Source organism: Leptospira perdikensis, from assembly GCF_004769575.1.
GTDB lineage: Bacteria > Spirochaetota > Leptospiria > Leptospirales > Leptospiraceae > Leptospira_A > Leptospira_A perdikensis.
In genome coordinates, this window is sequence record NZ_RQGA01000014.1 from 111,724 (window position 1) to 169,394 (window position 57,671).

Annotated in this window: 55 protein-coding genes and 1 tRNA gene (2 of these 56 only partly in view); 22 read left to right on the top strand and 34 right to left on the bottom strand. The window is 39.1% G+C overall.

Annotated features, from left to right (window positions below):
- Window positions 1-1,047, bottom strand: partial view of a phosphoglycerate dehydrogenase gene (gene serA, locus EHQ49_RS13355; protein WP_135580168.1) — the 5' portion only. The gene continues 177 nt to the left of window position 1, outside the view; the window shows 1,047 of its 1,224 coding nt (coding positions 1-1,047); the start codon lies at window positions 1,045-1,047; its stop codon lies off the left edge, out of view.
- Window positions 1,048-1,104: 57 nt separating this feature from the next.
- Here serA and EHQ49_RS13360 point away from each other — a divergent pair, with 57 nt between their 5' ends.
- Window positions 1,105-1,650, top strand: coding sequence for a hypothetical protein (locus EHQ49_RS13360; protein ID WP_135580169.1), 546 nt, complete (start codon window positions 1,105-1,107; stop codon window positions 1,648-1,650).
- A gap of 134 nt (window positions 1,651-1,784) precedes the next feature.
- Here the strand turns inward: EHQ49_RS13360 and lysS are convergent, their stop codons facing one another.
- Entirely contained in the window at window positions 1,785-3,269 is a 1,485-nt protein-coding gene (gene lysS, locus EHQ49_RS13365) for a lysine--tRNA ligase (protein ID WP_208732231.1), read from the bottom strand.
- A gap of 9 nt (window positions 3,270-3,278) precedes the next feature.
- Complete coding sequence (locus tag EHQ49_RS13370) at window positions 3,279-3,917, bottom strand: hypothetical protein (protein ID WP_135580171.1); 639 nt, start codon at window positions 3,915-3,917, stop codon at window positions 3,279-3,281.
- A 106-nt stretch (window positions 3,918-4,023) separates the two neighbouring features.
- Here EHQ49_RS13370 and EHQ49_RS13375 point away from each other — a divergent pair.
- Window positions 4,024-4,105: transfer RNA gene (locus tag EHQ49_RS13375), tRNA-Leu, on the top strand.
- A gap of 5 nt (window positions 4,106-4,110) precedes the next feature.
- Here EHQ49_RS13375 and EHQ49_RS13380 read toward each other — a convergent pair.
- Entirely contained in the window at window positions 4,111-4,995 is an 885-nt protein-coding gene (locus EHQ49_RS13380; protein ID WP_135580172.1) for an alpha/beta hydrolase, read from the bottom strand.
- An 82-nt stretch (window positions 4,996-5,077) separates the two neighbouring features.
- Here EHQ49_RS13380 and EHQ49_RS13385 point away from each other — a divergent pair, with 82 nt between their 5' ends.
- Complete coding sequence (locus tag EHQ49_RS13385) at window positions 5,078-5,506, top strand: DUF1499 domain-containing protein (protein ID WP_244241482.1); 429 nt, start codon at window positions 5,078-5,080, stop codon at window positions 5,504-5,506.
- On the opposite strand, the gene EHQ49_RS13390 is transcribed toward EHQ49_RS13385, so the two are convergent.
- Both EHQ49_RS13390 and EHQ49_RS13395 read right to left on the bottom strand, forming a co-directional pair.
- Complete coding sequence (locus EHQ49_RS13390) at window positions 5,498-6,595, bottom strand: NAD(P)/FAD-dependent oxidoreductase (protein ID WP_135580174.1); 1,098 nt, start codon at window positions 6,593-6,595, stop codon at window positions 5,498-5,500. The genes EHQ49_RS13385 and EHQ49_RS13390 overlap by 9 nt on opposite strands.
- 30 nt (window positions 6,596-6,625) lie before the next feature.
- Window positions 6,626-6,847, bottom strand: a complete 222-nt coding sequence (locus EHQ49_RS13395; protein ID WP_135580175.1) for a hypothetical protein — start codon at window positions 6,845-6,847, stop codon at window positions 6,626-6,628.
- A gap of 29 nt (window positions 6,848-6,876) precedes the next feature.
- Here EHQ49_RS13395 and EHQ49_RS13400 point away from each other — a divergent pair, with 29 nt between their 5' ends.
- Complete coding sequence (locus EHQ49_RS13400; RefSeq protein WP_135580176.1) at window positions 6,877-7,500, top strand: methyltransferase; 624 nt, start codon at window positions 6,877-6,879, stop codon at window positions 7,498-7,500.
- 36 nt (window positions 7,501-7,536) lie between these two features.
- Here the strand turns inward: EHQ49_RS13400 and EHQ49_RS13405 are convergent, their stop codons facing one another.
- Window positions 7,537-8,973, bottom strand: a complete 1,437-nt coding sequence (locus EHQ49_RS13405; RefSeq protein ID WP_135580177.1) for an APC family permease — start codon at window positions 8,971-8,973, stop codon at window positions 7,537-7,539.
- A 134-nt stretch (window positions 8,974-9,107) separates the two neighbouring features.
- On the opposite strand from EHQ49_RS13405, the gene EHQ49_RS13410 reads away from it, so the two are divergent.
- A complete protein-coding gene (locus tag EHQ49_RS13410; protein WP_135580178.1) occupies window positions 9,108-9,362 on the top strand; it encodes a hypothetical protein in 255 nt (84 codons plus the stop codon).
- A gap of 75 nt (window positions 9,363-9,437) precedes the next feature.
- Here the strand turns inward: EHQ49_RS13410 and EHQ49_RS13415 are convergent, their stop codons facing one another.
- Complete coding sequence (locus EHQ49_RS13415) at window positions 9,438-10,538, bottom strand: hypothetical protein (protein WP_244241483.1); 1,101 nt, start codon at window positions 10,536-10,538, stop codon at window positions 9,438-9,440.
- 3 nt (window positions 10,539-10,541) lie between these two features.
- Window positions 10,542-12,212: an EAL domain-containing response regulator gene (locus tag EHQ49_RS13420; RefSeq protein ID WP_135580740.1), complete on the bottom strand. Its 1,671-nt coding sequence runs from the start codon at window positions 12,210-12,212 to the stop codon at window positions 10,542-10,544.
- A gap of 144 nt (window positions 12,213-12,356) precedes the next feature.
- On the opposite strand from EHQ49_RS13420, the gene EHQ49_RS13425 reads away from it, so the two are divergent.
- Window positions 12,357-12,626 carry an RNA recognition motif domain-containing protein gene (locus tag EHQ49_RS13425; RefSeq protein WP_002974517.1) on the top strand — a complete coding sequence of 90 codons (270 nt, stop codon included), beginning with the start codon at window positions 12,357-12,359 and terminating at the stop codon, window positions 12,624-12,626.
- Window positions 12,627-12,667: 41 nt separating this feature from the next.
- Window positions 12,668-15,247 carry an aminopeptidase N gene (pepN, locus tag EHQ49_RS13430; RefSeq protein WP_135580179.1) on the top strand — a complete coding sequence of 860 codons (2,580 nt, stop codon included), beginning with the start codon at window positions 12,668-12,670 and terminating at the stop codon, window positions 15,245-15,247.
- On the opposite strand, the gene EHQ49_RS13435 is transcribed toward pepN, so the two are convergent.
- The 3 genes from EHQ49_RS13435 to EHQ49_RS13445 are packed head-to-tail and all read right to left on the bottom strand — an operon-like array spanning window position 15,244 to window position 19,004.
- Window positions 15,244-17,118 (bottom strand): AMP-dependent synthetase/ligase, encoded by a 1,875-nt coding sequence (locus EHQ49_RS13435; protein WP_135580180.1) that lies wholly within the window; start codon window positions 17,116-17,118, stop codon window positions 15,244-15,246. The genes pepN and EHQ49_RS13435 overlap by 4 nt on opposite strands.
- A gap of 30 nt (window positions 17,119-17,148) precedes the next feature.
- The gene (locus tag EHQ49_RS13440) at window positions 17,149-18,609 is read right to left on the bottom strand and encodes a tetratricopeptide repeat protein (protein ID WP_135580741.1); all 1,461 of its coding nucleotides are present in this window, start codon (window positions 18,607-18,609) and stop codon (window positions 17,149-17,151) included.
- A gap of 14 nt (window positions 18,610-18,623) precedes the next feature.
- Window positions 18,624-19,004 (bottom strand): YopX family protein, encoded by a 381-nt coding sequence (locus EHQ49_RS13445; RefSeq protein ID WP_135580181.1) that lies wholly within the window; start codon window positions 19,002-19,004, stop codon window positions 18,624-18,626.
- 95 nt (window positions 19,005-19,099) lie between these two features.
- On the opposite strand from EHQ49_RS13445, the gene EHQ49_RS13450 reads away from it, so the two are divergent.
- A complete protein-coding gene (locus EHQ49_RS13450) occupies window positions 19,100-19,873 on the top strand; it encodes a ParA family protein (RefSeq protein WP_135580182.1) in 774 nt (257 codons plus the stop codon).
- Window positions 19,874-19,897: 24 nt separating this feature from the next.
- On the opposite strand, the gene EHQ49_RS13455 is transcribed toward EHQ49_RS13450, so the two are convergent.
- Complete coding sequence (locus EHQ49_RS13455; protein ID WP_135580183.1) at window positions 19,898-21,262, bottom strand: ion transporter; 1,365 nt, start codon at window positions 21,260-21,262, stop codon at window positions 19,898-19,900.
- 79 nt (window positions 21,263-21,341) lie between these two features.
- Between EHQ49_RS13455 and EHQ49_RS13460 the strand changes: the two genes are divergently transcribed.
- Window positions 21,342-21,662 (top strand): YbaB/EbfC family nucleoid-associated protein, encoded by a 321-nt coding sequence (locus tag EHQ49_RS13460; RefSeq protein WP_100717416.1) that lies wholly within the window; start codon window positions 21,342-21,344, stop codon window positions 21,660-21,662.
- A 106-nt stretch (window positions 21,663-21,768) separates the two neighbouring features.
- Here the strand turns inward: EHQ49_RS13460 and EHQ49_RS13465 are convergent, their stop codons facing one another.
- On the bottom strand, window positions 21,769-22,512 hold the full coding sequence (locus EHQ49_RS13465) for an OmpA family protein (protein WP_135580184.1): 744 nt from the start codon (window positions 22,510-22,512) through the stop codon (window positions 21,769-21,771).
- Between the two features lie 100 nt (window positions 22,513-22,612).
- Window positions 22,613-23,461, bottom strand: coding sequence for a flagellin N-terminal helical domain-containing protein (locus EHQ49_RS13470; RefSeq protein WP_135580742.1), 849 nt, complete (start codon window positions 23,459-23,461; stop codon window positions 22,613-22,615).
- A gap of 206 nt (window positions 23,462-23,667) precedes the next feature.
- Between EHQ49_RS13470 and EHQ49_RS13475 the strand changes: the two genes are divergently transcribed.
- Window positions 23,668-24,243: a cob(I)yrinic acid a,c-diamide adenosyltransferase gene (locus tag EHQ49_RS13475; protein ID WP_135580185.1), complete on the top strand. Its 576-nt coding sequence runs from the start codon at window positions 23,668-23,670 to the stop codon at window positions 24,241-24,243.
- A complete protein-coding gene (locus EHQ49_RS13480) occupies window positions 24,213-25,544 on the top strand; it encodes a peptide MFS transporter (protein WP_135580186.1) in 1,332 nt (443 codons plus the stop codon). The genes EHQ49_RS13475 and EHQ49_RS13480 overlap by 31 nt, the downstream gene beginning before the upstream one ends.
- Before the next feature lie 117 nt (window positions 25,545-25,661).
- Here EHQ49_RS13480 and ptsP read toward each other — a convergent pair whose 3' ends face one another.
- The 6 genes from ptsP to EHQ49_RS13510 form a co-directional block, all read right to left on the bottom strand.
- Entirely contained in the window at window positions 25,662-27,389 is a 1,728-nt protein-coding gene (gene ptsP / locus EHQ49_RS13485) for a phosphoenolpyruvate--protein phosphotransferase (RefSeq protein ID WP_135580187.1), read from the bottom strand.
- 63 nt (window positions 27,390-27,452) lie between these two features.
- The gene (lpxC, locus tag EHQ49_RS13490) at window positions 27,453-28,361 is read right to left on the bottom strand and encodes a UDP-3-O-acyl-N-acetylglucosamine deacetylase (RefSeq protein WP_135580188.1); all 909 of its coding nucleotides are present in this window, start codon (window positions 28,359-28,361) and stop codon (window positions 27,453-27,455) included.
- A gap of 177 nt (window positions 28,362-28,538) precedes the next feature.
- A complete protein-coding gene (gene mce / locus EHQ49_RS13495; protein WP_135580189.1) occupies window positions 28,539-29,312 on the bottom strand; it encodes a mammalian cell entry protein Mce in 774 nt (257 codons plus the stop codon).
- Between the two features lie 32 nt (window positions 29,313-29,344).
- Window positions 29,345-30,133, bottom strand: coding sequence for an ABC transporter ATP-binding protein (locus tag EHQ49_RS13500; protein WP_135580190.1), 789 nt, complete (start codon window positions 30,131-30,133; stop codon window positions 29,345-29,347).
- A gap of 8 nt (window positions 30,134-30,141) precedes the next feature.
- On the bottom strand, window positions 30,142-30,918 hold the full coding sequence (locus EHQ49_RS13505; RefSeq protein WP_135580191.1) for an MlaE family ABC transporter permease: 777 nt from the start codon (window positions 30,916-30,918) through the stop codon (window positions 30,142-30,144).
- Window positions 30,915-32,324 carry a hypothetical protein gene (locus EHQ49_RS13510; RefSeq protein ID WP_135580192.1) on the bottom strand — a complete coding sequence of 470 codons (1,410 nt, stop codon included), beginning with the start codon at window positions 32,322-32,324 and terminating at the stop codon, window positions 30,915-30,917. Before EHQ49_RS13510 ends, EHQ49_RS13505 begins: the two co-directional genes overlap by 4 nt.
- Before the next feature lie 47 nt (window positions 32,325-32,371).
- On the opposite strand from EHQ49_RS13510, the gene EHQ49_RS13515 reads away from it, so the two are divergent.
- Entirely contained in the window at window positions 32,372-33,421 is a 1,050-nt protein-coding gene (locus tag EHQ49_RS13515) for a D-alanine--D-alanine ligase (RefSeq protein ID WP_135580193.1), read from the top strand.
- Here EHQ49_RS13515 and EHQ49_RS13520 read toward each other — a convergent pair.
- Genes EHQ49_RS13520 through EHQ49_RS13540 form a run of 5 tightly spaced genes read right to left on the bottom strand, consistent with a single transcriptional unit; the run spans window position 33,390 to window position 37,900 of the window.
- A complete protein-coding gene (locus EHQ49_RS13520) occupies window positions 33,390-34,790 on the bottom strand; it encodes a high affinity choline transporter 1 (protein ID WP_135580194.1) in 1,401 nt (466 codons plus the stop codon). The two genes, EHQ49_RS13515 and EHQ49_RS13520, sit on opposite strands and share 32 nt — an antisense overlap.
- Window positions 34,791-34,793: 3 nt before the next feature.
- Complete coding sequence (locus EHQ49_RS13525) at window positions 34,794-35,069, bottom strand: exodeoxyribonuclease VII small subunit (RefSeq protein WP_135580195.1); 276 nt, start codon at window positions 35,067-35,069, stop codon at window positions 34,794-34,796.
- 9 nt (window positions 35,070-35,078) lie between these two features.
- Window positions 35,079-36,356 (bottom strand): exodeoxyribonuclease VII large subunit, encoded by a 1,278-nt coding sequence (gene xseA, locus EHQ49_RS13530; RefSeq protein WP_135580196.1) that lies wholly within the window; start codon window positions 36,354-36,356, stop codon window positions 35,079-35,081.
- Complete coding sequence (locus EHQ49_RS13535) at window positions 36,357-37,466, bottom strand: AI-2E family transporter (protein ID WP_135580197.1); 1,110 nt, start codon at window positions 37,464-37,466, stop codon at window positions 36,357-36,359. It lies immediately after the preceding gene.
- Window positions 37,467-37,468: 2 nt separating this feature from the next.
- Window positions 37,469-37,900: a hypothetical protein gene (locus EHQ49_RS13540; protein WP_135580743.1), complete on the bottom strand. Its 432-nt coding sequence runs from the start codon at window positions 37,898-37,900 to the stop codon at window positions 37,469-37,471.
- A 120-nt stretch (window positions 37,901-38,020) separates the two neighbouring features.
- Between EHQ49_RS13540 and EHQ49_RS13545 the strand changes: the two genes are divergently transcribed.
- From EHQ49_RS13545 to clpA, 5 genes are read left to right on the top strand one after another with little or no spacing between them, the layout of a single operon-like run.
- Window positions 38,021-38,632: a DedA family protein gene (locus EHQ49_RS13545; protein WP_244241486.1), complete on the top strand. Its 612-nt coding sequence runs from the start codon at window positions 38,021-38,023 to the stop codon at window positions 38,630-38,632.
- Between the two features lie 27 nt (window positions 38,633-38,659).
- Window positions 38,660-41,809 (top strand): PP2C family protein-serine/threonine phosphatase, encoded by a 3,150-nt coding sequence (locus tag EHQ49_RS13550; protein ID WP_135580198.1) that lies wholly within the window; start codon window positions 38,660-38,662, stop codon window positions 41,807-41,809.
- A gap of 15 nt (window positions 41,810-41,824) precedes the next feature.
- Window positions 41,825-42,988 carry a GNAT family N-acetyltransferase gene (locus tag EHQ49_RS13555; protein ID WP_135580199.1) on the top strand — a complete coding sequence of 388 codons (1,164 nt, stop codon included), beginning with the start codon at window positions 41,825-41,827 and terminating at the stop codon, window positions 42,986-42,988.
- Window positions 42,988-43,329: an ATP-dependent Clp protease adapter ClpS gene (gene clpS, locus EHQ49_RS13560; RefSeq protein ID WP_135580200.1), complete on the top strand. Its 342-nt coding sequence runs from the start codon at window positions 42,988-42,990 to the stop codon at window positions 43,327-43,329. The genes EHQ49_RS13555 and clpS overlap by 1 nt, the downstream gene beginning before the upstream one ends.
- Complete coding sequence (clpA, locus tag EHQ49_RS13565; protein ID WP_135580201.1) at window positions 43,326-45,593, top strand: ATP-dependent Clp protease ATP-binding subunit ClpA; 2,268 nt, start codon at window positions 43,326-43,328, stop codon at window positions 45,591-45,593. Before clpS ends, clpA begins: the two co-directional genes overlap by 4 nt.
- Window positions 45,594-45,671: 78 nt before the next feature.
- Here clpA and EHQ49_RS13570 read toward each other — a convergent pair whose 3' ends face one another.
- Both EHQ49_RS13570 and EHQ49_RS13575 read right to left on the bottom strand, forming a co-directional pair.
- Entirely contained in the window at window positions 45,672-46,220 is a 549-nt protein-coding gene (locus tag EHQ49_RS13570; protein ID WP_135580202.1) for a hypothetical protein, read from the bottom strand.
- Window positions 46,217-46,675, bottom strand: a complete 459-nt coding sequence (locus tag EHQ49_RS13575) for a RidA family protein (RefSeq protein WP_135580203.1) — start codon at window positions 46,673-46,675, stop codon at window positions 46,217-46,219. Before EHQ49_RS13575 ends, EHQ49_RS13570 begins: the two co-directional genes overlap by 4 nt.
- 155 nt (window positions 46,676-46,830) lie before the next feature.
- On the opposite strand from EHQ49_RS13575, the gene EHQ49_RS13580 reads away from it, so the two are divergent.
- Both EHQ49_RS13580 and EHQ49_RS13585 read left to right on the top strand, forming a co-directional pair.
- Window positions 46,831-47,274: an Hsp20/alpha crystallin family protein gene (locus EHQ49_RS13580; protein WP_135580204.1), complete on the top strand. Its 444-nt coding sequence runs from the start codon at window positions 46,831-46,833 to the stop codon at window positions 47,272-47,274.
- A gap of 10 nt (window positions 47,275-47,284) precedes the next feature.
- Entirely contained in the window at window positions 47,285-47,683 is a 399-nt protein-coding gene (locus EHQ49_RS13585; RefSeq protein ID WP_135580205.1) for an Hsp20/alpha crystallin family protein, read from the top strand.
- A gap of 86 nt (window positions 47,684-47,769) precedes the next feature.
- Here EHQ49_RS13585 and hisC read toward each other — a convergent pair whose 3' ends face one another.
- Genes hisC through EHQ49_RS13600 form a run of 3 tightly spaced genes read right to left on the bottom strand, consistent with a single transcriptional unit; the run spans window position 47,770 to window position 51,763 of the window.
- Entirely contained in the window at window positions 47,770-48,837 is a 1,068-nt protein-coding gene (gene hisC, locus EHQ49_RS13590) for a histidinol-phosphate transaminase (protein ID WP_135580206.1), read from the bottom strand.
- A 31-nt stretch (window positions 48,838-48,868) separates the two neighbouring features.
- Window positions 48,869-50,386, bottom strand: coding sequence for a 2-isopropylmalate synthase (locus tag EHQ49_RS13595; protein ID WP_135580207.1), 1,518 nt, complete (start codon window positions 50,384-50,386; stop codon window positions 48,869-48,871).
- 9 nt (window positions 50,387-50,395) lie between these two features.
- Window positions 50,396-51,763, bottom strand: a complete 1,368-nt coding sequence (locus EHQ49_RS13600; RefSeq protein ID WP_135580208.1) for a hypothetical protein — start codon at window positions 51,761-51,763, stop codon at window positions 50,396-50,398.
- 46 nt (window positions 51,764-51,809) lie between these two features.
- On the opposite strand from EHQ49_RS13600, the gene EHQ49_RS13605 reads away from it, so the two are divergent.
- Window positions 51,810-52,178 (top strand): VOC family protein, encoded by a 369-nt coding sequence (locus EHQ49_RS13605; RefSeq protein WP_135580209.1) that lies wholly within the window; start codon window positions 51,810-51,812, stop codon window positions 52,176-52,178.
- On the opposite strand, the gene EHQ49_RS13610 is transcribed toward EHQ49_RS13605, so the two are convergent.
- Together EHQ49_RS13610 and EHQ49_RS13615 are read right to left on the bottom strand one after the other, a co-directional pair.
- Window positions 52,157-52,927: a glycerophosphodiester phosphodiesterase gene (locus EHQ49_RS13610; protein ID WP_135580210.1), complete on the bottom strand. Its 771-nt coding sequence runs from the start codon at window positions 52,925-52,927 to the stop codon at window positions 52,157-52,159. The genes EHQ49_RS13605 and EHQ49_RS13610 overlap by 22 nt on opposite strands.
- Window positions 52,928-52,934: 7 nt before the next feature.
- On the bottom strand, window positions 52,935-53,645 hold the full coding sequence (locus EHQ49_RS13615) for a queuosine precursor transporter (RefSeq protein ID WP_135580211.1): 711 nt from the start codon (window positions 53,643-53,645) through the stop codon (window positions 52,935-52,937).
- 144 nt (window positions 53,646-53,789) lie between these two features.
- Here EHQ49_RS13615 and EHQ49_RS13620 point away from each other — a divergent pair, with 144 nt between their 5' ends.
- Both EHQ49_RS13620 and EHQ49_RS13625 read left to right on the top strand, forming a co-directional pair.
- Window positions 53,790-55,361, top strand: a complete 1,572-nt coding sequence (locus tag EHQ49_RS13620) for a glycosyl hydrolase family 18 protein (protein WP_135580212.1) — start codon at window positions 53,790-53,792, stop codon at window positions 55,359-55,361.
- 1 nt (window position 55,362) lies between these two features.
- Window positions 55,363-56,370, top strand: a complete 1,008-nt coding sequence (locus EHQ49_RS13625; protein WP_135580213.1) for an L-threonylcarbamoyladenylate synthase — start codon at window positions 55,363-55,365, stop codon at window positions 56,368-56,370.
- 16 nt (window positions 56,371-56,386) lie between these two features.
- Here the strand turns inward: EHQ49_RS13625 and EHQ49_RS13630 are convergent, their stop codons facing one another.
- Window positions 56,387-57,671: the 3' portion of a S49 family peptidase gene (locus EHQ49_RS13630; RefSeq protein WP_135580214.1), read on the bottom strand. Its footprint extends 350 nt past the window's final position; 1,285 of the gene's 1,635 nt are visible here — the last part of the coding sequence; the start codon falls outside the window, past its right edge — the gene reads right to left on this strand; the stop codon is at window positions 56,387-56,389.

Genomic DNA, 57,671 nt, shown 5'->3' on the forward strand with positions numbered 1-57,671 from the left:
AAAACCTGGTTGGTTTTGGTGAATATTGAGTATTCTATGGTATCCCGATTTCAAACTTCCGAGTTCAATATTAGGGAAGTTTACGGAGAAGGTTGTAGATCCATTGTTAACATACTTCAATAGTTTTTCAGCAACTTCCGATCCAATATTTTTTTGTGCTTCTTCTGTCGAACCACCGACATGAGGTGTTAATATAACATTTGGTAGATGTTGGAGAGGACTAACAAAGGGATCATCATTTGACTTTGGTTCTTCCGGGAATACATCCACTCCTGCCCCAGCAAGTTTTCCAGATTTTAATCCTTCCACAAGAGCATCAATCTCTAATACTTTCCCTCGAGAGAGGTTCAGTAAATAAGCACCTTGTTTGACAAGGTTCAAATGTTCTTTACGGAATAGATTTTTTGTTTCGTCAGTTTCCGGAACATGAAAGGTAATGAAATCGGATTGTTGTAGCAGCTCTTCATAACTGTGAACAGAAGAGGCATTTCCCAATGGAAGTTTGGAAATGATATCAAAAAAGACTACCTTCATTCCCATCGATTCTGCAAGAACAGAGACTTGTGATCCAATATGTCCGTAACCGATAATTCCAAGTGTTTTGCCACGTACTTCAAAACAACCTTTTGCAATTTTATTCCATTTTCCTAGATGGACATCGCGGGATTGATCGGTTGCTTTTCTTGCAAGCATGATGATCTCTGCGATGACAAGTTCGGCAACCGATCTTGTATTACTGTAGGGAGCATTAAAAACAGGAATCGCACGTTTTTCTGCGTCTTCTAGTTCGACTTGGTTTGTTCCGATACAGAAACATCCAATGGTCATTAATTTTTTAGCATTCTCTAGGGCTTTAGTTGTAACATTTGTTTTGCTACGAATGCCTAAAACATGAACATCTGCAATTTTTTCGATGAGTTCTGCTTCTTCCATCGCATCTTTAACGAGGGTGACGTCAAAACCGTCTCGGTGGAAAAGTTCATACGCATCCTTGTGGATGTTTTCCAGAAGTAGGACTTTTATTTTTCCTTTAGGATAAGATACCATAGGAACAGGATTTTTTCCTTTGCCAAACCTTGCACCTCGAAAAAGCTTGAGCTTACCATGGAAAGAATCTTCTCACTCACCCGAATTTCCTCCATTTTCCTCACTTTTCTGCTTTTTGTTTCCTGCTCAGGAACGAGAGCCTATGTGGTCACACCGGAACCAACCTTAGACCAACAAACTGCCATTTCCAATGAGGTTTGTTTGAAAAGGTTTCTATTCGTTTTTGCGAAACGACCTTGTGTGTATTTTAAAGCGGAAAGGGACAATACTTCAGGCCTTGTTCAGTATTTTTTACTTTATGAAATTGGAACCTTTGATGTAGATTTGCCCATTGGTGTTTCCCTAAAACTGGGAGATACATGGAACAACCTAAAACGTACCAATACCGACTATTCTGACACCATCATCATTACCTCCGCCATTTCTTCAGAAATCATTCCGAAAGTGGGTGAAAGCCAAAATATTGGAATCAGTTATACGAACAGAAAGGAAACGTTCAATTATCAGTTAACTTCGAGCCAAACAGCTTCTTTACAAGCTAACTTGTCGAAACTCATTCGCACCATCGAATCAGAACCAAAACTCAATATCAACAAAAAGTAAAGTTTTCTGTTTTGATAAAAAAGAAAAGCCTCTTCAGGATTGTATCCTTCGGAGGCTTTTTTATGTTTCAAACTTTTCTTTAAAATTTTTTAAAACAAATCAGGGAACTAGTTTTGTATTTTTGAATTTTAAATTTATTCAGGTCGCATTAGTGGGAATAGGATGGTATCACGGATGGAGTGAGAATCTGTGAGTAACATCACAAGTCGATCGATTCCGATTCCAAGTCCTCCTGTTGGTGGAAGTCCATATTCTAAGGCACGGATATAATCATCGTCCATCATAAAGGCTTCATCGTCACCAGCTTCTCTTTGTTTCACTTGTTCTTCAAATCGTTCTCTTTGGTCAAACGGATCGTTTAACTCGGTGAAGGCGTTCCCAATTTCGCGTCCGGCAACATATGGTTCAAAACGTTCCACATATTTGGGATCGTCTTCCCCAGATTTTGCCAGTGGTGAAAGTTCTTTTGGAAAATCAGTAATGAAGATCGGCTGAATTAGGTGTGGTTCAACAAGGGAACTAAAAACATCATCACATACTTTCCAAATGGAAACGGAATCAGAAGAGTCCACACCTTTGGTTTTTGCCTGTGCGATGGCATCTTTTAGCTCTGTGATTTTGCTAAAATCAATTCCTGAATAGTCTTTGATGATATCAATGTATTTCACACGTTTCCATGGAGGAGATAAATCAATTTGGTCTTTTCCATAAGCAAACTTTAAACCTTTGCCAATGGACTCAGCCACAGAAACAATCATTCTCTCTGTAAGAGATAACATGGTTTCCATATCACCGAAGGCCATATAAGCTTCCATCATCGTGAATTCAGGATTGTGTTTTGTAGAAATTCCTTCGTTACGAAAGTTACGATTGAGTTCAAACACTCTATCCATTCCGCCAACAATAAGTCGTTTTAAATAAAGTTCAGGAGCAATACGAAGGAAAAGTTCCATATCCAAAGTATTGTGATGGGTCACAAATGGACGTGCCGCAGCGCCACCAGCAATAGGTTGCATCATCGGAGTTTCTACTTCTAAAAATCCTTCATTTGTCAAAAATTTTCGAATTTCAGAGATGATCCTAGAACGCATTTTGAACGTTTCTCTTACGTTTTCATTCACAACAAGATCCACATACCGCATTCGATAGCGTTGTTCTACATCAGAGAAAGCATCATAAATAACGCCATCTTTCTCTTTGACTACAGGAAGCGGGCGGATACATTTTGCAAGAAGTTGAACGCTTGTTAAGTGAAGTGTTGTTTCCCCTTTTTGTGTTTGGAACAACCAACCCTCAATTCCAATCCAATCTCCTAAGTCCAATGATTTAAAGAGAGAGTAATTTTCTTCTCCCAAATCATCACGTGTGGCATAAAGTTGAATCAAACCTTCTGCATCTTTTAAGTGAGCAAAACTTGCTTTACCCATCACTCGTTTCGCGTGTAAACGACCACCAAGTTTGAATGATTTTTTTTCTGTTTGATTTGGATCAAATCCCGCAATTAGAGATTTGGAATTGGCATTAGGAAAAAAACGAAGTGGATAGGGATTGATTCCTTTTGTTTTTAAATCGTTAATTTTTTGAATGCGTTGTTCAATCAGTTCGTTGGAATCTTTAATTTCATCCATCTAAAGGATACCTCTAATATAAGAATACAAATAACGTACAAATTCGCCGGTGATTTCCCGAACTCCATCTTCCGTTAAAAACCAGTTGGAACCGGAGACATCCGTTGGAAATCCATAAGCTGTCACCTTGATGGGCAAACTAGATAAAGTTTTGCGATAGGTTCCCAAAACTCTTTTGGTTTCATACTCCCGACAAAGTAGTAAAATACTTCCTAGATTGTCAGAAACGGCTATTTTTAATAGGTTTTTCGATGCCTCGTCTGTGTCACCCATTTTGGTTCCAGGAATGATAAGAGAAGAGACTATGTTTGGATTGATTCCGATCGAATTTAAATGTTCTTTGATTTTTGTTTCACGTTCTTGTGGTGAATAGAGAAGATTTTGTGTTTTATCTTCTCGTATAACAAGGAGTAGTTTCTTGAAATCTTCACGTTGAGATAAAGTTGCCACTGCTTTTAGAATCTTTTTGGAAGGGAGTGGGTTTGTTATTTCTAAAACTGCTAAATCCGATTTTTGATAAGTTTCTGATGATTTTAACCAATAAGGAGAAGATAAGGTAAGACCAACCAAAACAAGTAGAGGCGAAAGGAATCCTATAAATAGGAGTTTGAGTCGAAACGTTAGATCGGATACTTGCATACTGATGACCCCTACAACCTACCGAAAGGTTAGGGCAAGTGACAAGAGAAAATTCATCTCCTTGACGAAAGAACCCGTTTTCCTAACCTGTCCTACATACACACCCGCTCGGATGGTGGAATTGGTAGACACGCTACTTTGAGGTGGTAGTGCCGCAAGGTGTGGGGGTTCGAGTCCCCCTTCGAGCAAATCCCTATTTTAAATACTTCTGAAAAAATCCGACCGCACGCGATTCTGCTTCTTTCGGATCAAAATTCCAAAGGCGTTCGTGCCGATTGCAGTCGGGGGACCAAAGTGATTTTGGTTCTCCTGCTTTGGCAAATAGATCTTCTGCATGATGGTAATCTACATAATCGTCCTTGGTGCAATGGAATAAAGCGATTGGTCTTGGGCTAATGGAAGCAATTTTATCAATTGGTCTTACCGTATCAATATCCATCTCTCCTCGTAAGTTGAGTGCGAGTTTGACTACCGGGATCAGTGGATAGTAAGGAATACCGAAATCACGTTTAGCCGATTCAACGAGCACGTCAATAGCACTCCCATAACCACTGCTAAAGATTCCCGCTTTGATTTCTGGATGGTCTGCCATAGCAATGATACTTGTCGCAGCACCCATAGAAAATCCAAAGATCCCAATTTTTTCAAAACCTTTCTTTTTTAAAAAATTGATGGCCGCCGATACATCTTTTTGTTCATGAAAACCCATGGAAGCAAAACCACCATGGTTTCTTCGTAAACTAAGGAGTAACAAATTGTATCCAGCAGCATGAAGGCTTTTTGCAAAACGAATGCCTTCGTTTCTTTGGCCTCCATGCCCGTGTACAAGGATGATGGTAGCTTTAGATTGTTTGGCGGGAATCCAGTAACTAACAAGGTTCAGTTTGTCCTCGGTTTCGATTTCTACTTCTTCAAAGTCTAAACCCACTTCTTTAGGTCCTTGGCAAAAAACATGGTGATCTGCGTTACAATTGACTTTGGGATACAAAACCAAACCAGAAAAATAATACGCAATAGCGATGAGTAAGATGATACTTATAATCAATCCAGAAATTGTGAATTTTTTGATGCCTTTCATGTGCCAATAAAAAACACGAAATTCTGAAATTCTGCAAGTAAAAAATAGAGATACATTTTTTTTGGAAGTAATGGAAGCTGCATTGAGCGTTTTTTTTATTTGTTGTATGAGTGTCTTAAGTCCACTCTCCGGTGTGAGCGACGGTGAACTCAGGGGTTGTCCTCCATCACCTAACTGTGTTTCTAGCCAAAGTATGCAATACAATATTGTTCATAAAGTAGATCCCATATTTTATAAAACTTCTCGCCGGGTTGCCTTTGATAGAATATCCAAATACTTCCACGAATCGGAAAACATTTGGATTAGTGAAGAAAAGGATGGGGAATACATTCGAGTAATTTTTTTTACAAAGGTTTTTCGTTTTCCGGATCGAGTAGAAATTTATTTTCCTGAAGACAAACAGGAAGCCCAAATTCGTTCGCAATCGATACTTGGGTTATGGGATATCTTTGCCAATCGACGGAGAGTGAATCAGTTTCGCGAGTTACTTGCCAAAGAAGAATCAGAGTAAGTTGTTATGAGATAGGAAATAGATTCCACCAACGATCCTTTCTATTTTCGCACCAAAAAACCAATCGCCAAGGATGGTAATTCCTGTTTGTTTACAAAGTTGTTTCCATTCCTCGAAAGTCTCGGAGTCCAGTAACAAGGGGCCTTCGCGACCAAGGAGAGGCATTTGGGCTTGTGCATATTTCCACCTATGGGTCCAAATTAGATTGGGTTCAGGTGCGCCAAATTTTTCTTTCAGTCCTTGGATCAGATATTCTTTATATTCTGGGTTTGGCTTTTTTTCCGAGTCCATCCAATTCTCAAAATGAGTTTCAGAGAATATGGCTCCGAATTGTACAAGAAGGGCAGAACCTTCTTGAAACTCATTTGGATACTTTAAACTTTCCCAACTTTGGTATTCCCAATCACTCCCTCTGTGTAGAGATGTAGTGATGGGAATCAATGAATTTGGATCTAAATGAAAAGTTTTCCAATTTGGTTTCCAACTGTCCCAATAAAAATAACTAACCAATGTTTTGCGGTAGTCATTAAAAGGCTCTAAAAAATTAGCCCATCGTTGTAATTTGGAATTTTTATCAGATCTATCGATGATTTCTAAAATTTGTGGTATCGGAAGGGTGAGAACGACCGAATGGGAACAGACGGTTTCTATCTCTTTGGTCGCCGAGTTATGGAATTCTAAATTCCAAGTTTCTAATTCTGAAGATTCTAATTTGTTAAGAGTATGACCTTGGAAAGGTTTTACTTTCCCAAGCATTGTTAGAACCAGATCCGACATTCCTTTTATTGGATAAAAATGGTCTCTATCATAGATTCCCTTGGTTTGGATCTCTATCGATTTGGTTTTCCAAATTTCAGACAAAGAATACTTTGTTTCCTGGCCGAGCCAATGTACTTCCATTAGGTCACGAAACATGGTCGCTCCAAAGTCATAAACAAAGGGCTCGGTTCCAAACTTACCAGAAACCCGTCCACCATAGGATCTTCCTTTGTCGTAAACAACAACACTTGAATCCATCATGGCTATAGTTGCCCCGGAAATTCCAGAACCAACCACAACGGGAACTTGGTAACAAAAATTGGGTTTCATGGCATTAGCCTAAGACGAAGGAAATAAAAATTATAATTGTTTGATCAGTGCTTTCAAGTCATTAATCAGAGAAAAGGGAACAGGTTTGATTTCTTCTGCCAATTGGATTGTATCTTGGATGGTGCGAGTGAGAACTTGTTTTTCAGCAGCATAAGCAGCCTGGGGTAATTTGGACTTGTTCTTTTTAAAAATGGTAACTTTGTTATCAATGATCTCAATCATCTGGTTCAAATACTGAATCTTTTGGTCCATAGGCCAATAGGTGTAACACAAGGGAAAAAATGAGAAACCAATTTTTGGATCGAAGACAGAAAATCAGCGTAGGGGATCCAATGACAGATGTCGTATGGGATTCTTATTTACCAAAAAATTTCCAAACTCTTTCTCCCTTCCAATGGACGCCTGTTTCTGTGATTGAGAGGACATGGGCCTACTTGCAAGTGGATCAGGCAAAGTCCATTGTTGACTTAGGTTCTGGAGTGGGAAAGTTTTGTATTTATCTTTCTTTGCTTTCAAAAGATACCATTCGTATCATTGGTCTGGAAGATAGGGAAGACCTAGTCTCTGTATCCGAATCTCAAAAAATTCTTTGGGATAGAAATCAAGTGGAGTTCCAAAGGTTTGATTTTTTAAAAAACTTTCCATCCGGCCATTCACATTATTATTGTTTTAATCCTTTGTATGAAACGATGAAAGGAAAACATTCGATTGATCAACAAAAAGAAAAATCGGCAAGTCGATTTCTAAAGGACTTACAAATCTTAAAACAAAATCTTCTTTTATTGAAGCCAAAATCAAAACTCATCACCTTTCATGGATTTGGTGGGAATTATTTGCCTGGTTTTAAAACTGTTTTGAAAGAAGAAATTTCTGGTGGCGAATACATGGTTTGGGAAAGAGAATGATCTTTCCCAAATATTAGGATTCGATTCGAATGAGAATCACTTCTTTCTTTTTAGATGCGGTTTGGCTATCAGTAGATAGAGAATCCCTGAGGAAATCACAACAAGGGTAGTAAAGATCATCCCATAATTGATGTACCAAGGTTCTTCAGGAGTTCTTGGCCAAACCATATTGGCAACCGCGGTGATGCCATAAAAAAGAGCGAGGCCGTTGATATACACTCCGAGTTTTCCTAAAGTAAATGAACCTTTCGGTTTCCATCCGTTGAATCGTGCATACAAAGCTGCGATGACAACCATTTGAAAGGCTACATAGATCCCTGCAGATGCAAAACTGATGATAGTTGTCACTGCATCTTGTAACCAATGACCCATACTCGCAATGACGATAGGAATGAGGCCTGTGACAATGAGTGCATTCACTGGAACCTTACCTGATTTGGAAAGATGGTTTAAATGTTTACTTCCAAAAATCATTCCATCACGGGCAAAGGAAAACAACAATCGACTTGCAGCGGCTTGTAAACTGAGTAAACAAGATAAAAAAGAAACCATTACTACGACAATTACCATACGGTAGCCTACAAGTCCCATTGCGGCAACTAGCGTTGTGGTGACAGGATCATTATCTTCGCCTGAGATTGCTTTTTCAACATTGGGCAGGGCAAGTAATAGCGCCAAACAAACGAAGGTGGCAGCACCCCCTCCAATATAAATGGTCATTCGCATGGATTTAGGAATTGCTATACTTGCATTCGGTGTTTCTTCTGCAACATCCCCGCAGGCCTCAAACCCATAATAGCAGAACATAGCGGCCACGGAAGAAGCAAGGAAAGCTGGGAAATAATCCACTCCATTTCCGAGAGAAAATGTATTCCAAAGTATAGAAATTGAATTCACTTTTGCAAAGAGTAGAAGGTATCCTCCGACAACAATAGCACCAATGAGTTCACATAAAAATCCAAAGAAGGCAACCTTCGAAAGTAGTCTTGTTCCACTGAGATTGAGAAGGGTCGAAATCAGAATCATGATGATGGCAATCCATATAAAACCAGAGTTTCCAAATTCGATTCCCAAAAGTTGACTTAAGAAAGGAGCTCCACCCACTGCGACAGCAGCGACTGTTGTAAAAAGTGCCCAGGCATATACCCATGCCGACATCCAAGCCCATCGTTCTCCCACCAAACGGAGTGACCAGGGATAGATCCCACCAGAGATCGGATACTGGGATACTATTTCTCCAAAGACTAGACAAACGAGGAATTGGCCAAAACCTACGAGAAGATAATTCCAGATCATAGGGGGTCCACCAGCTTGGATGGCTAGGGCAAATACGGAATAAACTCCGACTACGGGGGAGAGATAAGTAAATCCTAGGGAAAAGTTTTCCCAGAAACTCATACTGCGTTCAAATTCGGATTTGAGCCCCAGTGCTTCTAATTGGGCTGAATCCTTGTCATGAGTGGATTGATTCATGAAACATCCTTATACTTTACTTGGAGTTTAGGAATGGTTTTAGAGTTAGCCTCGTTTTCTACAAACGATTTTGTTTTTCCATTGACTGAAAAGGTGTTTATCAATCTAATTTTTCACAATTACGGATACTCCAAATGAAACAAACACTACTATTAGCAATCATGCTATCACTCTCAATCGGTTGTGCAAGCTCCCAGACAAGCGACGGAAGTTCTGAAGAACCAGGTCTTGTGAACAAACTGATCGAAAAAGCCAATTCAGAAGAAGGGCAAAAAGCCATCCAAATGGGAAAGGAAAAACTCCAAGACCCTGCCACTCAAGAAAAACTCAAAGGACTGCTCTCCAAAGAGAAAAAGAAAAAAGAAGTTCCTGTTGTTCCCGCACAATAAGTCTTTTTAATCTTTTGGAACCCTACCTTTTCCCAATCGGAAATGGATAGGGTTCCTTTTGTGATCCTATCTAAATTAAAACCTTCCTAAGTCTTCGTTTCCACCAGATTGTTTTCCAATCTCTATTAAAATCCAATTTCGCACAATAGGATAGTCACCTGGTAAACAAAAGAAAAACAAAGAATGAGTTTTTGTTTCTAAATCGTTGACGATATAAAGTTTGTTTTCTTTGAGAAGAATCTCTTCCCATTTTTGAAAAACATAACAGGTATCATTCCAATAAATTGAATCTTTTGTGATTCGAATTTCTTTTCTTTTTTTGTAATTCCACCATACATAAGCCAAAGGAAAAAAACCAATGCTTAGAGATACAATCAAAAACACCAACTGAAAATACGAAGGAGGGAATTTCCAAGATTCTATTGATAAATCAAAGACAGATCCAATCACAAAATGAATGATTAAAGTGAGAGCAAAACTAACTGTAATGGCAACAAATACAAATATTTTAGGTTGGTACCGTGATTTCAGTAAACTCTCTTGGTTTGTCCTTGTAATCGTGATTTGGGAATCGGGCTGAAAGGTAATTTCGGATTCTGAAATTTCTTTTGGTAGGATTCGTTTATGGATGGGTAGATCTAGTTCTGAATAAGAAATCAATTTTCCCGATTCATTTTGGATGGAAGTTTTTAATATTTTGGTAATGGTTTCTCCAAACGAACGAATTTCAGGGAAATTGGTTGATTCTGCCAATTGAAGAGTTTCGGCTTCTAAATGACCTAACACAGTAAAAACAGTAATTGTCCTTGATCCGTTTTTGGTTTTCACTGTATAAGTATATTCTGAAATAGATGTATGTCTTATTTGATTAAAGTTTAAACTTTTGATAATTTTATTTCGTTCACCTAAATGAATTGTTTTTGTATCAGAATTAAACTCTGTCCACTTTGATTTTTGAAAGATATAAAGAAAGATATGGGGAATAATAAAAAAAACAAAAAAAATAACGATTAGAAATATGTTAATGAAAAGGTCTTCACCAAAAATGCCCGTAACATAAAATGTGGGTATAAAAATCACCAGAGTTACAATATCAAACCCGAGTAAGATCCAATGGGCAAGTTTTGTATTTTTAGAACGATGGTCTAGATAACGTTTTATAGATTTAGATTCCACGACTTATAATTGTAATTTGTTTGTTTCTGGCAGATTTGGAGAAGGTTTCATAAATAAATAACCTTGGGAGTATTCGATCCCTAAAGTTTCTATCATATCTTGAATGGCCTCCCTATCAACAAACTCTGCCACTACTTTGGCACCAATTCCACGTGCTAGTTCGACAATACCTTGGACGAGAAGATAGGCAGTTCTGTTCTCTGGTAGGTTTTTAATGAACTGACCATCAATTTTTAGATAATCAGGATCCACTTCGAGTAAACGAGAAAGATTGGAATACTGAACTCCAAAATCGTCAATGGCAATTTGACAACCAATGGTTTTTAAATCCCGAATGGTATACAAACTATTTTTATTCTCTGAAAAACTAATGTCTTCTAGTATTTCAAAAGTCACTCGTTTGGCATCAATATTGTAATGTGATAAACGACCCTCTACCCATTTACTAAAACTTTTATATTCTAACTCGGATTCGGTGAGGTTGATCGAAAAATCATATGGTTTGTCAGAGAAAAAATTCATAGACTCATCAATCATTTGCAAACCAATCATTCGAATGCTTCCAGTAACCTTTGCTAGTTTTAAAAAAACATCTGGTGTGAGGATGGTATCTTTATCTTTGATTCTTGCTAAACATTCAAACTTTCGTATTTGTTTTGTTTGGTTGTCTAAAATACCCTGGAAATAAGGAACAATTTGTTTGTTGGTAATGGCTGTTTGGATCTTTTGACTCCACTGAAAATTTTGTAGGTGGTGGTCTGTTGATAGGTCCTCGGTGTAAGATACAAAGTCGGTGGAACCTTGTGTTTCCGCACGAAATAGGGCCAGTTTTGCTTTGTAGTAACAATCTTCTTGGCCAGAAGCGGAGGAATACCGACATTCCAAATGGAATCCCACTCCATCCAAAATCAAATCGTCGGATTTTAAGATCATCCGAAAACTACGCATTTTTTCAACCAGTCCTTGTTCGGAAAGATTCGAAAGGATGGCAATTTCATCCGAATAAATATGGAAAACTGTATCTTCGTTTTGTAGATGTACAGAAAGTAATTGGAGGAGTTTTTTAAATATCTTTCGGTAAACTTCGATTCCAAAGGTTTTGATTATGCTTGGGAAACTCACAATTTTCATCAGTAAGATGGATTGGTCGTTGCGATGGTTACCATCTCCTTTGAGTTGTTTCACTAAAGATTCAAAATTTGGATATTTGGAGTCCCTATGAAAGTACAAAGAGTCCGCTAGTTCCTTATTTTTTTCTTCTAATGACTTCTCTTGAAAGTAAGCATCAATGGCCTGTTTGATGGTGAGTTCTAAATCATGGGCATCCCATGGTTTGGAGAGATACCGGTACAAACAACCATGATTCAGGGCATTCCCTATGGCTTGTGCTGGTGCTTGGCCGGTTAACATAATCTTTTTGGTACGAGGGTGGGTTTCCTGCATTTCGATCAGGAATTCGTCGCCTTTCTGTCCTGGCATGACATGATCACAAATGACGACCGCTAAGTCTGCGGAGGTTTCCGCAATTTCTTTCATAATCTCTTTTGCTGTTTCCGCACTTTCTGCAGTTTCGATAGTGAAATTGGACCCAAATACTTTTTTTAATTGTTCTTTCAGGTTCCAAAGGATAAAGAATTCGTCATCGATGCAAAGGATATAGGGTTTTTCGTTCAAAGGGGTACCTAGAGAAGACATACAAATAATCTCGATCTTTCAGAATATGCAAGAAATATTTGATGTTGACAATTTCTTTCAATTGTATCTAATCGAGCCGTTCCAAGGACATTGGAACATGCAGTTGGTTTTACGAGGACAGGAATGGTTTCTAACAAAATTTATGTAGGGAATTTAAAATTTTCTCTTAAGGAAGAAAATATACGCCAGATTTTCTCCGTTTACGGAGTGATTCAAGATCTGAAAATGATTCATGACCGGGAAACTGGTAATTTTAGAGGGTTTGCATTTATTACTTACGCCAATCCGGAAGAGGCAGAAGAGGCTGTGACCCAAATGAATGGCCAACCTGTCGACGGTCGGAATCTAAAAGTGACCTTTGCTGAGGATAAAAGAAAAGAAAAACAGAACTAAAATTCACTTTTCCGGTAAGGCCTATGCCTTAAAGAAGGAGGATGATGCAATCCTCCTTCTCTCCGATTCACAAACTAGAAGACTATAAACCAAATCCTTGGTTAACCCCCAAGTTAGATTTACGATTTGATTTAGATCTGCACCTGACGGTTGTCAGAGCTGATTACGAAGTTGTTCTTCAATCAGAAAGTATTGAACCTCTTTTTTTAAATGGAGAATCTTTAGAATTTTTATCCCTTCGGATTGATGGAGCTATCGTTGATCCCGAAGACTACCAAGTTTCTCCAACAGGAATCCTCATTCCGCATCCACCAAAGGACAAGTTTCGCCTCACTGTAGAAAACCGAATTTGTCCTGCCAAGAATACTTCACTCGAAGGATTGTATAAATCTGGTTCTATGTTGTGTACCCAAAATGAACCAGAAGGTTTTCGTAAGATTGTTTATTCCATCGACAGACCAGATAATATGATGCGTTTTCTTGTGACCATTTCGGGAGATCAGACACTTTTTCCTGTGATGTTGTCCAATGGAAATTTGGTAGGCGACAAACAATTTGAAGGTGGTAAACGGGAAGTGGTTTGGGAAGATCCATTTCCTAAACCATCCTATTTGTTTGCCCTCGTGGCAGGGGAATTGCAAGAAACAGTAGATTCTTTTATCACCAAATCCGGAAGGGAGATCACTCTCAAGATATTCATAGAAAAAGGAAATGAGGAGAAGGTAGGTTTTGCTTTTGATTCTTTAAAAAAAGCAATGAAGTGGGATGAAGATACTTTTGGATTAGAGTATGATTTGGATCTATTTATGATTGTGGCAGTGGAAGACTTCAATATGGGTGCCATGGAAAATAAAGGACTCAATCTCTTTAATGCCAAACTCGTGCTTGCCAATAAAAAATCGGCTACCGATGAAAGTTTTGAAGCCATCCTTGCTGTGATTGCTCACGAGTATTTTCACAATTGGACAGGCAATCGGGTCACACTCCGCAATTGGTTCAATTTAACTCTAAAGGAAGGACTTACTGTATTTCGTGACCAGTGGTTTACAGAAGATATGACTGACCCTTCGGTGAAACGAATTAAAGACGTATTGTTTCTGAAAGAATTTCAATTTCCGGAAGACCAAGGTCCCATGTCTCATCCCATCCTTCCTAAAACTTATAAAGAGATGAATAATTTTTATACGGTTACTGTTTATGAAAAGGGAGCAGAAGTCATCCGTTTGGTATCAGAACTGATTGGGAGAGAAAATTTCAAAAAAGGATTAAAACTCTACCTTTCCCAATATGATGGCCAAGGGGTCACCTTTGAAGAATTTGTTTCCTCCATGGAAGAAGTGAATGGTTCCGCAATTCCCTATCTTCGCAATTGGTACCACCGCAGTGGAACCCCAATGATTTCAGTAAAAGAAATTTATGCCAAAGATTCCAATGAATGGATTTTAGAGCTGACCGATACCGGTTCCAGCGAATATCCGTTAGTGTTTTCAAATTCCTTTGCGGTATTTGATAGAGAAGGAAGATTAGTGAGAGAAGAAAAACGTGTGATGTCCGGTGCCCGCGACCAGATTCGTATGGCGGCACTTGACAGTAAGGGAACCAAACCAATTGTTTCTTTATTTCGTTCTCTTTCCAGTCCAATAAGATTAGATTATAAACAATCAGAAGAGGAAATCAAAATTTTAGCAAAAGTAGAAACGGATGGTGTTTCACGTTTTTTTGCTTTTCAAAATCTGATTTTTGAATGGTTTCGTAAGTCGCTTCTTTTCGGAAAAGAAGATAATTTTTCGGTAATTTTAGAAACAATCGGAGATTCCTTTGGGAGAAATTGGGATAAAACTTATCATAGTTTTTATCTTTCTTTTCCTGGATTAACACAGATTAGCGAAAGTATTGGATGTTATGAATTCACAAAAATTCAAAATTTAAGAGTTTGGGCCATAGAATCTATCTCTACTACTTTTACAAAAGAATTTCAAGTGTTATTAGAAGAAAACAGAAAAACAATTCCTGTTCAAACCAAGGAAGAAATTGGGAAACGACGTTTAAAAAATATCGCACTTTATTATCTTCTATATGATCCTTCAAAAAAATTTGAACGATTGGCGGTGATGGAACAAAGAGAAGCCAAACATATGAGCGAGGAAGTTTCCGCTCTCAAATTTCTTTTGGAAGTAGAGTCCAAAGAGAAAGAAACATCTGTAAACTTATTCTTTGATAAATGGAAACAAGATCATTTGGTTTTGGATGTTTGGTTTGCTGCGCAAGTGGCTACTGGAGAGGATCGATGTAAAATTGCAGAACAATTAGAAAATCATCCACAGTTTAACATTCGTAATCCGAATAAGGTGAGATCTTTGTATTTTAGTTTGGCAAGAAACCCACTTTCATTTCATAAAGAAGATGGAAGTGGTTATACCTTTTTGGCGGAAAGGATCAAACGTTTGAATGAAATCAACCCACAAATGGCTGCTGCTTTAACAAAACTGTTTTCTCCAGTATCCAAACAAAAAGGAAATTTACCAAAGATTGCGAAAAAAGAATTAGAAGTTCTATCTAACCTCCCCAACCTTTCTCGGGAACTTGGGGAAGTGGTAGGAACTATACTCAATTCTCTTTAGTTGTACATCGATTTGATTAGATCTTTGTATTTGTCGTGAATGATATTTCTTTTCATTTTGAAAAGGTTTGTGAGTTCATCTCCAACTTCCATGGCTTTCGGTAAAAACCGGAAGTCAGATAGTTTCTCAAAAGACTTAAATCCGTTTTCAGAAGATATTTGTTTTTTGATGATGTTTTGAAAATACAATCGAATCTCTTTATTTTGGTTTAGATCTTCGCCGTCTTTTGGGTTCAAGCCTGCTTCTTTCATTCGATCTTTATCTGGCCAAACAAGAGCAGTCAGTGATTTTTGATCCTGACCGACGACAATGACTTGGTTGATGAGAGCATTTTCCAAGAGTAGATTTTCGATCGGAACCGGCTCCACATTCTCGCCACCTAAGAGTACGATTGTGTCTTTAACACGCCCGCGAACAGAAAGTGTATCGTTAAAAGAAATGAAACCTAGGTCTCCCGTATTCATCCAACCATCGAGGATGGTTTTCGAGGTGGCTTCTTCATTTTTGTAATACCCCTTCATCACTTGTGGTCCTTTGATATGGATGACACCCATTTTCCCTTTGGGAACAGACTCACCTTGTTCATTTACGATTTTAACAACAGTTCCTTCTGGCCATTTTCCAACAGATCCTTGAACTACCTTTCCTACGGAACGAACGGAAATGATGGGGGCACATTCCGTCATTCCATAACCTTCATACACAGGAATTCCGATTACGTTAAAGAATTCATCGACATGGGCAGGAAGAGCACCTCCACCAGAGATTGTTCCTGTTAGGTGGCCGCCTAAAACATCTCGAATTTTAGAAAAAACGAGTCCATCTAAAACCTTGGAGAGTAAATACAAATTTAAGACATACCCAAGGGAGAGAGCTGTGTTTTTAGCCCGTTCGAAAGGCGATTCTTCTTTGGTTAGAAGTTTGTTTCCTGCAAGATAATCTTGTCCATCTTTGAATTTTTTGCAAATATCATAAGCGAAGTCAAAAAGTTTCCTTTTGTTTTCGGGTGCTTTCTCTAACTTCTGTTTAATGCCAAGATAAAGGTTTTCCCAAAGCCTTGGAGCGGAAGCCATAAAACTGGGTTTTATTTTTTGAAAGTCATCTCGGAGATCTCGAATGTTTGTATAAGCGATGGAAGCACCTTCCGCGATGATCGCATAGTCAATGGCCCGTTCAAAAATATGCCAAACAGGAAGGATCGAAAGGGTACGATCCGAACTCTTTAATCCCACACGAGGTGGAACCTTCACCACATTGTATACCATGTTTTGGTGCGAAAGCATCACACCTTTGGGCATTCCTGTAGTTCCGGAAGTATAAATAATGGTAAATAGGTCATCTGGTTTCACTTGTTTGGATCTGAGTTCCAAAGAAGGAAGGTTTTTACGAAGTGTTTCACCATCGGCTATGAGTGTATCAATGGGGATGGCAAAGTTATCTTTTGATTTGAATCCTGGATCTAAAATGAAGACCTTTTCCACTTTGGTATTGGAAAGTACCGGTTTCAAACTATCGTATAATTTTTCATGTTCTACAAAGCAATACTTACTTTCTGAGTGGCTTAAGATGTATTCAATTTCTTGAGGAGTGGAATCTGAACCACGTGGTACGTTGATGGCACCATTTAACAGAGTCGCGATGTCGGCAATCGCCCATTCCGTTCGATTGTCTGCCATAAGACCCACTCGGTCTCCCGGTTGGATTCCCATTTGTAAAAGGGAAAGAGCTAAGTTTTCTGCTTTGTGAAATATATCTGAGAACGTACGACCGATAAAGTTTTTTCCAGCATCCTTTCCAAGGAACATTTCCTTAGAACCATAAGCTCGATTTGCATAATAAAAAACATCATTCAGCGTCGTAAAATTTTTCATTGATCCAGTAGTCTCCGTAGGAGACGACTATCATTGTTTTTTTTGTTTATTCAAGTAATATTTTCTTTTGTGCGTTTTCCCGTTTGGAGATTCAAAGAATCTTTCAAAGTAGGGATCGGAATCCATTTGATCCATCAAAGTAAAATCATACAACAAAGCCTGGTGGGTCCAAAGGTTCCCTTCCACTTCTCTGTTTGTGGCAAAGGACGCCCTTCCTAACTTGTAGTAAACAACTGGCAAAAATTCACGTTCACCACCTAGAATTTGTGCCCGTTTTAAGTTGGTGTAAGCATCTTCAAATCGCCCAAGGCTCATTTCGCAGGAGCCCCTATAGTAGAAGAGAAAAAAACGAGGGTAGGCTGAGAGCCTACGACTATTCAATTTTTCTAAACTGGCCAAACAGGAGTTAGGGTCTTTGTCCATAAATTGAGAATATGCTAAATTCATTAAAATTTCCGGGCTGATTTCTCCATGGGTTTTTCGATAGATTTCAGCTGTTTTTTGATAACTATCTTTGGCTGTTTTGTAATCTCCCAAAACATATAAATAATAATAGGATTTGTAGATGAGGACATCCAAAGAATCAGATTCGCAGGCTCGATAGGAAAAAAATTCATCTAAAGTTTTGGTAAAAGAAACAAAGTCCCTCTCATTGTATTCAATGTTAGCAATTTTTTTTAATAGAGAGCAGGTTCTAGAAGTTCCATTAGAAACTTCCTTTTTGTATTCTTTTAGAGATTTTCTATAAGCCTTTAAAGCTTCCGGAAATTTTTGATGGGATTCAAATTCAATTGCTTCCCTTTCTTCTTTTTCACCAACTCCTTCACAGTAGGATTCTTTTCCATTTTCATAATGACAAATACGTTCTCTAAATCCATTTTCATTGGAATCATATTCCACACGAACCAGTTGGCAGTTTTTATAATACCACCATTCATCCATGGCTCCAAAGTCGTTTTTATCTTTTGTGATTTCTTTTGGGCAACCCGATTGAGAGTAGTAAGTAAAACTGTCTTTTTTGCCATTTTTGGTTTCATCCTCTTCCGTTAAAAACAGCTGTCCTTTGGAATCATAATAATCCCAACGGTAAGGAAAAAATTCCTCTTCGTTCAAAAAGAATGATAGTTTTAGAAGGGAACTTCCTTCCTTCCAACCAGAAAAACAGGAAAAGGAAAGTTTTCCACTGAGGAAATTTTGCGCAGGGTCTCCATATAAATCAGTTAGGTGAGATCTGATATCCTGTTTGAATCTTGGATATGGATAATTTGTATGATACTTATCTAAATATTTTTGACAGAACCAAAAAACTTCATGGTTGAGGGATTCTTTATGAAGCACTGCCGGAATTTCACCCCCGATTCGAAAACTAAATCGTTTAGGGCTGTGGTCTGAAATTTCAAATTTTTCTTTTGAGTTCTGAACAGCTTGCCAATAATCCTCTAAGAGATTGGCACTTAGAGGAAAACAAAGGAAAAATAAAAAAGTGATGATTGGAAATAAAAATCTCAAGATTTACTTTTTAAATAGAGATCATATAAAATAGGGTTTTCGTATGGATTTCCTACTTTACGGATGGAAAACAATTGGAGTAACGGCGGACCATTTTCAATATAAAATGCACCATGTTCATTGTTGAATCGTATGATGCCTGTATGTTGGGTTAGATTCCCCCCTTTGGCAACAGTATGTTCTATGATGTCTTCTTCGAATAAATCTTTGTCGTATTTATCTTTTAAACCAGTAAAACTATTAACAATATAATTGTCCTCATTTGGGATCGGTTGTCCAAACTTTAAAAGTTTCCCATCGAGGGTTAAACTAAAGCCTTTCTGAGTGAATTCTTTTTCTTGTTTGTCCCAAACACGGAACCTAATTGTGAATGCCATAACTGAACCCAAATTAAGGACTACGAAGTCCTTTCCAAGGAAAATTCAAAAAAAAATCAGTGGCCAAAGGGTGAATTAGGAGAATTCTATGCCCCATGAAGGTCATCTCTGTTTCCAATATTAAGGGAGGAAGTGGGAAATCCACCACCGCGGCCCACTTAGCTTGCGCTCTTGCCAGGCGCGGAAAAACCCTCGTAGTGGATATGGATATGCAGGGGGACTTAACGGACTACTGTTTACCTGATTTGGATCTCAGTTCTTTGGATGAGTCCAATGTGATGACGGTGCTTCTTGGAATGAAACGAATGACAGATTGTATTCGTGAAACAAAACAATTTGATGTTTTACCTTCTACTTTAAGTTTAGCCAAACTCACCAAATACAATCCGGATTCGAGTAGCCTTTGTTTACAATTCAAACGAGCTCTGGATGAAGTTCGGGATACTTACAAGTTTGTGATCATCGATACACCAGGTTCGGCTAAACATGAACTCACAACAGCCATTTATAATTCAGAACTGATTTTGATTCCTGTAACTCCCAGTAAATGGACGATCCGTGCTGTGAATTTGCTTTTAGATGAAATCACACAAACGGAGACCATTTTTAGCCAAAAGAAAAAAACAGCCTTTGTTCCTTCTTGGTTCGGACCATCCAAAAAACATAGAGACCTCCTTGAGCGGCTCAAACAAATAGAAGAAATTCCTTGTCTCGGAGAGATCCCAAAATCGGAATCCATCAAAACCAAAACAGAAAAACAAGAACCTTTAAAGAAGGATAGTAACGCTTGGTATGCCTTTGACCGGTTGGCTGATGAATCCATTTCTCTTGTGGACCCTGAGAATTCGATTCTTTCTCTAAAATCTTGATATCCTTAAGCTATTAAACAGAGGTTAGGTTTTTGTTTTTGATTTCTTTTTGGTTGATTGATTTTTTTTACGTTCTTTGGAAATACTCTGTATATATTTGGCAAACTCGGGATGGTGTTTTAAGATTTCTGCAAATCTATCTTTTCCCAAAGTATAAACATCACAATAAGAACCGGCTTTGATGGTTGCCGTCCGCAAAGAATCATCAATAAGGCTCATCTCTCCGAAGAAAGATCCTGAATTGAGAGTCGCAAGTAATTCACCAGTTTTTTCTTTGATAACTTCCACATGGCCTTTGGATAAAAAGTACATATTGTGCGGAACATCTCCTTCTTTAAAAATAACATCTCCCTTCATATAGAAAGCTGGTTTTAATTCTAAAACTACTTCTCTTTTTAATTCGTCAGGAGCATTTTTGAAAAAGGGAACCACTGAAATCAAATGGTTATGTAAAAACAAAGACACATCAATTTTAATTCCCGAAGGGAGATTGTCCCAAATTTCAGATTCATCAATTCCGTGTTTGTTTTCCCAAAGATTTACGTAGTAAGAACGAATACGATTGGCGAGGTTTGGCGGTAGTTTTTTATATTTAATAAAACTATCAATGGTATTTAGTTTTTCTTGAAAGGTAACACGAGAAACATCTAAATTTGAAAGTAAGGTGGCAATATTACCAATTACATACCCGTAAATACCAACACCCAAAATCATCACTCCCATAGTGTATACAGTTTGTCTGTTGGTTACCGGGGTGATGTCCCCATACCCAATGGTTGTGAGTGTGGTTACAGACCAATAGAGAGCCCGGATGTATCTTGTTGTTATATCTTTGTCTGGTAAAAATTCAGGTCCGAGATGGATCCAACCGCATGCCACCCAATGAGCAAATAGACTTGTCCAATACACAAAGAAAATAAGGCGGAAGGTCATGGGGTTAATCACTTCTACCAGTTTGAACCTGTCATCCGAGTCAGCACCGAGAGCAAGGAGGCGAAGGGATTTAAAAAGTTCGAAGACTCGAACCGAACGAAGTAACCTTAAAATTTTTAAACTATCTGTAATTCCAAAGTATTGGAAAAAAAATCCGCCGAAAAGGTCAAAGGGAAATGCTGATAGGAAATCGATAAGAAACCAGGAACGTAGATATGATTTCGTGACTATCTTCCGGTTATGGATGAGAAGACGGTCTTTTAAAATAGCCGTGTTGAAATTTAAAATTACATCAATTCCAAATACCACTTGGATGGCTCTTTCAAAATAATTCACTCCGGCAGAAAGTTTATAGTGAAATACCAATCGAATGGGAACTTCAATTGCGAAGTAAGTGATACAAACAAAAACAAAAAGATCCCAGATTCGTTTGTATGGAGAATTGGGATGGATCATAAATACAGTATCGACAAAGAAATGTTTTATATTTGCCTTCTTTTTAAGAAAAATAATCCTGAAAGGAAAAGAGGTAATTATGTTCGGTGGAGCAGGCGGAAACAAGTTTGATATGCTCAAACAAATGAAAAAGATGCGATCGCAAGTAAAAACCATGGAAAAAGAACTTGCCGGTCTCAATTTTGTAGGAATTTCCAAAAATAAACTTCTCTCAGTGACTTTGGATGGAAAATTCCAAATGAAATCCATTCAAATCGAGGATGAACTTCTTGATAAAAAAGATAAAAATCTTCTCGAAAAGTCGATTCAGGAAGCTTACACCAAGGCCTTACAGGATGCCCAAGCAGGTGCCGCCAAACAAATGCAGGCTATGGGTGGATTCCCTGGTCTTGGTATGTAATTTGAATTTGTATGGATCTTAAAATAGAAAAACCTACATAAATGTAGGTTTTTCCGTAACAACCAAAAGGGGCCCAATAGGTCCCTTTTTTTATGCCAGTCGATTTTTAAGAAGCAGGAACGATTTCCACTTCCACACGTCGGTTGGATCCGTCTTTTGGATCAATTTCTTTTCCGTTCACTGTTCTTGGAGTGGTAGAACCAAGACCTTGTACGGAACCAATTCGTTTGCTCTCTACACCATTTTCCACAATTGCATTTTTTGCAGTCACAGCACGGTCTTGAGAAAGGCGTTGGTTCAGATCTTCAGCTCCTGTTCGGTTGGCATGGCCAGAGATATTGACTTTGGTTTCTGGGTAAGCTGCAAGTGCTTCTGCCAATTTGTCAATGTTCTCTTTTCCTTTTCCTTTTAGATCAGCTTTTCCATCTTCGAAAGCAATCCCCCCGTCCATAGTTGCAGTGAGACCAACAGTTTCTCCACCTCTTTCGTTTTTCTCTAATGTGATTCCTTGTTTTTTCATCTCTTCCGCCATGTTGTCATACATAGTGTTTAGATAAAAACCTGTTCCAAGTCCTGCCAAACATCCAGCTCCAAGACCTACAATCTTACCTTTGTTTTGTGGCTTCTTTTTTTCTCTTGTTAACGATTCTTTGATTTGTCTTTGAAAATCGTTCTGTTTGTTTTTTGTATCTTTTTTTCTTTGTGCTTCGTCATAAACGGCACCGATTGCAAGACCAACTCCACAACCAATAGAAGTACTAAGAATTAGCCTTTTTGTGTTTTCTGATAATCCACAAGAGATTGTGGAAAGTAATGATAGGGAAAGAATTCCGGAGATGATTTGTTTCAAAGTGATTGTCCTCGCTTACACTCGTTGTGAAGTATAAGGACAAAGTTTGAAGAAATCCTCCCTGTTTGCAAGGAGGATTTCCGTTTCTTTTTCGATCCGATTAGTATCTGTCCGTGAGGAGTTTTACTACGGATTCCGGTCGAAGGTTTGCTTGTGCAAGCATAGCCACACCTGATTTGGTAAGGATTTGGTTTTTGGAATATTCTACCATTTCCGTTGCCATATCTGCATCCCTTACTTGCGATTCAGAAGAAACAATGTTCACATAGTTGTTACTCAGTGATTTCAGTGTTAAATCCAATCGGTTGTAATAGGCACCTAGGTCTGACCGCAGACGGTTGACTTTAGTGATCGCATCGTCCAAAACTTGGAGTGAATCGGAAGCTTTATTTGGAGTTGATAGAGTCAACTTGTTTCCAGCTTGTTTTAGTTTGAGTGAAGAACTAGTCATCGTGTTGATGTAGAGTTCTATTTTCTCTGAACCGTTTGCACCCACTTGCAAAGTCATCGGATTTTTGGAAGAACGAGAAAACCTTCCATCCAATGGTTTGATTTTGTTAAACTCAGCAGAAGTTCCGATTCTTTCTACTTCTTCCACAAGTTGGGATACTTCTAACTGGACAAGTTTTCTGTCTTCGTTTGAGTAAATCCCGTTTGAGGATTGAACGGAAAGTTCACGTAACCTCTGTAAGATAGAGTTTACTTGGTCTAAAGATCCTTCGGTTACTTGAAGGAACGACATACCATCCTGGGTATTTCGTTCTGCCTGGCCAAGGCCCCGAATTTGTGATCTTAATTTTTCGGACACGGCGAATCCCAGGGAATCATCTCCTGGTCTATTGACTCGCATACCCGTTGCTAGGTGTTCCATGGATTTGTCCATGTCACGACCAGTGTTTGTGAGCGCCCGTTTCGCAACTAGCGCGCTGATGTTGTGATTGATAATCATTGTCACACCCTCCTGTGTGTCCATGACCCGCTTGTTTCCCTACATGCGGAGAAAAGTAAAAATCACTTCCCAGAGAAATCCGTTCTCATCGAGAAGAGAAGGGGTTGCCTGCCCTTGGTTCTTCTGTGAATTTTGCCTTTCCAGAATATTCTATACCAAAAAAAATAAGCCTGTAAAGAAAATTTAGAGTTTTAAGGAGCGAGAAATTGAAAATCTACACCAAATTTGGCGATGGTGGTCAAACCTATCTTGCCTCTGGAATCAAGGTCTCCAAAACAGATCCAAGGGTTGACCTTTACGGAAGTTGTGACGAATTGAATAGCACCATTGGCCTTGCACTTTCCTTTGCTAAAGATTTAACTTTGGAGCCGATATTTCTCGATCACATAAAAAACATTCAAAGTTTTCTTTTTGAAATTGGCTCGGAACTTGCTGGTTATGTGCCCAGAGATTCAAAAGAGGGAACTGTGGTTCACGCGTCCGATGTTGAAAGTTTAGAAAAAGAAATTGATCGTTTGATGGAAGTTCTTCCTGAAATTAAATTTTTTATTTTGCCTGGGGGCTCTTCTATGGCAAGTGCACTTCATATCGGTAGAACCATTTGTAGGCGGTTAGAGAGAAATTTATTAGTGTATATTGAGTCAGGTGGAGAAATCCATTCTGATTTAAGAATCTATCTCAATCGACTTTCTGACTATTTATTTGCGGCAGCTCGTTATGTGAATTTTTCTATCGGAGAAGAGGAAACCATTTGGAAAAGCAGAACCAAATCGACCAAGTAGAATCTCACATTCATCCCAAAGGGATCACTCCACTTTTTCTCACAGAAATGTGGGAAAGACTGAGTTATTATGGCATGAGGGCACTGCTTGTTTTGTATTTAGTAAAGTCACTTGGATTTTCTGATGCAGATGCTGGAGCTGTGTATGCTTTTTATACTAGTTTTGTTTACCTAACGCCTGTTCTTGGCGGATATTTAACAGACAGATTCCTTAGTTATCAATTTTCTATTTATTTAGGAAGTTTTTTAATGTTATGTGGCCATATCTCTTTGGCTTTTTCTGATTTGTCTTTTTTTTATTTGGGTCTTGTTTTATTAGCTTTAGGAAATGGTTTTTTTAAACCGAATATGTCCACCATTTTTGGTAGGTTATACGATGGAAAACCAGGTTTACGGGATAGCGGGTTTACCATTTTTTATATGGGAATCAATTTGGGTGGCCTCATTGGTCCTATCATTTGTGGTAGTTTAGGGGAGCGAGTGGATTGGCATTTGGGTTTTTTATCTGCTGGTGTGGGGATGGCCATAGGAATGGTTGTTTTTTATTTCGGTAGCAAACGATTGCCTGATTCCATTTGGAAAAAAGAAAGTTACCAGTTAACGGCTGTAAATTTAAATCTGGATGACAAACAAACAAAACCTAAAATTTTACTGATTGTCCTACTTTCTTTTTTTAGTATTTTCTTTTGGATGGCGTTTGAACAAATGGGTTCCTCACTGAATCTATTTGCTTTAAGGAATACGGATCGGTATCTTTTTGGATTCGAAGTTCCGGCCTCTGTTTTACAATCCATCAATCCCCTGTTTATCTTAATTTTTGGACCTCTTGTTTCTATCCTTTGGTCTGCGTTATCCAAACGGAATCAAAATCCAAATCCTGTTATGAAATTTGTCTTAAGCCTTGTTTTACTTGGGATCGGTTTTTTGGTGATGGTGGTGGCAGCAAAGTATGCGGAAACAGGCGTTGCTGTATCGATTCTTTTTTTAGTGTTTGTTTATTTTTGGAATACCTTAAGTGAACTTTGCCTTTCTCCTGTGGGATTATCTTTTGTTAGTTTTATGGCACCGACCAAATATGCCTCTGTCCTTATGGGGATATGGTTTTTGTCAAATGCCTTTGGACATTACGCTGCCGGTATCCTTTCTGGGTACCAAAACCAGTGGGGAAGTATGGCAAACTTTTATGGATTTTTTGTGATCTGTTCCTTTTTTGGTGCCTTCCTTTTGTACGGAATTTATCTGATCAAAAAGAAATCCATCTTAGCTTTGTTAACAGGAAAGGAAGCTCCAAATTCAATCTGAACGAATTAAAGAAAAAATAAAAGATAAGCGGTTAAAATCAAAGGGAAAAAATAAAAAGAAACAATTGGAAACGAGTTTTCAGTAGATTAGAAAAATACAATTCAATAGAGAATGATCTTACCCTTTTGTTTCTAAAACCAATGCTTCTATTTCTTCAAATTTTTCTTCGCCGGCAAGACCAATCACTTGTTCGGCGAGAAGTTTTGCCTTCCAAGATGAAATTTCCTGAACTTTTTCACCCACTTCTCGCATTAATGGCAAAGCAGAACTCAAATCCCGAAATCCGAGTCCAATAAGAACCGCCGTAAACATAGGATCACTACCAATTTCCCCACAAATGCTAATTGGTTTTTTCTGGGAATTGGCAACATCCGCAATGTTCTTTAACAGTAGTAGAAATACCACTTGCCAAGGGTTGTATAAATCCCCCACCAAATGGTTGTTACGTTCGACTGCAAGTAAGTATTGTAAAAGGTCATTAGTCCCTACACTATAAAAATCCACATGATTTCCAAGAAAAGGTAGGTTCAAAGCACAAGCAGGGGTTTCTACCATAATTCCGATGGGGATTTTTTTGGTAATCACAAGTCCTGAGGTTTTTAGTTCCTCTAAACATTCAGCCACTAATATCTTTGTTTGCAAAATTTCAGAAAGAGTTGTGATCATAGGTAACATGATCCGCATGGTTCCAAATTCACTCGCTCGGAGTAGTGCTCTTAGTTGTTCTTTAAAAAAATGAGGGTGTCTTAGCAGGTAACGAATCCCGCGATTTCCTAGAAATGGATTGGCTTCTTCATATCCATTTTCCATTTTATCCGCACCTATATCCCAAACACGAAACGTAACGGGACGACCAACCATCTTCAATAAAATTCGTTTGTAAACAGCAAATTGTTCTTCTTCTGTAGGTTTGAATTCTACATATCGTATGAATAAAATTTCTGTCCGAACAAGACCAATCCCATCGGCACCTTGTTCAAAAGCCAAATCCACTTCCTCTTCGGAATCAATATTGGCACGGAGGGAAAACTTTTTCCCATCTTTGGTTTTGATAATTTTTGGGCCGTCGCTGATTTCTCGAACTGGTTGGACTTTATGGATTTCACTCCTGATCCCAGCAAGTTTGATTTCATCGATTCCAGGGGATCTATTTAAGATTCCCTTCGTTGCATCTAACAAGATATAATCATCATCTTCTACATGTGAGGTGATGTTTTTTAAACCCACGATGGTTGGGATTCCATAGTTTCTGGCAATGATGGCAGTATGGCCCGTTTTTCCACCGAAGTCAGTGGCAATTCCCCGAAGTCGGCATTTACCAAGTTGGATCATCTCGGATGGAGTGATTTCTTTGGCAATCAGGATGACATCATCAGGAATTTTTGTTTGGTCAGCTGCTTTGTCTGGATAGAGATTGGATTCAATCCGTTTTCCAATATCTAAAATATGGTCTGCCCGTTCCCGGAAGAATTCATCAGGAATGGATTGGAATTCATCATATAAGGAACTAACGGCTGTTTCTAGGGCAAGACCCGCCGATTCATTGTTTTGTGCAATTCTCTCAAAAACTCGGGCACGAAATAAGGGATCGTTCAAAAAGACGATTTGGGATTCTAGGATTTCTGAAAGTTCGCGGTTTGTTTTTGATTTTTGAACGAGTTCGCTTAGATCTTCTTCGGTTTTGAGTAGTCCTTTTTTTAAAAGTTCCACTTCTTCTTTGATTTCGTCAGGAGATAGATCCGTCCGGTCTTCCCGTTTCCGTTTGAACTGTTTCCAGCGGAAAACCTTACCGTAAACTGTGCCTGGATAGGCAGAAATGCCCTTGAATGTGGTTTTTTCTTCCATCCTTCCCTTTGCCAAAAATACTTTTGGCTTTGGCTCAGTTTGGAAAGTAAAAAACGAGGGATTCTAACGAGTGGCTTGTTTTTTAGCGAAAAGTGGGATCCTTCTGCTTTTGAACTGAGTGAGTTCGTTTCCGGTAACTTGACTCATAATGCATTTTGCGAGAGAGATGTCTAGAGCATGACCGGCTTTGGAAGCGATCAAATGGCCTCGGAAAGGTCTTCCCATCACAGCCAAATCTCCGATCAGATCCAGAATTTTGTGGCGAACACATTCATTGTCATAACGTAAGGTTTCGTTTAAATACCCGTCATCTGTCAAAACGACTGCATTGTCGAGGGATCCACCCATAGCAAGTCCTCTTGCTTGGAGAGCTTCCACATCTTTCAAAAAGCCAAAAGTTCGGGCAGGAAGGATGTCTGTTCCTAAAATGGATTCGTCGAGGGTAGTGGTGTAAGATTGTCCTCTGAGGAGGGGGTGGTTGAAATCGATGCTGTAAGTGACTTTGAGTTCGTCTGAAGGTAACATGACGAGGTACTTGTCCCCGTCCACAACCCAAATCGGGTTGGAAATGGTAATGGGTTCTATGGTTTCATCCAAAACCCGGATTCCTGCTGAGCGGATTCCTTCCCAAAACGGCAGGGAGGAACCATCCATAATTGGAACTTCGACGGAATCAATTTCAAAAATACAATCAGTAATGCCGAGAGTGTGGACTGCGGCGAGAAGGTGCTCGATGGTTTGCACTCGGTTGGAACTTCCATCGCCTATGGTCGTGGCGTTACTTGTGTCGACTACATGGTCGAGGGAGATGGGAATGCGAATCTTTTGGGTGCCTTTGTAGAGATAAAAAATAAGTCCTGTATTTGCTTCTGCCGGATGGAGCCGTAAGGTTACCATTTTCCCGGAATGAACCCCAATTCCCCGTAATGTGATGGAGTTTTGGATCGTTTTTCTGTGTATCGCCGTTACCATAATCAGTTCCTACTTACAAATTTGTAGAAAAGGGGGTAGGGACAATTCCAAAACCGGTAGTCCAAGTCAAAAAAATGTCTCCTTTTTACAACAATGTGGTGGGAATGTGACGGCCCTTTTTGTGCGCCAATCCCAAGATTTTTGCTACAAATTGGGTCGTACTTTACGTGTTAGTGCTTAAAAAGCACTGAGTGCGGAGCGAATGAAACTAGTCACCGGAGCTTGTTCTCTCGTATCTTCAAGGCCTTCTCTTAGTTCTTTCAAAACCACTTGGGCATCACCGAGCGTTGTGTTTACGGACTTGTGGACATCACTTTCGTTGATCAGTTTTCCAAGGGTTCCCTGTCCTTCGTTGATTTTCCCTGTGATATTGGCTATATTTTGCACTGTTTTCCGGATGTCAGAACGATTCTCGGCGATGAGTTCGGAAAGAGAGACGAGTGGGTCTTGGGTTACCTTTCCTTGGATGGGCATGAGTTTTCCTGATCTGGGAGAGATTTCCACTTTGGTGAGAGCAGGTTCCGCGAGCATATATTCTTTCGTTTTTGGATCCACGGGAAACTTGGAACCGGGGTCCAGGGCCACCACACGACCCGATAAAAGGCTTTCGTTCTTAATTGTGATTTCGTAATTCGAGAAGAGTTGTACTTTCCCTTTTAAAAGCAAGGTGAGTTCTACCTTGGTTCCAATTCCTGTCTCGCCGTCGGGGAGAAGGGTTCCATATTCGTCGATCTGCACCAATCGAATTTTAGAAACATATCCAAAGGGAACTCCATGGATGGTGACTTTGTTTCCGATTTTGATACCTTCCGCATCAGGAAAATAAACGGGAAGTTGGTATCCCGATTTTTGAAAAGGACCACCTTCTGTGACAATTGTGAAATAACCCACAGCCACAAGAGAAAAGATAAACAGAAGTCCAACGATGAGAGCACGACCTATGGTAGGCATTCCCTAAAGTTCTCCTAAAGTGAAAGGCAAAGTCAATTGGATTTTCCTTTTTTTAATTCAGAATGATCGAGAATCATTGGGCCGACTGTATTTCCATGAATGAACTGTTGGATGACGGGATTTGCAGATTTTTGGATCTCTTCAGAGGTCCCACAAAACAAAACTTTCCCTTCGTAGAGAAAACTAATCCTGTCAGCAATCCTATATGCAGAACTCATGTCATGTGTAACCACAATGGACGTAAGACCAAGTTCTTTTTGCAATCGAATGACTAAATCATTAATGACATTGGACATAACAGGATCAAGGCCCGATGTTGGTTCGTCGTATAACACGATTTTAGGTTGTGATGTAAGAGCTCGGGCAAGGCCAACACGTTTTTTCATCCCCCCCGAGATATTACTCGGTAATGTGTCTTTAGCGGGAACAAGATCCAACCATTTTAATTTTTCCATAACGATCCGATCAAGTTCGGCACCACTGGCAATTTTATGTTCTCGTAGGGGAAGAGCGACATTTTCATAGACTGTGAGCCAGTTGATAAGGGCACCTGACTGGAATAAGACGCCAAGTTTGGACCTAAGTTCTTCTCTTTTTTTTTCGTTTCCATGTACAATGGACTCACCGAAAATATAACAGTCTCCTTCATCAGGGTCTAGAAGGCCCGTGATGTGTTTGAGACTCACAGACTTTCCTGTTCCGGAAGGACCAAGGATGACCATAGTCTCTCCTTTTTTTACCTGTATGTTCATACCTTGTAAAATCTTTCGTTTTCCGAAAGTTTTATGTACGTTTTTCATTTCAATGGCAAAGGTTTCCATACTTTCCTTCATTTATAAAATAAAGCCGTTAACACATAACCCGAAAAAATGACCATCAGAAAGGAAGTGACCACTGCTTGTCTTGTGGTTTGCCCCACACCAATGGCCCCACCTTCCGTCCTGAGTCCTTGGCTACAAGAAATGGTAGAGATCGCAACTCCAAACACATATCCTTTTAAAAGTCCTACATATAGATCTTTTAATCCAGGAACAGATGAAATGCGATAATAGACATCTTGGAAGTAACTGATCATATCAATTCCCAGTTGGAAATGACCTACAATTCCACCTCCTAAGATTCCTAAGGCGGCGGAATACACGCATAATACTGGAACCATCAGGGAAAAACCAACAATCCTTGGCATCACCAAATAGCGAATCGGATTGATTGACATCACTTCCAAGGCATCAATTTCTTCAGAGACCTTCATGGTTCCAATTTCTGCAGCCATAGCTGAACCTACGGAAGCTGCCAGGATGAGAGATGTCATAAAAGGAGACATTTCACGAGTGAGGGTGATGGTGAGTAAAAGCCCAATTTGCCCTTCGGCTCCAAAGTCCCTGAGTCCAAGACCTGTATTTAAACCAAGGATCATTCCTGTAAAAATGGAAACAATGGAGACAACAAAAAGAGAACCCACACCTGCGATAAACATTTGTTCTAAGATTTCTCTTCGTTTAAAGAAGAGATGGTGGGACTGGCCAATCGAACGAAAAAGAAGAAGGACCGTATACCCAACGGCATAAAGTAGTGGTTCCAATGTTTTGGAAAAAAAGACTTTCATAGTTCCCACCAAAGGAGTTTGTATTTATTTTTAGTATCTCTTGTATCGATGCCGAAAAAACCATAAGCTAATTCATAACGAAAACCTGTCGGTGATTTCGAATACTCTAAGAGTATCGGTATATGAATATGAGTTTCTTCCTCTGTCCATCTATGAGTATAAAGCCTTGTGATCAAATGCAAACGTTTCTCTCCATTAGAGGACCTTTTGTATTCAATGATGGAAAAAATAGGCTCCCAAACATCTTCCATTACTTCAAAACGAACCGGAATGATGGCAAGAGTATTCCATCCAAAATTCCCGTCAGGGTCTTTATGATAACGAAATAGGGGCCAAAGTTTTAAGTAATAGTCTTCTCTACCTGTTTGGACATATTCACTTTTCATTTGGGAATAAAAAGGTAACAAAAAATGCGAACTTGCTTTTAGATGCGAAGTATTTTGAGACAAACGGATGTAAAATGGAGTAATGAATTCAGCTTCTTTGTTTGCAAAATAAGAAAATCCATAGAATGGAAAAAATACAAGTTTTTGTGTATCGTTTTTTTCGGAAGTTGTGTATTGGAAAAAAATGAATAACGCTGTATAATTGGTTTGCCCAGTTTTTTTGTCATATCCGTAAGAGAATAATGAATTCAAAATTGGAAACCATAAGTAGGCTCGACTTTTCATATTTCCATCTCTAGAATCTTTACTGTTATAAAACGGGAAAAAAATCGAGTAGGTTGTGGGTTCCCTTTTATCTAATCTCTCTTCTCCCCATTGAAAAAAAGGCCAGAGAAACGATTGGCGTTTGTATTTTCCTTCATGTTCTTTTTTTGAATACAAAGGAAAGATTCGAAAATCACTCCTTGTTTCAGACCCGCCCCACATCACAAAGGGCCAAAGGATGGATTTTGCTTCATAGGTTTTATATTTCCATTCCGAATACACAGGAAATAAAACATAACTCAGCTCTTGGTAAGAGAGTTTGTTTCTAATTTTCCCATAAATCGGAAAGATACTAAAATAGTTTTCCCTTTGAGACTCACCTTTACCCCAAATAAAGAGAGGAGTGAAAAGGATATCTTCATCTTCGTCTCCTTCTTCGTGTTTGAACCCGGTCCCACTAAAGAAAAACAAGGATGACCAAGTATACCAATAGTTGGTTTCTTCTTTATAATAAAAGGGAGAGAGGTAACTTTTAAATCGGAAGGCATAGGTTTTGTCTTGGAAACCCATATAAAATGGGCGAAAGGCTAAATAACTTTGACGGCCTCTCTTTTCTGATTCATATAAAAACCAAAATTGATGGTAGTCGGATTTAATGTCTTCGGTAAAGGAATTGGGAAGTTTGGCAAAAAGAGTGGAACTCTGAAAGAAGAGACAAAAAACAATTCCGAATTGAATTTTAAAGCGGGAATCCACGTAATTTCAATATCTTCAAGTTTCAAGAAAAGGAATCAAGTGATTTCATGATCCAAACCAAAATCGCACTGCTTTTCGGAGGAATCTCCGGGGAACATATCATTTCTATTCGTTCTTCCTATTTCATTTTCAATACAATCGATAGGGACAAATTCCAAATTTGTCCTGTTTACATTGACCAAACTGGAAAGTTTTGGATTCCCAAAGGAAAAGATCCAATTTACCCGGATCCAACGGGTAAAACAGAATCCGAATTTTTAAAAGAATTTTCTTCTGCGAATCAGATTTCTGAATCAAAAACGGGAGCTGCCCTTCTCGAACATGGATTTCAGGCCGCCTTTCTCGGATTACACGGCGGAGCAGGAGAAGATGGGCGGATTCAAGGTTTTTTGGATGTATTAGATATCCCACATACAGGTTCTGGAGTTTTGGCATCGGCTCTGGCAATGGATAAATATCGTGCCAATCTGTTATTCCAAACGATCGGAATTCCTGTTGCTCCTTTTGTAGATTTAGAAAAAGGAATTACAGATGCCAGAAAAACAGTTTTGAATCTACCTTTTTCATTTCCAGTTTTCATTAAACCAACATTAGGTGGATCGAGTGTAAATACAGGAATGGCAAAAACACCAGAAGAAGCTATGGTTCTTGTGGATAAAATTTTTGTTTCGGAAGATAGAGTCCTCATCCAAAAGTTGATTTCCGGGACGGAAGTGTCGATTGGAGTTTTAGAACGAAAGGAAGGAGAAAAACGAATTCCTTTTGCTTTAGTGCCAACAGAGATCAGACCCAAATCTGAGTTTTTTGATTTTGAAGCTAAATATACCAAAGGAGGAAGTGAAGAAATCACTCCAGCACCTGTTGGTGATGAAATCACAAAAAAACTACAAGAGTATACTTTGAAATGTCACGAAATCCTTGGTTGCAAGGGGTATTCTCGTACAGACTTTATTATTAGTGAAGGAGTGCCGTATGTTTTAGAAACAAACACCCTTCCTGGAATGACAGGTACGAGTCTCATCCCGCAACAAGCCAAAGCTCTGGGAATTGAAATGAAGGATGTGTTTACTTGGCTTCTATCGATTGCTCTTTCTTAGGAAAGAAATACATTCCTATAAGTATTGCAATAAGACTTGCTATGGTTCCATAGAAATGGCTTGTCATATCGTCTCCATACATTTCGAGTATAAGCCAAGTCACAATTCCGACAAATAGAGAAAAAAGGGCGGATCTTTCATCGGCCCTTTGACTGAGTAAACCAAATACCATCGGGATAAATAACGTAACAAGAGAGATCCCGCCGGAGTCTTCCACAAGAGCATAAATAGAGGGTTTTCCTACTGCAAGAAGGAATGAAATTCCTGCAATGATAAGGACTGAAGTTCTAGAAAGTAGGAGTAACTTTTTATCATTCATATCTTTGAATGCGTACTTTAGAATATTCTCAGATAGAATTGAAGAGGGCGCAAGAATTGCACCGGAGGCAGTGGATAGGATAGCAGAGATGAGGGCTGAAAAAAATAAAACCTGAACCCAAGGGCTGGAAAACTTAGAAATCATTGTAGGGATGAGGAGTTGTCCTGTTTCTCCGTATAAATCAAAGTCGGGAAGCAGGCTTTTCGCATGGAGTCCTAAAAACAAAGGGATGAGGGCAAAAAGTAGATATAAAACGGAGGAAAGGTAAGATGCGGTAATTGCTACTTTTTCAGATTTTGCTGACATCACCCTTTGGAATATGTCCTGTTGTGGTAAGGATCCAAAACCAACAACCATCCAAGCAGAAAGGTAAAGTGTCCAAGCGTGATAATTTGATTCCGGAAAAAATCGAAAAAATCCGTCTGGTTTTTCTTGAATGGAAGTCCAGATCGGTTTAATATCGTTTAACTCGTATATAACGATGACGAGTCCCACGATGATGGATATGGATTGGAAAAAATCCGTTAGAGATACAGACCACATTCCTCCAAGGTAAGTATAAAAAACAACAAGGCAGGCTCCAATGACAATCGCTGTGAATTGGTTGATTCCAAAAAGGATCTGCACCATAATTCCGAGTGCTACAAACTGTGCGGCCACCCAACCGAAGTAGGAAAAAATCAAACAAACTCCTGCAATGAGTTCCATTTTTTTCCCATAGCGGTTTTTATAAAAATCACCAAAGGTAAGAATTTGCATCCGGTAAAGATACTTTGCAAAAACGAGGCCGAGTAAAAAAAGACAGAGTGCCCCGCCAAACGGATCTTGGATCACCGATAAAAATCCACCTTTTGCAAATTCGACAGAGGAGCCAAGGATGGTTTCACTTCCAAACCAAGTAGCAAAAAGAGCCGCAGTTGAGATTGGGAGAGGTAAACTTCTACCAGCTAAGATAAAGTCGCGCGAGTTTTTTACTTTTTTTGCTGCGTAAACTCCGATGGCAATGGTGATGAATAGATAACCAACAATGAAGACTGCTTGAAAACTCATTCTTTAAAATAAATCTTCTTCCGCAGGTTTGGATGGACTATCTTCCTTCTTTTTTTTGACGGCAGATTTCACAATTTCACCACTCGGTGCTTTAGATAAAAATTCAATTTTAGCTTCCGCATCTACAAGCCGTTCCGAACAAACTTTTTTTAACTCCATCCCTCTTTCATAAGCCTTGATCGAGTCCTCTAAAGAAAGAGTTCCCCTTTCTAATTTTTCAGCTATGTCTTCTAATTCGCGAAGGGCTTCTTCAAAACTAATTGTTTTTTTCTCTACCATTTTCGATTCCTAAATTTTTTCTTTTACGTCTACCAGAAGTTTCCCATCGGAAAGGAAAACTTCTAAACTTTCATTTTCTTTGATATTATGAATAGAAGATATAACTTGTTTGTTTTTATTCCGGACTACTGAATACCCGCGTTTTAAAGTTCCAAGCGGAGAAAAATGATCTAATCTTTGTTCTGCGAGTGTGAATTTGTTGTGAATTCTTTCTAAATAAGATTTCCAATTTTGGGAAAGGCTGTCAAATTTTTGAAATTCACTTTGTTTCCTTACCAAATAATTTTTACCCAGTAAAGAAATCTTTGTCATTAGTTCATCAAGGGCAGTGGACCGAACTTCTAATAATGTTTTTGGGTTTTGGAAAACAGGCCTTCCCGTGATTCCTGCCCATTTTTCTTTTCCTAAGCGTATCAGGTTGGTTAAGGCGGCTTTGATTCGATCTTCCATTTCATCGAGTCGGATGAGGGTGTCAGAAACATTGGGAATGGCGAGTTTTGCAGCAGCTGTGGGAGTGGGAGTGGTCGCATCGGCGGCAAGGTCAGTAAGCACACGATCAATTTCATGACCCACAGCAGAGATGATAGGAATCCTGGAATTGTAATAAGCCATAACGACGGCTTCTTGGTTAAAGGCCATTAAGTCTTCAAAAGAACCACCACCTCGTCCAGCAATGATTACGTCCACTTCCCATTTGGGATCATTAATTTCTTTAATCGCCTCGATGATAGAAAGTTCTGCACCGTCTCCTTGCACAAGACAGGGGGAAACAAGGATTTGAATGGAGGGATTTAGGTCTGTAGCAATGCGGATGATATCTTCCACAGCAGCTCCCTTGGGAGAAGTAACAATCCCTAGACGTTTCGGGAATTTAGGAAGAGGGCGTTTGTGTGTGACATCAAAAACACCCTTATCGTAAAGGGCTTTTTTTAGTTTTTCGATTTTAAGAAGGATGTCTCCTTCTCCAATTTCTTCCACCTTTTGTACGGTTAGGCTATAGTATCCACCAGGTTCATAAACAGATACAGAACCATACACTAAAATTTCCATACCATTTCGGAGAGGGGTTCCTTTATAGTTTTTGGCTTGGAAGGAAAAAAAGGCACATTTTATCACACTTGTTGTATCTTTTAGAGAAAAATACATATGCCCAGAACTATTGGTTTGAGAGTGATTGGAAATCTCTCCCCGAACCCAAATGTTTTTGAATTCGGATGAGTCTTGGAGTTTGGCTTTGATCAGCCGATTGACATCACTAACACTAAGAGAACTATCGATTGGTTCCATCTAAACTGTTTGAAAACGTGTCTCTCTAAAGATTTTCCAAAAATCCCAGAGGATAATGACTAATGTCAAAGCCATAGGACCAATGATAATACCAGCTACACCAAACTCTTGTAATCCGCCAATAAGAGATAAAAAGATTAAAAACGGATGTGTTTTTAACTTTTTGTCTAAAATTTTAGGTTTAACTAAGTTTTCTAAAATTAAATAACTTGCCGCTCCGGCAACCATAAAGAGAACACTACCAGTCCAGTTTTCTTGGACCAGACCAATATACAAACCTATCGGCAACCATACAACGGATGTTCCCACAACGGGAATAAGTGAAAAAATAGTTGCTATACTTGAAAGTAAAAACTTGTTCGAAACGGATGTGAAGAGTAACAACACATAGACGAGGGCTCCCTGGATTAAGGAGATGAGCAAGTTTCCCATCATCACAGTGCGAATGGCTTCTTCAATACGCCGTCCTAATCTTTCCTCAATTTCCGTTGGAAAGGGAAGTAAAACAAATAGTGCATGTTCCATTCTGCTTCCTTCTTTATATAAAAAGAAAAGCAAAATAAAGGTAAAAAATGCATTGAAAATAATAGCTCCTGGTACTTCAAAAGATCCGAGCAAAAATCCAGACGAATTTTTTAGTAAACTATAGATGGAGTCTAGGTTCAAGATATCCATATGTTGTCCTACATATTCTCTATACATTAAAGGAAGTTTGATCCAGAAAAATTCATTCTCTGTGAAAAAATCTGTGAGCATCGGGCTATTTAAAAGTAAAGAAACTATAGATTCTTCAGTGAGTTGGTTTCTAATGTAACTGACTAGATTTAACGATTCCCTAATTAAGGTTGATACTATCAAGTAGGAAGGAATAAACACTCCCGCAAGCATCAGAAGAACCATAATATAAGGTGAAAGTCCATGAAACTTCACACCTAAAAGATTTTTTAGTTTTTTGTGAATCTTACGTGTTGTTAAATAAAATAATAAAGCAAGAAAACTAGCCCAAAGAAAAGGTTTGAACACAAAAAATAAAGTAAGACAGGTTCCTATGAAAATAGCACCTAATAATAGGTAGACGATGATTTCGTTTTTGTTTTTAATCCAATTCATAATTAGTAACTGGAATGTTTTCTAAAATAAAATCGTAAATAGTTTGCGGAGTTACCACTTTCGGAAACAACAATGGAAAGAGATTTTTTAATAAAACCTTCCAATAAATAAGTAGTTTCTCCCGATTTTGTTGTTTTATCAATGAGTTTCCAATCTCCTTGAGCCGCACGACTTTCAATTCGTTTACGAATGTTCTCTATCGTTTCTTCTGACTCGAGTAAAATATAAGCTTCTTTGGTATGGATATGGCTTGTTTTGAATTCACTGGATTGAAGGAATTTTGCATTTTCTGGAAAGAAGGATTGAGGGAAGGCGGGTGGTGCGTTTGTGGGATTCCTTGTCACAATGATTTGATCAAAACGATAGATTTCGGTTTGGGTTGTTGGAGTACAAGCCCAGAGAAATAGCAATAAAATTGGTAAAAATCGAAGCATTACGGAAAGCAAACGGTGGACTATCGATTCCTTCCATTCATTTTTTTAAATCTTTGTTGCCATCAGGTGATAAGGCTTATCTTTTTCTTTGTGTTGGATTTTCTACAGTTTGATGCTTTTTTGACTCGAATTTTAGAGTTACCACCCCTTTTACTTTGGGCTTTTTTTTGTTTCTCTAATTTTTTAGAGAATGTTTTCCCCCCTTGGCCTGGGGACACTATCACTGTTTTTTCCGGTTTTCTTACTTCTAGTCCTGGCACGCCACTTTCTTTTGTTTCTGTAGTGGTGGCTACTTATTTGGGCAACCTTTTGGGAGCCCTTGTTATGTATTTCTTTGGGGAAAGGTTTTTAAACTTTCTAAAACGATCAAGGTTCCCTTTTCTTTCTGCTTTCTATGAAGAGGAAAACTTACAAAAAACTCTCGAGTGGTTTCGCCGGCATGAGATTGTTGTCGTTCTTTTGTCCCGATTTTCCGCAGGAATCCGATTCTTTGTTTCCATTGTGGCCGGAATGTCTAAAATGAACGTCATTAAATTTGTCATCTTATACACAATTGCCGTTTCCTTTTGGTGTGGACTATTGCTCCTTGGGGGTTCCGTTATGGGAAGGCACTGGAACCAAATCGTTGTTATGCTGTCGTACTACAACCGAACCATCGGCTTCTTAATCCTATGTTTATTTTTATACTTTCTGTACCAAATTAAGAAGAAAAGAAATACAAAGTTGACATGATTTCCATTTCTGTTAGGGTTTTCACCCATGAACTCTTGGGGAAATATAGCTTTTGATTTTTATACATTCGGCTCTCTAGTCGGTGTTATTTTTACTTTTTACAATGCACAATTTTTTTTAACAGTTAAAGAAAAATCGGAAGCCACCTACCAACTGGGTATGGGGACTCTTTGGCTCGGTCTTTTCCATTTTGGTTATATGGTTAATTTTTCCTTTATGGGACCATCTTCGGCTTATCTGCGTTGGCTTGTGATTATAGGAGCGATGGCTGGAGCTTCTTACCTAACTAGTTTTTTCTTAAGTTACCCTGAGGTTTATTTTCCCAGACTAAAAAAATATCTTTTTTGGGTAATGAATACAATTGTTGTGGTTGTTACTGGTTATTTTGTTTATATAAGCCTAACGGCTGGTAGGTTGTATTTCTTTAGTGGTCACTACTGGGATTTCCCTGTTCCAGTTTTTTATAAAGCATATGCATTGATTGTTTTAGGTTTTTTTGTGACCTTCTCTGTGATTGCTTTGATTCAGATTTTTAAAATGCCAAAAGAATCAAGATTTGCAACGGCAAGTATCTTGATTGCATTTATCCTTGTCACCATCATTCCAGGAATTATGAATGCTCAGTCTAGGGACGGGGCCATTGGTCGGGGGATTTATCAAACCACAACAGATCTAGTTTTGGTTGTTGGACTCTTTGTTGCCAATGTTGTATACATCAACAATACAAAAGATAAAACGACTATCATTTCCCGGATCATCGGAATTTCCCTCGCTTCCTTTTTACTTGTTTTACAACTTGTAGCTTATTCTGTTATACAACAATCGGAAGCTAACTATGATATGGTGCATTCCGCTCGGGCAAAAAACTTTATTGCAGGTATTGAAACGGACCAAGTACCTAGTTTCCATTATACCTACGATACAAACCAAAAAGAATTTGTTCGTAAAAAGGGTATGGAAGAAACCAATGTTGATCCAGAAAGTTATGAAGCAGAGTATTGGAATTACTGGGCCTTAGAAACAATTCTTTCTTACAAACAAAATAAGGACTGGAATCAAAAAACAGAAAATTTACTTTCTAGTCTCCCTGAAACTAGTAAAGGTTATGCGGCGGAAATCAAACGACTTTTATCTTCTGAAAAAATAATCGATCCAAAATCTTTGATTCACGAATTGGAATCGGAAAAACGAAAAATTCTTTATACAAGAAACAAGTTACGAGAAATTCCGATAAAGAATTTTTCGGAGAATGCAGAGTCCTTGGTTTCCAAAAAAGAAGGTCCACTTTCTGGTTTTTATGCAGTTGCACGTTCCGTTCTTGATTCTAATCTTTCTGAAGAAAAAAAATCATCTGCTCTCGATCAAATGTTTTCACCTATGCCCAATCACGGAGACAGAAACTATCGTGGCCGTGTGAAATTTACGGAAAACAATCCGGAATATTCTTTTTTTGTAAGTTATCTAATCGTGGATAAAACAAACGGACTTGTACATGAAGTCGGATATCCTTACGTTGATTACAGGGAATTCCAAGAAGAGGTAACTTTACCTTGGATTATCGGCGTTTTAGCTTTGGCTGTTCTTGTGATATTTGGATATAGATTATTCTTTTTAATTGCACTCCTTCGGCCCATAGAACAAATCATCGAAGGTTTGACTGAAGTAAATTCTGGAAATTTGGAACATCGCCTAATCGTTCATGTAGAAGATGATATCGGATTTATGGCCCGATCCTTCAACCGAATGGTTCGCTCCATCCAAGCTGCACGAAAGAAATTAGAGCAGTATGCGGACCAACTGGAAGTTAAGGTACAAGAACGAACCAAAGAATTGGAAAATACTTTGAAGGAAGTACAATCATTAAAACACCAACAAGATGGTGATTATTTTTTAACTTCTCTTCTTTTGCAGCCATTTAACGCAAATCATGCGAAACATGACAATGTGCGGATTGATTTTTTACTAGAACAAAAGAAAAAGTTCACCTTCAAACAATATGAAAAAGAAATTGGTGGAGATTTAAATATTGCCAACCAAATATTTCTAAACAATCGGTCTTATACAGTTTTTCTAAATGCTGATGCCATGGGAAAATCCATGCAAGGAGCCGGCGGGGCTCTCGTACTTGGTTCTGTTTTTGAATCCATCATCACAAGGACACAGCTTTTAAGTGAGGCAAGAAATACTTATCCGGAACGTTGGATTAAAAACACCTTTTTAGAACTTCATAAGATCTTTGAAGGTTTTGATGGGTCGATGCTTGTTTCATTAGTTCTTGGTTTGATTGATAATGATACAGGGCTATTGTACTTTATCAACGCAGAACATCCTTGGATGGTTCTTTACCGAGATGGAATAGCTAGTTTTATCGAAAACGAATTGATGTTTAGAAAACTAGGAACCTCAGGCGTCCAAGGAAATCTTTATATCAAAACGTTTCAACTCGAAGCGGGAGACATTCTCATTGCAGGTTCTGATGGTCGAGACGATTTACTCATCTCTCACACAGAAGATGGGAAACGTGTGATCAACGAAGATGAAAGACTGTTTTTAAAAGTAGTCGAATCTGGAAAAGGGGAACTAGACCGAATTTATGATGAACTGCGTAATTATGGAACCCTTACAGACGACTTATCTTTGTTACGTGTCTCTTACATTGAAGAAAAAGAACGTTACAAAATTGAAAAAGAACGTCTGAAAGAAATCCAAACACTCCTTCTGAAAGCAAAAGAGGCCAGTGAATCCTCCGATTTACAAGAAGCGGTATCTTATTTGGAAGAGGCAAATTCATTAGAAGAGAATATTCCTGAAATCAAAAAGAAATTCATCCAACTCTACTTAAAATTAAAGGACTATGGGAATGCCAAAAAGATGGCCAAAGACTATAGTTTATTAAAACCAATGGATACAGAGATTATGTACATCACTGCCTTTTGTGCGCGTAAAGTGGCTGATGTTAAAACGGCTATTGATTTTGGGGAAAGGGTGCGCCTTCGTGATCCGAGCCATGTCAAAAACTTAATTAATTTGGGCCAGACTTACTTGGCAGATAAAAATCTGGGTCGGGCGGAGAATATTCTCAGTTCCGCTTTGGAGTTAGATCCCGAAAATCCTAGTTTGCAAAGGCTTCTTGACCACATTCGGAAAAAACAAAACAAACAAGATGTGGTCAGTTAGAGTCTAAGGTTTACATTGAGTGAAATATTTGAGATCAGAATCTCGCATCAGTTTAAAGACTTTCAAAAAGAGGAGTGGAATCTTTTGGTTCCCCCTGATTCGGTCTTTCAGGAATACGAATTTCTAGCAGGATTAGAAAAGACCGGTTGCATCGGAAATTCTGATTGGACTCCCGTTCTTGTCTCCTCCCGGAGGGAGGGAGTTTTATGGGGGGTTTTGCCTGCCTATGTGCGAAGTGATTCCTATGGGGAGTATATTTTTGATTTTCAATGGGCCAATGCATTTCATCGGGCCGGAATTCCTTATTACCCCAAACTGACGGTGGCTGTTCCCTTCACTCCCGTGACGGGAAGTCGAATTTTACTTCATCCAAATCTAACGGCACAAGAAAGGGATTTTTTAAGTTCGGAACTTTTACAAAAGTTACTCCAATTCGGAAAGGAAAAGGAAACATCTTCCGTTCATCTTTTATTTTGCAAAGAGGAAGAACAAAAAACAGGTATCCAAAATTCCTTTGCTCCCAGACTTTCTCATCAATACCATTGGTTTAACAAGGGTTTTGCGAGTTTCGATGAGTTTTTATCTACTCTTGTAAAGGACAGAAGAAAAACCATTCGCCAAGAACGTCGCAAAATTTCAGAGTCAGGCCTAAACATCCAAACTCTGACAGGGGATAAGATTACAGAAGATCATGCCCATACATTTTATGAATTTTACAAAGATACCCATTCTAAAAAATGGGGCCAACCTTACTTAAACCGTCAATTTTTTTTAGAAATGTATCATACATTCCGCCATCGACTTCTGCTTGTCCTAGCTTCAGATCTTTCCGGAAAACCAATTGGTGGAAGTTGGAATGTATTTCGAGATGGGTTCTTATTTGGAAGGTATTGGGGTGCTCTCGAACACATCCCTAATTTGCATTTTGAATGTTGTTATTACCGATTGATTGATTACGCTATAGAACATAAAATGGAACGAGTGGAAGCGGGTGCCCAAGGAGAACATAAATTCCTTCGCGGTTATGAAGCGGTTCCAATGTACAGTTTGCATCATATTTATAATGAACAAGGCCGGGCCGCCATCGAATCCTATTTGGAACGAGAGATTGTTATGGAAAGGGAAAACATTTCCGCCTACAATGCACAGTCTCCTATTAAGGCTCTCCGGGAGGGATAATGTCAGATCCAAAACGAAAGTCCTACACGGACATGAACGTAGAACTTCTTGAAAGAGAAAAGCAGAAACGTAAATTAAAGAAACCCGACCGGTATAAGGTAATTCTCATCAATGATGATTACACACCTCAGGAATTTGTGGTTTATGTTCTGGCTAATGTTTTTAGGAAATCTATGGAAGAATCTCGTCAAATTATGTGGAAGGCACATACTTCTGGTTCAGCAGTTTGTGGGGTGTATTCTCTAGACATTGCAAGAACCAAAGTGGCTGAAGTGCACAAACTAGCAGATGATGCCGGACATCCATTACAATGCCAACTGGCAAAAGAGGAGGACGAATGAACCTTTCTAGCGATTTAGAAAAAAGCCTGGAGCTTGCAGGAAAAGAAGCATCCAAATACCACCATGAATTTATTACATTAGAACATTTGTTATATGGTCTTACTTATAATGAAAAAACAAAAGATGTTCTCGTCAATGTAGGTTGTGATTTAGACCTCCTTAGAAAAGAACTAACCGAATATTTTGAAGAAGACTTGGCCACTATCGCAGTTCCCAATTTAAAAATCCAACCACGTTATACTGTTGGAGTTCAGTTTGTCATTCAATTCGCTGCCTTTCATGTACAAAATTCAGGGAAAGATGAGGTAGATGGAAACAATGTCCTCGTCGCACTTTTTAGGGAAGAGGATAGCCAAGCTTATTACCTTCTCGCAAAACAAGAAGTTAACAGGCTTGATGTGATCAAATACATTTCCCACGGGGTTAAAAAAGAAAAGGAATCCGACGAACCCGAGTTTACCGAAGAAACTGTGACGGAAGAATCAGATGCTGGTCCACGTAAATCTGCTTTAGAAAAGTTCTGCGTGAATCTTACCGAAAGAGCCAAACAGGGAAAACTAGATCCTTGTATTGGTCGGGAAGTGGAAATCGAAAGGACCATTCATATCTTGTCTCGGCGTAGGAAAAACAATCCTATTTTTGTTGGAGAAGCGGGCGTAGGAAAAACTTCGATTGTGGAAGGGATTGCTGAACGTGTGGTTAAGGGTCTTGTTCCGAAAAGCCTATTAAATATGGAAATTTATTCTTTGGATATGGGTCTTGTTATGGCAGGAACCAAATTTAGGGGAGAATTTGAAGAACGCCTAAAGGCCATCTTACAAGAAGTTGTTGGAAAACCCGAACGAATCATCTTTGTTGATGAAATTCATACCATTGTTGGAGCTGGTGCAGTGTCTGGAGGAAGTCTTGACGCTTCTAACTTAATGAAACCCGCCCTTGCCAATGGAGAACTCAAATGTATTGGAACCACCACTTACAAAGAGTATAAATCAATTTTTGAAAAAGACCATGCTCTCTCGAGAAGGTTTCAAAAAATTGAGGTTACTGAACCTTCCAGAGAAGATGCCATTGAAATACTAAAAGGTCTAAAACCAAAATATGAGTCCTTTCATGGTGTGACATATAGTGTAAAAGCCATTGAAGCTTGTGTGGATCTATCAAGTTTACATCTTCGAGACCGGTTTTTACCTGACAAAGCAATCGACCTAATGGATGAATCAGGCGCCTTTGTTAAGTTACGTGATGAAAAGAAAGAAAAATCCAAAAAACAAGTTGGGATTTTGGAAATTGAATCTCTTGTCGCAAAGATTGCTAAGATTCCAGAAAAAACAGTGAAAGCTGATGACAAAAAGAAACTAGAACATTTAGATTCCGAGATCAAATCCATTGTTTTTGGACAAGATCATGCCATCGAACAGGTTGTGGATGCCATTCATTATTCTCGTTCAGGGCTTAGTGATGAAGGAAAACCGATTGGTAGTTTTCTTTTTGTAGGTCCTACTGGCGTAGGGAAAACGGAAGTTGCCAAAACTTTGGCAGAAAAAATGGGAGTAGAGTTTCTTCGGTTTGATATGAGTGAGTATATGGAAAAACATTCCGTATCTCGTTTGATAGGAAGTCCTCCTGGGTATGTGGGTTATGATCAAGGTGGTCAACTCACAGATGCGATAACAAAAAATCCCCATTGTGTTTTGTTATTTGATGAAATCGAAAAAGCACATGAAGATATCTATAACATTTTACTCCAGGTTATGGACCATGCAACTCTCACCGATAGCACAGGGAAAAAAGCTGACTTTCGAAACGTCATCTTAATCCTAACAACGAATACAGGTGCCCAAGAAAGTTCTAAACCACTTCTCGGTTTTGATACAGAAAGGTACGATGACCGCTCTATGAAAGCCATTGAAAGAACATTCACTCCCGAATTTCGAAATAGGTTAACAGCTGTGATCGAATTTTTTGCTCTGTCGATTCCTGTCGTTGAACTTGTTGTTAAAAGAATGTTTCGCACTCTGCAAAGCAAAGCTGAAGAAAAGGGAATCCGTTTGGAATTGTCCGAAAAAGCGGTTCGTTATCTTGCGGAAACAGGTTACGACAAAGCCATGGGTGCAAGACCCATTCAAAGGATTCTCAATTCCGAAATAGGAAAACCCCTTTCCAAAAAAATTCTTTTCCACAAAGATAAAGTGAATCGTTATCTAGTGGATGTAAAAGAAAAAGAGGGAAAAGAAGTTTTAGAAATCTTGGAAGTAAATGTTTAAGAAAGTATTTTTTAGATATTTAAAGACCGTCTAGTGAGAAGGCATTTCACATCTCACTAGACCACTTAGTTTATAAAGTTAAATTCTACCTAGAACCTCATCCTCTTTTTTAAAGGTGAGGTATCCAAATACAAAAGCACAGAATACGGATCCTAAAAACAAATAAAATGGTATATGTAGTCCGACTTCTTCGGGTTTTACAAAATCATAAAAATAACGTTTCGGATCCAAATAACCCCAGATTACAAACACAATTGATACCATTTGGCCTGAAAAAAACCAGATCCTTGTCCAAGGTGACTTCCAGAACCCTAGAAAAAAAAAGTTCAGTAGACTAATCAAAATAAAAACAGAATTTAACTTGGGTCCGAGCGAAATGGACTCTTTGATTTCAAAAAAACTGATCTCATAAGAAAACCAAGGTAGGATCGAGAAGATGAGTTGTAAAAATAGAAAAATAAAAAATATTTTGTCGAAAAATAGTTTGGTCGTCCAATAACGATAGAGAGATAGAAAAATTTTCTTTGTTAGGTGCCACCAAGCGAGTATTAGCTCGGGAACAAACAAAATTGATTCCTTTGTGAATGAAACTAAATCAATCAATTTAGATACAATGGAACTTGTCATTCGACTTCAACAACCACTTCTAATTCTACAGCCGCATTGAGAGGAAGAGAACTTACCCCGATCGCAAACCTTGCATGTTTTCCTTTTTCGCCAAATATTGCCGCTACAAGTTCTGAAGCCCCATTGGCTACCAAATGTTGTTCTGTGAATTCTGGTGTTCCTGCGACAAAGACACCTAACTTAACGATAGATTTGATTTGGTCCAAAGAATCAATATGAAGTAAAATTGCAGCGAGAGCATTGAGTAGGCATTGTTTGGCCTCTTCTTTAGCCTCGGCAAGCGTTAAGTCTTTTCCCACCTTTCCCGTTTTTTCTAATTTTCCTGCCACGAGTGGCAATTGGCCAGAAGTGAAAATTAGGTTTCCGGCCCGTTTTGAAGGTATATAAGCAGCTAGGGCCGCAGGAACGGGAGGGATTGTTACACCCAGTTGGTTCAAAGTATCTTGGATAGGCATTGGATTCCAGGCTAGGAGGATCGGCCTTCAGGGACAAAATTTTTTTTCTAAAATCCTTTAAAATTGAAAACATTATTGACAATTAGCAGTCAAATAAATAGAGTGCTAATTAAAATAGCACTTGTATAGCTCGAGTGCTAATAAGGAGAATGAGCATGTTGTTCCGAATTCTAGACCCACAAACCAAAGCAAATCAATTCTGGAGAGATTTTGATCGATTGAATGATGAGTTGACCCGTTCCATTTTGGACAGCCAATTCGGTTCCGCTTCAAATTTTCCTCCAGTGAACGTATACACGAAGGAAGACGAGGCTCTGGTCACTTGTCTACTCCCCGGTCTCGAACCAGACCAAATCGAAATCAATGTTAAGGACAATTTACTTTCTATTCACGGAAAGAAAAAAGCAGAAGAACTAGCGGAAGGAACCGAAGTACATCGCCGCGAAATTTTTAATGGAGAATTCCATAGAACCTTGGAGCTTCCTTTCCGAGTGGATGGGGAACAGGTTCTTGCTAAATTTACTAACGGAGTTTTGAACATCCACCTTCCTCGTAGAGAAGAGGATAAACCTAAAAAAGTATCTGTCATTGCCGGATAAGGAGCAAATTATGAATACACTCACTAAAGAAAACAATCAAGAAGCAAAAGAGAACGTTGCCGAAAAAGACCAGAAGGTAACAACTAGAGTTTACTCGCCAAATGTAGATGTGTTGGAAACAGAAGAAGAACTTCTATTTCGAGTCGAAATGCCTGGTGTGGATCAATCTTCGGTAGAAATTTCTATAGAGAAAGATCAGTTGATTTTGGAAGGTAAATTTGTTCCATCTCTAGAGGCTCGGGGGCAAGTACGTCTTGCTGAGTACAGAGAAGGAAATTACTTCCGTAAATTTACAATTGGAAAGGCAATCCATTCGGATAAAGCAACTGCAAAAATGAAGAATGGAATTTTAGAGCTTACCATTCCGAAAATGGAGCCGAAAAAAACAAAGGTTGAAATCCAGAAATAAATGAATCCTTGTTAGGTGTTTGGTAATCCCTAATCAAAATTCATTACAAACCCGGATTACCCATTTAGGTACTCCGGGTTTGTTTTTTATAAAAAGTTACAAATTGTTTCCAATAGTTTTTGATTTTCCTCTGGAGTTCCAATAGTAATCCGAATGTAGTCCTTAGAAATTCCCGTAGAGAAATAACGAATGAGGATATTTTTTTCTTTTAATTGTAAGTATAAACTTTCAGGAGAGATTCCTACTTTTGGTTTACAAAATAGAAAGTTGGTTGATGAGTTTGGGATTATAAAACCTAGAGATTCCAATTCCTTTTTTAACTTTGTTCTTTCCGCAATCACTGCTAACCGTTTTTCTAAAAAGTATTCTTTGTCTGCGTAAGAAACTTCCGCCACCACTTGTTCCAAGATTCCCACGTTATAAGAATCTTTTAATTTGCGAATCCAAGAAATGACATCGATGGATCCCACAATAAACCCAACCCGTAATCCTGCCAGCGCATAAGATTTGGAAAAGGTACGGGAGACCACGAGATTCGGATGATTTCTAATTTCCGAAATTAAACTTGTGTTAGGTTCTGTAAAATCAATATAAGCTTCATCGGAAAGTACAATTCCTGAAAAATTTTTAACTAAGTTTAAAAGTTCGGTTTTATCTTCTTCCACACCGGTTGGGGCATTGGGATGGGCAAAACAAAGTAACTTTCCTTGTTCTTTTGATAGGGCGGGAAAATCAAAATGTAGATTAGGAAGAAGGGGAACTGCTTTGTAAGTGGCTCCCACCATCATTTGTTCTGTAAGGACCGGGTAATAAGAATAGGTTGGATCGGGTGCCACCACCACATCTCCCGGACCAATCAATGTATGGAATAACATCCGTAAGGCTTCGTCTGAACCATTGGTGACTAAGATTTGGTTGGGATCCAAATCATAATCTTTGGCAATCAATTCTTGAAGTTTTCTTGCGTGATAGTTGGGATATTTTCGTAAAACACCTGTTTGTAAAACCTTTTCTACTGCTTCTCTGATTTTTGGAGAAGGTGGATAAGGGTTCTCGTTGGTATTGAGTTTGATCGTAGACGTAGTAAGGCCAGGTTGTTCGCCCGGAGTGTATGGTTTGAAAGCAGGTAACTCCTTGCGGACCAGTGCCTCCATTGAGAATGTTACATTTGAATTTGTCACTGGATTATAACCGGTTCAAAGCATTGATATAGGCTTTCGCACAGGCTTCAATGATATCTGTGGAATCTCCCTTCCCTACAACTCGCCTCTCGCCATCTTCTAAAGTAACAGAAGCTTCCGCCATAGCATCAGTACCTTCTGTTACAGGTGAAATCACAAGTCTAGAAAGGAGAGGGGAAAGTCCTGTGACAAGGTTAATGGCTTTAAAGATACTATCAACTGGTCCATCACCATGGGCTTCTCCTTGTTTGATTTCTCCTTTGATTTGCAAAGAGATTTTGGAATCAGGAGTTTTGTTTGTTCCCGTATTTTGTTCAAAGGAAACAAGTCGGTAGATTTCATCAACTTGAGAACGACTGATCTCACCTTGAAATAGAGCAGCAATGTCTTCATCAAAGACTTCCTTTTTTTTATCTGCTATTTCAAGGAAACGATTGTAAGCATTGTCAATTTCCTCTGGTTTTGGATCAAATCCCATGCGGATGATTCTATCTTTAAATCCAGCTCTTCCGGAGTGACGACCAAGGACCATACGATTGGATTTGAGTCCCACGGATTCTGGAGTCATAATTTCATAAGTTTGTCTGTTTTTAATCACACCATCTTGGTGGATTCCAGATTCGTGAGCAAAGGCATTAGCACCCACAATTGCTTTGTTAGGTTGAACGACCATTCCTGTAATGGTTTTTACTAGATGCGAACCACGAGTGATCAGAGTAGAATCTATATTTGTTTCCACTCCGAAGGCATCCTTTCTTGTTTTGAGAGCCATCACCACTTCTTCCATGGCAGTGTTGCCTGCTCGTTCTCCGATTCCGTTGATTGTACATTCGATCTGACGACCGCCCGCAAGAACCGTCGCAAGTGAGTTTGCAACCGCAAGGCCAAGATCGTTATGGCAATGTGCAGAAAAAATAACTTTGTCAGCTCCCTTTACTTCCTTTTTTAGGAAACGAAATAGATCCATATACTCTTGTGGAGTTGTATATCCAACCGTGTCTGGAATGTTGATGGTCGTGGCACCTTCTTCAATCACTGCTTCGACTAACTCGCGTAAGAACTCCCATTCGGAACGTGTTGCATCTTCTGGTGAAAATTCTACATCGGTGACAAAGTCTCTTGCCATTTTTACTGCAAGTCTTGCCATCTCCAAAACTTCTGCAGGTGTTTTTCCCAATTTGTGTTTCATATGAATGGGAGAGGAAGCAATGAAGGTATGAATTCTTTTGAGTTTCGCAGGTTTTAATGCATCACGTGCTGCTTCTAAATCGGGACGAAGTGCCCGGGAAAGCCCACAGATAATTGGACCTTCGATTTCTCGAGCGATTCTTTCTACCGCTTTGAATTGGACAGGAGAGGAAACCGGAAACCCGGCTTCGATGATATCAACTTTCATTCGGGCAAGGTGTAAGGCAATTTCCACCTTTTCATCTTCGCTCATCGCAGCCCCGGGGCATTGTTCCCCGTCCCTTAGAGTGGTATCAAATATGCGTACGTAATCTTCCATCTCCTTCCAGATCATAGGTTCGCTTTACTCTGTCAAGTTCGTATGAAATGCACCCGTGATCCAATGGTAGGGTTTCCCATCTTTACCAATGGGGATGGGCGTTTTCCCACTTTTACTCCAAAACCGGATGGGTTTTTCCAAGTCATAAGGAACTTCTCCATCTGTGATCCGGGAAAACTGAGAGCTTACTCTATCCCTTGGGAAGGGTAAGTAGGTAAGGAGATAGAGGATGGCCGAGAAGAGTAATAAAAACTGAAATGTGGAAATCCATCGTGAATAAGAGAGGAACACCCATGTGGTTCCCAAGATTCCAAAAAACCCCAGGGGAAATAAATACCGAATGGGATAGGGATGGAGATAGGTGAACCTTCCGACAAGAAGGAGAAGGCCGAGAAGGACCGGAAAAAAAACAATTAGCAGGTGGCGGATGAGTTTCGGAAATTTCGGAAAACCAATCAAAACTAAACCCAAAAGGACAAGAATCGACTTGCCTTGGTAGTAGATATGTTTTGAAAAATCCCAAAGATAGGTTCCGGCCAAGGAAGGGATTTTCTCCACAGGTTGGTTTGCCAGATAATTTCCTAAAATCTGAAAACTTCCCGGAATGTGAAAGGTCTGTTTCAATCCCCAAAATATGAGTTCATTGAGAAAAAGAAAAAGAATCGCTAAGGACCAAAATCTTTTTTTTTGGAAATAGGAAACTCTTTCGGAGAGAGGAAGGTTTGTATCCCAAATCCGTACTACAAAAAAAGAAATGGCACCTACAGAAAAGGAAAATCGGTCCGAGAGATAAAGTAAAGAAAATCCAATAAAAAAAAATAGAGTGAATGGTAAGGGGAGGAAGTTGACTACGCCGACTTCATTCTCGAATCTTGTTTTATCGTTTAACAGAGAGTAAAGGTAAATGGCAAGTAAAAGTGAGAAAAAAAAACCTGTGCTATGATGTGCTTGGGAAAGAAAATAAACAAAGGGAAGTGGATGATCCGATGTCCAGTATCCTAAAAGAGAAATACATATAAAAATAAATTCCAATCGATAGAGAAACTGTAAAGAATCTGTTTTGTTTGTATATTGGGAAAGGAAAACGCAAATACCGAGTAACACAAAAAACATTTGGAGAGTTCCATACGCTGAGGGAAGGTATAAAAAAGGAACCAAAGGATAGAGGATTAGATTTAAAATAAGATCGGGAAAAAAATAGGGAGAAGGAGGAAGGAACCAGTGGCGAACTCCCTCAGAGGAAACTAAGTCTTTCACAAATAGGGGGAGATACAAATGGTCTGCAGAATGAAGAGATTCAAAATAAATTGTTTCGCATAACAAAAAGTTAATGATTGTAGAACTTAGAAAAAATAAAAAAAAGGATAATGGTTTTGGAGATTGGATCGACATAGGATTCTAAACCGGGAACCTCAACATAACGAAGTGAGTTCTTTGCATGATGAATACAACAAAAAACATGGATTTAGTTCTTCCTCAGTTCTTCTCTGTGAATTTAGACGGTGGTGAAAATACTACGATTCCACTACGGTTTTACCTATCGTTTCTCGGGGGGACCGTCCTAAAAGAAAGTTTTGGCCATTCTGAATTGAAATTAGAATCAGGGGAACGTTTGGTTTTTTCGAAAACCACGGAACATTGCCCTGTGCGTCCGGGAACCATCACTCTTCTTTGTGACAACGCGATTAAAAAACATCCAGAATTTTCCTCTCTCCAACTTGTACAATCTGTGCCAGAAAAAAATTATTCTTTGTATGAAGATCCTTGGGGAAATTGGATCTGGATTTATTTTTTGGATTCTAAATAATAGGCCAAACGGTCTGGATAGTCAGTGATGAGACCGGCCACTCCAACTTCTAACAATTGATTCCATTCTTCTTCGGTATTGGTTGTATAAGGAATCACAAGTAATGATTTCTCTCTTAAGTCTTGCACAAATTCTTTAGTACAAGCAGAAAGATGAGGGAGAATCAGATCCGGTTCAAATTCCATATAATTCTTGTTTAGCGAATCTCCTTTTTCGATCAGAAGTCCTCGTAATACTTCGGGTTCTTCCATTCGTATGAGATCCACTAAGTCCCAATCAAAACTACTCACCCAAATTCGATTGGTTAGTTTGTATTTTCGAATGAGTTTGACAAGGGCAGAAGCGAGAGCCTGCCTTTCTTCTTTTTTACCCTCACTTTTCATTTCAATATCAAATACCGTGTTTTCCGGAAGGGTTTGGATCACCTGAGAGAGTGTCGGAATTTGTTCTCCCTCAAAGGCCTCCTCAAAAAAACTTCCGGCATCTAGTTCTGCTAAAGCGCGATATTTATAGTCTGCCACTTTTCCTTTTCCATCGGTAGTGCGATCCACTGTAAAGTCATGGATGACTACAAGTTCTCCGGAACCACAAAGCATCGTATCCAATTCAAAGTAATGTGTAGACTCGGATCCCACAAGAAACGAAACGAGAGTGTTTTCTGGAGCTAGTCCCCGTGCACCTCTATGTCCAATATTGGCTGGATTTTTTCCGAGTATGGATTTAAGTCTTTCGATTCTTGGTTGGAACATGGTCACCTTACCCGGGTTGGATGGTCGATTCCAACCCTTCTTCCTCCATCGCTGATCGGAACATTTGTTTTTTTAAAGTTTCCCCTAAATAACGATCAATGTAGATATGGATGGCATAAAGAAGAGGGGTGATGAGGATAGCGACCCCCAATTTATAAAGAAAGTTGGTATTGGCAATGGCGACGAGTTTCGATACGGGATGGTATTTCCCCAGGGCAATGAAGATCACCACATAAGAATCAATGAGTTGAGAGATGATGGTAGATCCCGTAGCCCGAAGCCAGATATGTTTTCCTCCCGTTTTTTTGCGAAGGAAATGAAAGGTGTGGAGGTCAATCATTTGACCAATCACATAGGCGATGATGGAACCAAGGATCACAAGACCAGAATTGGCAAACACACGTTCGAAGGAGGCATCGTCAATTGGCGACTCGGGGCTTGCAGGGATTTGAATGTCGATCATAATGAGAAGATAAGCAAAACCTAACATGACCATCCCAAGGAAGGTCGTGGCTCGAACTACCTTCCTGCCATAGTATTCGTTTAATAAATCGGTGATGATAAATGTGACAGGAAAAGGGATAACCCCCATTGTCATAGTGAATCCAAAGGCAAAAAATAATTTACTACCGGTAAGTTCGGCAAGCAAAAGAAAGGTTAGAAAAAAACTGAGAAGAACCGTATAGAGGATAACCGGTTTTTGTTTGAGAACGTGCATAGATTTCTTTTTCCTTTCATTTCAATTTAGGCTAGGAGAGAATCCCTTCTAAAAAAATATGGGATGAGAAATAGGGTGAGAGCGTTTTCAATATTCTCTACTCTTTTTTTCATCCGCGTTCGATAATCATACTAGAAGTAATATATGCCCGAATCTCAAATCCCATCCTCCCCCAAACGTCCGCTCTCGAATGCGGCTAAATATTCCTTATTATTTGCCTCTTGGGTCTTTTTATCCACAATCTCCTTCTATTTAGGAATGAATTTGATCCAACCCAACGGCACGGCCCTCGTTTTAAAAGACAGTCCCAAAACGGGAAATGCCAATCCGAGCGTTGTGGAAGCCTCCACTCCATCCCTTGGCACCCCTTCGGAGATGGAAACAAAGGACAGCTCTGAATCTGAAGCGCCACAGACTGTGGAAGAATCGGCGGAACTCCCCAGTTTTCTTCCAGATGAAAACGTAACTTTTCGTTCCTCTGCTTGGTCCACAGACTGGACGGCGATGAAAAAAACAGTACACTTATATAACGAAATCCATCCCTTCATTTATACGATGAAAGGAGGACTTTCCAATAACGGAGAATTGATTTCCAGTTGGTCTAGCACTTCCAAAAAGGAACGTGTTTTGGAACTCCGTGCCTTAAATCCTAAAGTCAAAATCATTCCTACCATTTTTCGTTGGGAAAATCCAAAAGAAAAAATCCAAGAAAACATCGGAATGGGTGGTAGAAATGACATCCGTGACCACCACATCCAAGTTATTGTGAATGAAATTATGACTTATGGTTATGATGGAATTGACATTGATTATGAAGGAATGTCTTGCGATAAAAAGGAAAAGTTCGAAGAGTTTTTTGTCCTTCTTGCACGAGAAGTTCATAAAAAAGGAAAACTGATTTCCGTTGCCGTTCATCCAAAAACACCTGCGGAAAAAAGTAAAAAGAAAGAATTGAATTGCCGTGGCCTTTCCAAAGCCATCACTCTTGACTTTCGTGAAAATTGGAGAGGGCCTACTACTCACGACTATGCCTTCCTAGCCAAACACGCAGACCGCGTGAAAATTATGGCTTATGAACTTCATCCGAGAAAATACCATAATCCTGGACCTGGCCCTCAAGCCCCGAACGTTTGGTTGAAAGACATCATTACTTATGCTAAAAAAAGAGTGCCAACACATAAACTTTATATGGCAATTCCAACTTATGGATATGACTGGGCTCTCAATTGTAAGGCTTCGGCAAAAGCCATTTACCACTCGGATGCACAAAGAATCAAAGCCGGGGCACATAAAAATCGCCAACCAACAGATATCAATCGCATCTTAAATGAAGAAAACAAAGTGGCTAGTTGGAGAAACTTATCTAAGTTTTCTGACATTCATAAGAACCGTGCGTATGAAGATCCTTCCCTTTGGTATACCAGCGGTGGATGTGATCGAGTGGCTTTTTATATGAACAGAAAAGCCTTCGAAGAAAAAATGACCCTATTACGAAAATATGATTTGGGTGGATTTTCTTTCTGGCAACTGGTAACAGACAATGATCCAGAAATCAATGTTTACTTAAGTAAGTTGGTTCAAGGCCAACTCCCTCCTGTAGAAAAAGCGAAAGAGGAAGAAGAACCAAAAGAAGAAACTACAATTCCTGTAACTGATTCGAAAGAATCATTGAAAGTTTCCGATTCGAAATCAAAAACAAAAACCAACAAATTTTAAAATGAAAACCTTAATCTCTTCGGATGTACGTTTGCTTGCGAACCTCATCCAAGAGGGAAAGGTCGTTATTTTCCCCACAGAGACAGTCTATGGGATTGGGGCTTCCACAAAGTTGGAAGCAGCTTGCCTTCGCGTGTATGAAATCAAAGGAAGACCCAAAGACAATCCCCTCATTGCCCATTTCCATTCGATAAAAGCCATCGAAGAGGTATGTATATTAGGAGATTTAGGACGAAAGTTGTTAGAAAAATTTTCCCCAGGTCCTCTCACTCTCATTCTTCCAAAAAAAGACAAATCACTATTCCCAAAAGAGTTAGCTACATTAGCGGTGCGAATTCCGAAAAACCCAGTCATTCGTGATTGGATCGAACTTACTGGTTCTCCCATTTCTGCTCCATCAGCCAATCTTTCGGGGAGACCTTCTTTAACGAAGTTAGCAGATGTGATCCGCTATTTTGATGGAGTTGTGGATGGCATTTTGGAAGCAGAGGAACCCAGTTTTGGTATTGAATCTACTGTGGTAAGCCTGGTTGGGAAAACACCGGCACTTCTGAGACCAGGCTCCATTGAATCCACCGAACTTCTGTCAATCCTACCCGATCTTTGGATTCCAGAGCCTACTGCCAAAAATGATATTCGGGCCGTACCCTTAAGCCCCGGAACCAAATACAAACACTATGCACCCAATGCCCGTGTGGTCTTAGCAACCACTGAAGAGTTTTTATACAGTTTAAAGACAATGAGTGAATCGACTCTTACGGCATGGATTGGATTTTCATGGACAGGTAAGGAAATCATCGGTTTAGAGGAAATGACTGAAAAACAATCCTTAGGTAAAAATCACAGATTTTGTTCTGTGTCATCTAATGAAGATTATGCGTCTAAACTATATGCTTTTTTTGAATCCTGCGACCTTGCAGGAATTCGAACCATTTTTTGCGAAGTTCCAAAACCGGAACGGGGAGAAGAGGGACTTCGCAATCGTTTGGAAAAAGCAACCGGTGGTTAGAAAAACAAATTTTAAATTATTTTCTGTTTTTCCAAGCCAAACGAATTGGTGAGAGAAGAGAAATTTCATTGAGTGACTCTAAGGTTTTCAGTTCCGTAATGAGTCCACCAAGGATGGGAATTTTATTTCTCAAATTATATGCCGGGAGTTCTTCAGAAAGAGTGATGGGTTTACCACCTAACCGTTCTTTCACTTCATGTACTGCATCTAAAAGCCCGCCGAGAGCATCTACGATTCGATTCTCAACCGTTGGTAAATAAACCCTTCCCATTCCAATTTTTGGTAGGTTTTCTAGTGGAATTTTTCTTCCTTCGGCAACACGTCTGTAAAACAAACCTTCTGTTTTTTTAATTTGTGATTCTAAATATTGAACACTTTGTTTGGAAAGGGGTTGGAATTCTGAGTGAATGTCTCGAAAAGGATAAAAACCAACAGCTTCTTTATTTAGCTGAAACTTCTTATATAACTTTTGTAAATTGGCACGAATGCTAACGGCCCCGATGGATCCTGTAATACAAACAGGAGAGGCAGTGATATGATCAACCGCCGAACCAAGGTAATACCCGCCGCTTGCGACAGTATCTTTGAAATAAGCAGTTACAATTTTGGTTTTCTTTAATTCCAAAATTTCTTGGTGGATTTGTTCGGAGTAAAATGCCGAACCACCAGGTGAGGAGATTTCTAAAATTACGGCTTTGATTTTTTTGTCTTCACCAAGGGCTTTTAGATTCGGAATGAGTGAGAAGGCTTCGATTTTTCCATTTTCTCTATTTTTATGTAAAAAATCCCCGCCAGAAATTCCTCCTTCTAAGGGAAGGACAACTACTTCTGCTTTTCGTTTTGGTAAAATACGAAATTCTTTGATACTGTAGTGTAGAGATGGATAGTTACCGGAAAATACCTTTCTATCTTCAGAGAAAAATTCTGTTTCTGTTTTGATACCGTCGATGATTCCTGCTGATAATAATTCATCCGCAGATAACATCGGTTTGTAAAAGACTGATTCGAGTGATGGATTTCCGTTGGTAAGAGCTATGAGTAAAACTTTCCGTAGATCTAGAATTAAGGTTTCTAAATTCTTTTTTGCTTCCTTAGAAAATTCTCCCCTTGTAAAACTTTCTGCAAAGGACTTGTAGGGGCCAGAAGCAAAAGCCTGAACTTCTATCCCCCAAGTTTTCAGAAACTTGCCGAAAAACATGGGTTCGGCGCTTGGAAGTAAAACCATAAATTCTGACTCTGGTGCCAAATACTTTTCGGTTGCTGCCGTGAGAAGTAAGAGGGTACCGACACCACCTTCTTTG

Coding starts and splice junctions, on each gene's coding strand:
- EHQ49_RS13360 (WP_135580169.1), top strand. CDS start 1,105: ATGGAAAGAATCTTCTCACTCACCCGAATTTCCTCCATTTTCCTCACT.
- EHQ49_RS13370 (WP_135580171.1), bottom strand. CDS start 3,917: ATGCAAGTATCCGATCTAACGTTTCGACTCAAACTCCTATTTATAGGA.
- EHQ49_RS13380 (WP_135580172.1), bottom strand. CDS start 4,995: ATGAAAGGCATCAAAAAATTCACAATTTCTGGATTGATTATAAGTATC.
- EHQ49_RS13390 (WP_135580174.1), bottom strand. CDS start 6,595: ATGAAACCCAATTTTTGTTACCAAGTTCCCGTTGTGGTTGGTTCTGGA.
- EHQ49_RS13395 (WP_135580175.1), bottom strand. CDS start 6,847: ATGGACCAAAAGATTCAGTATTTGAACCAGATGATTGAGATCATTGAT.
- EHQ49_RS13400 (WP_135580176.1), top strand. CDS start 6,877: ATGAGAAACCAATTTTTGGATCGAAGACAGAAAATCAGCGTAGGGGAT.
- EHQ49_RS13405 (WP_135580177.1), bottom strand. CDS start 8,973: ATGAATCAATCCACTCATGACAAGGATTCAGCCCAATTAGAAGCACTG.
- EHQ49_RS13410 (WP_135580178.1), top strand. CDS start 9,108: ATGAAACAAACACTACTATTAGCAATCATGCTATCACTCTCAATCGGT.
- EHQ49_RS13425 (WP_002974517.1), top strand. CDS start 12,357: ATGGTTTCTAACAAAATTTATGTAGGGAATTTAAAATTTTCTCTTAAG.
- pepN (WP_135580179.1), top strand. CDS start 12,668: ATGATGCAATCCTCCTTCTCTCCGATTCACAAACTAGAAGACTATAAA.
- EHQ49_RS13435 (WP_135580180.1), bottom strand. CDS start 17,118: ATGAAAAATTTTACGACGCTGAATGATGTTTTTTATTATGCAAATCGA.
- EHQ49_RS13445 (WP_135580181.1), bottom strand. CDS start 19,004: ATGGCATTCACAATTAGGTTCCGTGTTTGGGACAAACAAGAAAAAGAA.
- EHQ49_RS13450 (WP_135580182.1), top strand. CDS start 19,100: ATGAAGGTCATCTCTGTTTCCAATATTAAGGGAGGAAGTGGGAAATCC.
- EHQ49_RS13455 (WP_135580183.1), bottom strand. CDS start 21,262: ATGATCCATCCCAATTCTCCATACAAACGAATCTGGGATCTTTTTGTT.
- EHQ49_RS13460 (WP_100717416.1), top strand. CDS start 21,342: ATGTTCGGTGGAGCAGGCGGAAACAAGTTTGATATGCTCAAACAAATG.
- EHQ49_RS13470 (WP_135580742.1), bottom strand. CDS start 23,461: ATGATTATCAATCACAACATCAGCGCGCTAGTTGCGAAACGGGCGCTC.
- ptsP (WP_135580187.1), bottom strand. CDS start 27,389: ATGGAAGAAAAAACCACATTCAAGGGCATTTCTGCCTATCCAGGCACA.
- lpxC (WP_135580188.1), bottom strand. CDS start 28,361: ATGGTAACGGCGATACACAGAAAAACGATCCAAAACTCCATCACATTA.
- mce (WP_135580189.1), bottom strand. CDS start 29,312: ATGCCTACCATAGGTCGTGCTCTCATCGTTGGACTTCTGTTTATCTTT.
- EHQ49_RS13500 (WP_135580190.1), bottom strand. CDS start 30,133: ATGGAAACCTTTGCCATTGAAATGAAAAACGTACATAAAACTTTCGGA.
- EHQ49_RS13505 (WP_135580191.1), bottom strand. CDS start 30,918: ATGAAAGTCTTTTTTTCCAAAACATTGGAACCACTACTTTATGCCGTT.
- EHQ49_RS13515 (WP_135580193.1), top strand. CDS start 32,372: ATGATCCAAACCAAAATCGCACTGCTTTTCGGAGGAATCTCCGGGGAA.
- EHQ49_RS13520 (WP_135580194.1), bottom strand. CDS start 34,790: ATGAGTTTTCAAGCAGTCTTCATTGTTGGTTATCTATTCATCACCATT.
- EHQ49_RS13525 (WP_135580195.1), bottom strand. CDS start 35,069: ATGGTAGAGAAAAAAACAATTAGTTTTGAAGAAGCCCTTCGCGAATTA.
- xseA (WP_135580196.1), bottom strand. CDS start 36,356: ATGGAACCAATCGATAGTTCTCTTAGTGTTAGTGATGTCAATCGGCTG.
- EHQ49_RS13535 (WP_135580197.1), bottom strand. CDS start 37,466: ATGAATTGGATTAAAAACAAAAACGAAATCATCGTCTACCTATTATTA.
- EHQ49_RS13540 (WP_135580743.1), bottom strand. CDS start 37,900: ATGCTTCGATTTTTACCAATTTTATTGCTATTTCTCTGGGCTTGTACT.
- EHQ49_RS13550 (WP_135580198.1), top strand. CDS start 38,660: ATGAACTCTTGGGGAAATATAGCTTTTGATTTTTATACATTCGGCTCT.
- clpS (WP_135580200.1), top strand. CDS start 42,988: ATGTCAGATCCAAAACGAAAGTCCTACACGGACATGAACGTAGAACTT.
- clpA (WP_135580201.1), top strand. CDS start 43,326: ATGAACCTTTCTAGCGATTTAGAAAAAAGCCTGGAGCTTGCAGGAAAA.
- EHQ49_RS13570 (WP_135580202.1), bottom strand. CDS start 46,220: ATGACAAGTTCCATTGTATCTAAATTGATTGATTTAGTTTCATTCACA.
- EHQ49_RS13575 (WP_135580203.1), bottom strand. CDS start 46,675: ATGCCTATCCAAGATACTTTGAACCAACTGGGTGTAACAATCCCTCCC.
- EHQ49_RS13580 (WP_135580204.1), top strand. CDS start 46,831: ATGTTGTTCCGAATTCTAGACCCACAAACCAAAGCAAATCAATTCTGG.
- EHQ49_RS13585 (WP_135580205.1), top strand. CDS start 47,285: ATGAATACACTCACTAAAGAAAACAATCAAGAAGCAAAAGAGAACGTT.
- hisC (WP_135580206.1), bottom strand. CDS start 48,837: ATGGAGGCACTGGTCCGCAAGGAGTTACCTGCTTTCAAACCATACACT.
- EHQ49_RS13595 (WP_135580207.1), bottom strand. CDS start 50,386: ATGATCTGGAAGGAGATGGAAGATTACGTACGCATATTTGATACCACT.
- EHQ49_RS13600 (WP_135580208.1), bottom strand. CDS start 51,763: ATGTCGATCCAATCTCCAAAACCATTATCCTTTTTTTTATTTTTTCTA.
- EHQ49_RS13605 (WP_135580209.1), top strand. CDS start 51,810: ATGATGAATACAACAAAAAACATGGATTTAGTTCTTCCTCAGTTCTTC.
- EHQ49_RS13610 (WP_135580210.1), bottom strand. CDS start 52,927: ATGTTCCAACCAAGAATCGAAAGACTTAAATCCATACTCGGAAAAAAT.
- EHQ49_RS13615 (WP_135580211.1), bottom strand. CDS start 53,645: ATGCACGTTCTCAAACAAAAACCGGTTATCCTCTATACGGTTCTTCTC.
- EHQ49_RS13620 (WP_135580212.1), top strand. CDS start 53,790: ATGCCCGAATCTCAAATCCCATCCTCCCCCAAACGTCCGCTCTCGAAT.
- EHQ49_RS13625 (WP_135580213.1), top strand. CDS start 55,363: ATGAAAACCTTAATCTCTTCGGATGTACGTTTGCTTGCGAACCTCATC.